The following is a 41,709-nucleotide window of genomic DNA, read 5'->3' as shown; positions in this document are numbered from 1 at the left end:
CGTCCATTACCAGAATACCGATCAGCGAATACAGGTTGATGGTGTTGTTGGTGAACAGCAGGAAAAAGATAGAGCCGATGATGCCCAGAGGTAATGAGAACATCCGGATAAAGGGAGTAAAGACAGATTCATACAGAACCGCCAGCAACAGATATATTAATAGTAGAGACATGGACAGCGCCATGATCATTTCTTTAAAGGAAGTGTTCATGGTGGCGGTCTGGCCGGAGAATTCATAGCGGCACCGCAGGTTGGCCGCTTTTATTTTTTGCTCAATTTCCTGCTTTACTTCGTTTAACGGGCGGTCGGCCAGGTTGCCCTGCACGTTGATGAAGCGTTCCTTGTTCAGGCGGCGGATGGTGGTGGGGCCCACCGTTTCTTTGATTTCCGCAATATCGCCTAAATACACGTTCCCGCTTTTGGCAGGGATGGGGATGGACTTCAGTTCGTCCATCTGGAAGCCTTCGCCCCCGGCAAAGCGGACATTGATCTCTGTATCCTTGCCGTGGTTATTCTCATCGTTGGCCAGCACGCCGGCCCTCTGCCCGGTGATGGCAGAAGCGAAAGATCGCAGCACCTGGCTCACGCTGGCACCGTAGTATTCCAGCTTGTCCCGGTCCACGACGACTTTCAGTTCCGGGTTTCCTTCCACATACGAGTTCTTTACGTCTTTTACGCCCTTTGTTTCTTTCAATATTTTTTCTACCCTGGCAGATTCTTCTGCCAGTACTTCCATGCTGGAACCTTTCAGCTCAATCTGTAACGGGGAACGCACCAAATTACGGCCGCCGGATACACCGGCTACGGAAGACTGGATCACATTGACCCGGGCGGAGGCGCTGCCCAGATTTCGCCGGGCAAAGCTGCGGATGTCTTCCGCGATGCTCCATACGCTGCGGGAGCGTTCGTTTTTATTGCATAAGGTAATGGAAATTTTACCGCTGCGTTCCAGCGTGGTGACATAGGAAAGATGATGCTTGATCTCCGGGATGGTACGCAGGTAATCGTCAAAGAGCAGCAACGCTTCATTGGTCTGCTGGGCATTGGAACCGATGGGCAGCTCTACGCTCACCTGAATCGCGCTTTCATCGGTTTTTGGCATGTACTCCGCGCCCACGATACCCAGGGGGATAAGCAAAAGACTGCATAAAAACAAAGCAACAATACCGGTCAGCAGCTTTTTGGGATGCTGCAGGCAGTTACGTAACAAAACTTCGTAACGCCGGATGGTATTCCGTTCCAGATTATCAAAAAAGTCCCAGATTTTTCCTTTGGGTTCTTCCGGCCCATTGGCGTATAACTGGGACGCCATCATGGGGGTCAGGGTGAAAGATACGAGCAGGGACATGAGGGTGGCGAACACGATGGTGAGACCGAACTGGCGGAACAGCTGCCCCGTGGCGCTCTGCATGAAGGCAATAGGTAAAAAGACGACTACGTCGCACAGGGTCATGGCGATGGCGGCCATGCTGATCTGCATCCGCCCCTGTTCGGCGGCGTCTTTGGCCTTATACCCGTTTTGCAGGAACCGGTGGATGTTCTCCAGCACGACGATGGAGTCGTCTACCAGGATACCGATACAGGTAGCCATGCCCATGAGGGACATCATGTTGAAGGTGAAGCCTGCGGCATACATCAGAAAGAAGGTGGCGATCAGGGAAGTAGGAATGGCAATCATGACCGCAGAGGCGGAGCGCCAGCCGCGCAGGAAGAGATACAGCACCAGCCCCGTGGTGACCAGGCCTTCCAGTAAGGTGCGCAGCGTGTTGTTCAGGGAATTTTTAACAAAGGTTGCCTGGTTATAGACCAGTGTGAAGGTGTAATCCGGATAGCTTTTGCGCAGCTCTTCCAGTTTTTTCAGCACATTGTCTGCCGTTTCCACGATGTTGCTGCCGCTGCTTTTATACACTTCCATAGAGACCGCGTCGTTGCCGTCCATGCGGGCGTAACGGGAGTTGCGCTTGTTTTTGACCTGGACCTCAGCCACATCCCGTACTAAAAAAGTACGGCTATTTTTGCTGATGCTGATCTGTTCAATATCCGATGCTGTTTTATACTGGGAGTCCAGGCGCACCGATATCTGCCGGTTTTCCGAATACACAGAACCGGCGGAGACCATGGTGTTCTCGCTGCGGATGGCGTCGGTGATATCCTTCAGGGTCAGGCTGTAGTAATTCAGCTTTTCCTGGTTCACCAGCACGGCGATTTCCTTTTCCGCGCCGCCGGTGACGGAAACATCCGCGACCCCTTCTGCCTGCTGCAGTTTTTCCTTAAAGAAATTCTCTGCCATGGCATTGAGGTCTGCCGCATCCTGCTTTCCGGTGACTGCGATTTCAATTACGGGATATTCTTCCGCGGAGCGTTTCAGCACCACAGGCTCGTCAATATCTGCCGGCAGGGAGCTGCGGATCTTGTTCAGCCGTTTGGTAGCTTCCACAGACATCAGGTTGGGATCCTGCTCCGGCGAAAGCTCAATAAACACTTCAGACCGTCCTGTCATGCTGACGGAACGGATTTCCTTGACTCCTTCCAGAGTAGAGATAGCGTCTTCAATGGGTTTGGTCAGCTGCTGTTCCACCGATTCCGTACTGGCGCCGGGGTACTCCACAATACAGCTGATATAGGGAGACTCTACGTCCGGCAGCAACTCTACGCCGATGTGGGAATAACTGAACAGTCCCAGCACCGCGATCAGCATAAAGATCATGGATATGCCGATAGGGCGCTGGATGGAAAATTTGGTAATGTTCATTTTTCTTCATCCTTTTTACCCAGATCGGTAACTTCCAGCCCTTCCCTCAGCCGGGAGACGTTGTCGGTGATGACCCGGTCGCCCGGTTGCAGCCCGCTGATGATTTCCACTGCATCCGCGTTGCGGATACCGGGCTGTATGGTTTTGCGGTGGACTTTTTTGTCATCGCCCAATACAAAAGCGTATTGTTTTCCGTTCAATTCCAATACAGCGCTTTTAGGAATGAAAAGCGCTTTTTCTTTTTGCAGAAAGCGCAGGGCTCCCTTGGCGAACATGCCGGACTTCAGCTGTCCGTCCGCCTTATCCAGCGCGACGCGTACCAGATAGTTTTTGGTTTCCTTGCTTTTATCCGGGCTTACAAAGGTAATCTTTCCGGTGTATTTTTTGCCCAGGGATTCCACGAGAACGGAAACTGTTTCTCCCGTCTTTAACAGGGCAGCGTCATATTCGGAAACCTGGCAGTCCAGATGCAGGCTGCTGTTATCTACGATGGTAAACAGGTGGCTGCCTGCCTGGGCATAGCTGCCCGCTTCCGCGTTGCGGAAGGTGATGACCCCGTCCCGTGGCGCCCGGATGGTCATGTCTTTCCGCTGGTTTTCCAGCAGCAGCATGGAATTGCGGCGCTGTTCCGCCCGCTGGGCCCGCTCGGCCACGTAAGCCGGTTTCCCTTCGTACAGCTTCTGGTTCGTCAGGGATTCCAGGTTGGCTTTGGCGCTTAGCATCTGCTGTTCTGCTTCATCCAGCGCCAGCTTGGAAACGGCACCCCGTTTAAACAGTTCCGTATAGCGTTCGTAATTTGTTTTTTTCAGATTATAATCGCTTTTGTATTTTTCGTAATTGGACTGATAGGTAGCATCATACCGTTCCGTATAAGCGTCATAGGATTTAAACTCGGCCTCCGCCCGGCTGACCTGGATGTTAATGTCCTTTAAGTCCTGCTGGGCCAGCACGTCTCCGGCGGAAACTTTATCCCCCAGATCCCTGTGCACTTCGGTGATCATGCCCGCGTATTTGTTGATGACAATGATTTTCGCCGCTGCATTGACCTGTCCGAACAGGGTGACGGTTTTGTACATGGGTTCTTCCGCCAGGACTTTGGTATGGGCTTCAATCACTACCGGCTTACGGTCTGCAGACACGGGATTCGTTTGCAGGTGACGAATGCCTGAAAAAAACAAAAAACCTGCAAGAATAATACAGAGAAAAGCCAGAGGCTTGTTGTCCTGCAAATATTCTTTCAGTCGGAAAAATACATTTTGAATTTGCACCAGCGATTTTTTTACATAATGCAAAAAATTTTTAAAGAAATTTGATAAACCGTCCATAGCGTTCTCCGTAATGTGATGCCGTTACATGTTCAGGTAATCAATCAAATGCCGGTCATTCATATCAGCGATACAAAACATGAGTGAAGAATGCAAATAAAATTAGTTGTTAAAAATAAAAATTATTATTAGGATTTATTCATTATATCATTCTTTGCATAATTATGGAAGAACAGGTCAACATTCCCGTGATTTCATCAGCCAAAATAAAATAAAAAAGTAAGTATTGTTTGTCGTACGGCCTTTGTTTCTCGTCTTCAAGTTCTGTTCTTAAAAATGTGTCGATGGTTTTGCAGAAATGTGAAATAAATTTGACAAGTTGTTGGTTTTGTAGTTTAATATGTAATGGAGTTTAATAAGAAATATTATCATTTAAATTATAAATCAAATCAATATCTGTTTTAAGGATGGAGGAAACGCATTGAAAAAGATTGCACTGCTATTGCTGGTGACCCTTTTGCTGACACTGCAGACTTCTGTTCTTGCTGCCCGCAGGCAGGTGGAAGAAGTACCGGAGAATCCCATGGACTGGAGCATCAGCACCAGCCCTGAACTGAGTGAGTCCGAAAAAGAAGCAGCCCGTTGGTCGCTGATCCTGGAAAACGATCTGGGCATTTACGCCTATGACATGAGCACACTGGGCTATGTTGCGGATAAAAACGGAACGGTAGACACGAATCTGGTGGGAGCAACCGTAAAGACCCTGTTCACCGAAAAAAAGATGCTGAAAAACCTGCAGGCTAAATACGCTGACAAGCTGAAGGGTAAGGAAAAAGTACAGTACTGTCTGCTGGACATGCAGTACAATATGCCGGAAAAAACGTATACGGTGAAAGAGATGCGGGTGTTCACCAATAAAAACCGCATCATTGAAACCAAAAAAAATAAAACCGGCTTCGTACCAGTTCCGGAAAAAACCTTTGCAGAAGCCATGTATGATATCTGCCAGCAGTTTGTGACGGAAATGAACGCGCCGGCAGAAGACGGGCAGAAACCGTCGTTGCTGAGTAAGTAACAGATGATGTACTGACAGATGATGAGATAAACCTGTTGCGAAGCAATTGATACAAAATGGTTGTAAGGCTTTTGCAAAACCTATTTTCAGTTTGCACTGCAAAGTACTGCAGGACCATGAAAGACTGGCTGCAGGAAACGCATACAATAAATTTTTTATTTATTAAGGGAGTGTAAAAAAATGAAACAAAGTCGAAAAGGTATGCTGATGGCCGCACTGATTTGCGGCACAATTGCGCCGGTACTGTTTACGAGTGCAAGTGCAAGCGCGGCGGAAGCAGAAGACGAGGCTTTACGTGCTTTTGACCTGAACCCGATGGTCATTACGGCGCAGCGCGCGGAAATGAGCGATCTGGATACACCTGCAGGCACGTCTGTAATTACGGCTGCGGATATTGAACGAAGCGGCGCCAAGACTGCGTATGAGATTATTGAACGGCAGGTAGGTATTACTAATAACGCATATGGCCCTGGAGGCCGTGAATTCGGTGGATCTTCAGCCCGTATCGTTTTACGCGGACTGGATAAAGGGACGTTGGTGCTGGTTAACGGGGCACCCTACAACCTGATGAACTATAACAGCACAGAGGGTATTCCCGCACAGGCTATAGAGAAAGTGGAAATCGTTCGTGGCGCCCAGGCAGCGTTATATGGAGCGGAAGCTGTTGGCGGCGTAATCAATATCATCACAAAGAAAGGCGGAGCTGATAAGACCACAATTTCTTATGGCGGTGGCAATTATGACCAGAAATGGAGTTTAACCTCTTCTGGTAAAAACTATATGTTCTATCTGAGCAAAGATTATTTTGGAGATGTAAGTAAGACCAATAAAATTTTCGAAAAATCTACAAGACAATGGAAATATCGCAACAGTACCAAAGATAATATGTTCTTGTCTGTGACTCCGATAGATAAACTGAGTATTCAGTGGGCGCATACCAAGGGACGGTTTTATCGTGATTCGTGGACCCGGAGTTCGGCTACCGGGAAACTGACCGGTGCAGGAACAGCTTACTATTATCCGGAAACGAGAGACAATGTAAGCGCGATTTACGATGATAAAGAGAATATGTTTAAATCCATTGTTTCTTACAATCGTCGCAGGGTTGATCCTCGTCAGGGAACGATTAAGGACTGGAAGTTTGGCGAAATGAAGTGGAACAAATCCTCTAACTGGACGCTTGACAGCTGGACATGGGATACGCAGAAGGGCTGGAATCTTCGCGGTGACAAAGACACATTTATTTTAGGCTTTGTTTTTAACAAGGAGAATACAGAGGTAGCCAAAACAGAGACAACCAGTGATAAGGGCGACAGAAAGACCTATTCTGTATATGCTTCTTACAAGTATCAGTTTGCGCCTAAGTTCTCTACAACATTAGGTGTGCGGGCAATGCATGTTTCTGACTATGGCGACAGCCTGAATAAAGTGGTACCGCAGTTCCAGACCTTATATAAGGCTAATGATAAAACTTCCTGGTACATCAATGTTGGTAAATCCTTTGAAATGCCGGCATTGAACCAGTATTTTGACCGTGAAGGAATTGAAGCAGTTACACCACAGGAAGGCTGGACTTATGAAACCGGTGTGAAAGTTGTTAACAAATCCAATTCCTGGAAATTTGACGTCTTCCATATGGATATTGACGGTAAATTTGAATGGAAGTACAGAGATCCTGCAGATCCCAAAACAGCATATTTAACAAATGTAGGTAATTGGAAGAATACCGGTGCAGAATTAGAATATACGCAGAATTTTAGTGATAAGTTAAAAATGCGTTTAGGCCTCATGTATGCAAATCCGAAGTCACAAGAAAAGGACGGCGATCCTTATGTGCAGGACGAAGCAAAACTGCAGATGACAGCTGGATTGGATTATCAGATTGGCAAGTTCACTGCTAACCTTAACTACTTGTATGTTGGCAAGAGACAATACTCTTACTACAACAATTTAGGTCAGAGTGCCAAAAACTATGGTTATGACCACAAAGTGCCTAACCGTAATTTGCTTAATGCTGCTTTTACTTATAAAGCAGACGATCATAATTCCATGCAGTTTGTACTGAACAATATTTTGGATAACCACGATACCATTAATAAATATGAAAACTGGAGCATGCCGTTTAACTGGATGTTGACATATAACTATACATTCTAAAAATGGTTTTGATCCAAATAATGAAGATTACTTTCCAAGCGGCGCTACCCGGCGCCGCTTTTTCTCTGTACAACTAATATCCACACAATTATTTGACGATGCGGTAGTGATGATGGCGAAAACAGTGTACCCGGAGTGTTTTAAGGAAAAATGAAAAACCTGGTGAAAGCAGTTGTGCTTTGTATCTGTTTTTCGTTGCTGTTTCTTACAGGGTGCGGCAGCGAGGCGGATAAAAAAGCGCTTCCTTACATAAAAAGTGAAAAGGCATACATGGGGCTGGTGGATACAGACGGAAAAGAGATTAAAAATCTGCCCCGGCCCTTCCGGATTGTGTCCCTGACGATTCGTTCTGACGAAATCCTGATGGAACTGGCTGAAAGAAAAACGATTGTGGCACTGAGCAAATGGGCAGATGATCCGGTCGCATCTAATGTAGCAGGAGAGACGAAACAAATCCCTCTGCGTGCGCTTCCGTCCGAAGAAATGATTCTGGGCATGAAACCGGATCTGGTGATTGCCTCACAGTCCCAGCCTTACGATTTGATTTACAGGCTGCGCAGCCTTGGTATTCCGGTGTATGTTTGCCCATTGGCGCATAGTATTAACGATACGGAAAAGCTGATCCTGGATTTGGGAAAGCTGCTGCATCGGGAAGCAAAAGCGCAGCAGATGGTCAACAGAATGGAAGATGTGGTTCAGGAATTTGCGCAAAAGACTGCAACCATACCGGAAGATAAACGGGTGACGGTATATCGTTTTACGGTAAGTGGCGGCAATGGTGGGAAAAATACTTACTATGACGATGTTTGCCAGAAAGCAGGTGTTAAAAATGCGGCGGCGCAGATGGTGTTCCGCGGTACGCAGCTTTTACCGAAAGAGCAGGTGCTGCAGATGAATCCGGATGTCATTTTCCTTCCAACCTGGGACTGGAGCGGCAAGCTGGATCTGGCAGCCTATAAACGGGATATTGTGGAAGACCCGGCTTTGCAGACGGTTAATGCGATTCGGAATAAAAGACTATACGTGATCCCCGATACCCATATGCTTTGTTCGTCCCAATATATGGTGGAATGTATCCGAGACATTTACGAAGCGTGTTACGGGGAGCAAAAATGAACTTCGATAATACCCGGGTGTAAAAACACCCGGATTTTTTTCGTAAAGCCGCATGGTTACTGGGTTCAGACCCTACGCACTCATTAATATAGGATAGATAAACGGTTATGCATCAGAAAGGCATAACTGAAAGAATGATAATTCAATCTGTCTGAGAGTGCGGTCATGGAGTTTTGCGTGAAAATCGGGCCTTGTAATTCACTTTGTTCTGCTGTATAATACCTTCTCGTTGGGAGAATACCGAATATACGGTTCCCCCGGTATTTTGTACAGGAAAAGGGGTTCTTACTATTATCAGTGACCATTTTGACAAAAACAGGAAACTTACCTTCCGCATTGTCGATTCGCCCATGGGGATTGGCAAAAGTTCATATTTACTGGACTATCTCCGGTTTGGCGCTTTTTACTTCAAAGATGATTCCTATCTGGAGTCGCTTCGGCGCACCGGCTTTTTTGATGATGTGCAGAAAGCCCGTTTCATCATTTTCGTTTCTACTATCAGAGAACGGGACGAACGCTTCTTGCAGGAACTGAATGCAAAATGTCCGGAACAGCCTCCTTACAACAAAAGTATCCTGGACCTGATCCGCAACGGCGAAAACATCGTGACCACACAGTCTTTGTTCGGCCTGTTCAATGACGAAACCGTGGAAGCGTTCCGCAAAAGCGATTGTGTGTATCATGCTTTTTTCGATGAAATACCCTCCCTGTTCCGTGAAGTGGTTGGTGGGGCCCAGCGGCCTGACACATTTGACGGCGTCACCCGTTTTGGTACGGCAGATGTGTTGCTGATGCAGCAGGAACATATGATCGTGAACAAAAATGGGAGGGTAATGTTCAATCCCGATTGTGACTATAACCGGCAAAACAAAGAGTACAAGGTTTTCGATGCCATAAAGAATCTGAGCCGGAGCTGCACACTGTATCCCTCCGGCAATAAGGACGGCCGGTTCACCTCTATCGTGGCTTTTGCGAAGCGGGAGCTGTTTTCCTGTTTCGAAACCTGCTGGTTTTTTTCGTATCTGACCCACGGCAGCATGCTTCAAAAATATTGTCTGTTGAACGATATCGGTATGGAGTATTGCCACATTGCAGACGGATATATCAGGGAAAATCCGGGCGGGGAGTATAAAGAAACTTATCCAGAGGGAATGGAACGCCTGGTGATCCTGGATGATAAGCTGTTTAATATGGAAAGCAGTCTGTCCAAAGAATGGTACAAACGGCTGCGTACCGACAAATCCGGTCTTGGCTTGAAAACGCTGAAAACACGTTTCCGGAATGCCTATGAATTTATGAGAGAACATGGCGTGCGCAGCAATACGTTTATGTTTACTGTGTTTAATGCATACAAAGATATGCTGCAGAGCGATGGCCGGCACTATCCTACCATGAAGCGGTTTCTTCCCTGCAACACCAAAGCCACCAACGATTACAGCAATTGCACGGGCGTGGCGTATCTGTGTAACCGTTTTTACGATGTGAACTGCACGAACTTTCTGGCCCAACGTGCCAAAGAACAGAATATTCCGGAATTGGAGTTTGATAATGACAATTATGCATTATCTGAACTGCTGCAGTTTATCTGGCGTTCCAATATACGGATCAAGGATTCAGACAACTTGGTGTACGTTTGGGTGCCGGACAAACGCATGCGCTGTTTGTTGAAGGATTTCCAGCGACGGGCTCTGGAAAATAAAGATTAAAAAATTAAAGAACCACGACTCCGCAATGCCCGTCAGCAATGGCGGGTATTTTTGTGCAAAGTAAAAGCGGCGCTTTCCAGCGCCGCTAAACAACTGCAAGCAATAATATCTTACGCCTTTCTCATATTATCAATATAGAACTGCCAGAGGAAACGCAGCAGGTTACGACATCCGTTGATGCCCATGTAAGGCTGGAATACGGCGGCGTCAAAACAAGGGTAGGCGATGCAGCAGAAGCTGTTGCCGGATTGCTTGCATTGCGACACTGCGAGTGCGTGTTCTGCCGAGCTGGAAAGCAGGATCCAGTCCGGGCTTTTGGCAATCAGCTCAGGGTCAAAGTAACGGTGGAATTTATAATAATCCGCATTGTCCAAAGAAAGATAGTCCGTCGCGTCGTCATACACAAACAGGTTCATGGTTTCATAGTTGGTCAGTTCTTTACGCAGCGCTTCCGCAATTCCGTAGACTGTAGAATACGAACCGGCTACATTAATCTCAGAAATCCACAGATCGCCGAATATTTTACGAAGTTTGCCTGCTTCTGTTTTCAGTTCAGCTTTTTGCGCAGTAAAGAACGCATGTACTGCTTTTGCTTCAGAATCCGGGAAATGCAGTGTTTTCATAATTTGCAGCAGCCACTGCATTGAACCTTCCAGTCCATAGGGTGGGAGCGTGAGCAAATAGGGAATGCCGTATTCCGCATACAGAAACTCAGCCAGTTCTTTTCCCAGTTCCGGAACGATTACTACATTCAGCGAAGCAGTCCGCAACTTTTGCAGATTGGCAAGGGTCATGGCACTGCCCACATAATTCACGACCTGAATTCCGCCAGTTTCTAACAGGGACATGAGTTCTTTTTTATCATTTGTAAAATTAAAAAGACTGTCTGAAACACCGATTATATTGATTGAACGGTTATCAACAGGAGACTCAGCAACAGGGAAGGACTTGAAAAATGCCCTGGCTGCCTGACGCCAGCCTTCGTAAAAACCGCCTTCCAGGCCTCCGGAATCTAAAACGATGACAGGGCAGGAAAAACTAAACCGCTGGGCGATGCCGGCTATGTCATCGCCAATCAGGCTGGCGGCGCAGTTATTCTGAATGAACAGAATGGAGGGATTTTTTGTTTCTTTTATTTTTTTCAGTTCCCTTTCCAGCAGGTTTTCTGTTCCGAAGATAATGCTTTCTTCCTGCAGCTCTGTACAGAACAACCGGGAACGTATCGGCTGGCGAAAGGTTTTTTCCAGATTATGAAGCATCTGCTTAAAACAGAAACGGGAACCGTTAATCAGGAGAACTGCGTCTTTTATTGCGCAGAAAAAGCTGGCAGCGCCAGTGATCGCGCAATGGTTGGTCTCGCAGTTCACAGATTTATACTTTTCTTCCATTATAATACCTGCCTTGTATGAGATTGTTTTCTTTCGCATCGGAACACCTGATCAGCAAAATCACGGAACCCATGAGCCCCAAAGGGGGCGTGGATGTAAGGAATCTGGACGTAATTATCCGGCGCGTTTCCCATGCGCCGGAGCGTGAAGACGAAATCCACTTCTGCTAATATACTTTCATCACAAAGCGGAAAACCAAGCTGTCGGAGGGGGAGGGTCACCTCGTCTACCGTAGCATAGGTGGGCTTTTCTTCCGGGTGGCTGATGATGATTCCTTTGATGGCAATACCTGCCAGTTCAGCGAATTCCTTCAGCCAGTTCAGATATACAGGGATCTTAGGCAGCCCGGGGAAGTAAAGGACTGCTGTTTTTTTCTCCAGAAAAGGTTTTCGCTTTGTCAGTATCTCTGTGAATTCATTTTCAAGACTTTGTATGGACTCATCCAGTATGCCGGGCTCGACATTTAGTTTTGTGCCAACTGCGCGAAGCCATTCCAGGGATTTTTTGCAGCCGATGGGATCCGGCGCGGCGATGACGGGTATGTTTAACTTTTTACCCAGATTCGTTGCTATTTCCCGGTAGGGTTCGGCGATTTTTGTATAGGAACCGCACAGCAGGATGGCCCGGGACCGGTTCAGTTCTGCCATTTGCCGGACATCCGTATATCCGGGAAACACGGCGTTGATTTTAATATTCCACAAGGCAAGGGCGTTTTGAATAAATTCATATTCATAGTTATTTGTTTTGTCAAGGATCCCGCAGAGGATCACCTCGTTTTCTTGTTCACTTCCCGGAGAAACAAAAGTGTCTATAAGGAAACGGCCAGCAGAGACCATTCCTGCTTCGTAGCCGCCGTTCATGAAGCCGCAGCAGGGAATGGCGAAGATGGGGATATTATACTGTTGACTGACTTTATTGCAGACTGCGGCCACATCATCACCGATCACACCCACCACGCAGGAACTGCCTACAAAAATATACTTCGGCTTTTCGGAACGGATCGCGCTGACGAGACAGTCTTCCAGCTGTTCCTGTGCGCCGAAAATCGCATTCGTCCCGGATATGTTCGAAGTATAAATTGGGGTCGGCCTGTGTTGGCCTGGCACATAACGCCGCAGTACGTAACCGTCCTTTTCCCGGATGATCTGCCCGCAGGCTTTCGGGCTGTGCAACACGACAGCGCAGTCCGGGGAAAACCCGGCTACCCTTCGTATGCCTGTCATACTGCAGCCGTAGCAGTTGCTGTTTACGGACATAGGAACGCCTCCCTGTTAGATTTAAAAATATCAGACGTGCGCAGCTTGTTATGAAACAGACTGCAATTTTTGTCAGAGCGGAGAGTGTCAAAAAGAACTGGCTGCTCCGAAAGCGACGGTAAACTGCGGATATTCCAGAACATTCACATCAGTAAAAAGTTCGTCTTCGATTGCTTCAATCAGCCCGGTATTGTTGGCAGAGCCTCCGTCCAGATAAACGCCTTCGGAAACATCGCTGGTAATCATGCCGGAGATGCGCCGGGCAATGGATTCATGAAGGCCTTTGATGATAGCTTCTTTAGGAGTTCCCTTGGCAATCAGGGAAACGATCTCGCTTTCTGCAAATACGACACAGGTACTGTTGATGGTAGCGGCTTCCGGCGCCAACGCGGAAAGCCTTGCGAAATCGTAGATAGAGGTGTCCAGAATACGGGCTGCCATTTCAAAAAAGCGGCCGGTTCCGGCGGCACATTTATCATTCATTTTAAATTCAATAACTTTACCGGCATCGTCTACCTGAATAATTTTAATGTCCTGACCGCCTATATTGATAATAATTTTTGCCTGCCCATTGCTTAATATATGCATTCCCAATGCATTGGCGGAAACTTCATCAATAACATGGTCGGCAGTCTGCATCAGGCTTTTTCCGTAACCTGTGGCTGCAATTCCGGCAATATCGCTTTCCGAAGCTTTCAGAACCTGCAAACCTTCGACAATAACCTTTTGTGCGAGTGCTTCCTGCCCGGGAGCAGTAGGAATGGCCTTAAGCCAGACGATGCGGCCATTCTCTGTAAATACAATCTTGATTGCTGTGCTTCCCAAATCTACACCAATTAAATATGACATGTATTCCCTCCCGTGAAAAATCACAATGTCTGCCGGAATGCCTCCAACCGGGTCAGTATATTCTGACTGTCTTCCCGGCCGTAATCGGTTTCAATCTTTATAAACTTCAGACCCTGTTCTTTCAGCTTCTGTTCAATGGTAATCGCTTCAATGTCGTAAGGATGGCAGCCTTTCAGAAGATTATATACGACACCTTTGATCTGATAGTCTTCCGCGGCGTTTAATATATTATTGATACGCCGGTCATTCTCCGTAAAAGTAGGACAGATGCAGGCTTTGTGATAACGTTCGCTGAGCGCCCGTAGCATCCCATATTCTGACGGATCGTCATAGACGACAGCGCCGGGCAGGATACGTTCCGAAGAACAAAGATCGTCCGCAGCAACCTGCATGCCGGCCTGTTCAATTAATTCAGGCAGCTTGTAGTTGGGAAAGATGACAGGGGACCCTGCAATAAACACGTTGCAGGGGACTTTCACGGTATCTGCTGGCTGTAACTTCTGCACCACTTTTTCTGCTTCGGCAAGCCACCGTTCAGGCGTATCTAAAAGAAAACTGTTTGCAATCAGCAGGAACCAGACTTCTGAAAGCATGCCACGGGCTTTCAGTTTCTCCAGCTTTTTCAGAACGGACCAGACTCTTCCGGTTTGTTCTATAGCGTGGGCCAGGTTTTCCGGCTTCAGCTTATACCCTGTCAGTTTTTCCAGAAAATACTTCAGGTCGTAGAGTTCCTCCAACCACCGCTTCTGGCTCTTTTCAGTATCTTTTACATGGGGAAGTTCCATATAGTGTACTGTTTCCCTGTCGAGGCCCATAATCTCAGGAAGCTTGACAACCCAGTCACAGGTCGTGGGCAGGATCAGTCCTTTAAAATCCTGCGTCCGGTTTTGATATAATGAAAAATTTCCCATGAAGGATTTCAGCATGGGGCACATCAAAACCGGCAGGCTGGAGGCAGTTACCTGCTGGACAGTCTGGGATCCGCCGCAAAGACGGATGGGATGTAGGTCAAACGCGAGAAAAATATCCACAGGGGCCTGAATACAGAAAAGGCCGACGACCGGTTTTTTTACACGTTTTGAAACTTCTGTTATCTGGAAAGGCTCGCTTACCAGCTCCAGAAAATACGAATATTCATCAAGATAATCCGGCCGGGCTTGCAGCTGTTTGCGCTCCTGCTCATATTCTGCCAGGGTTTTCTGGCGGAACCGTGCATAACGGCGGGCCTGACGGTCGTCAGGTGTTCTGGTTGTCATTTCCATAAGTTAGTTTTCTCCGTTATTACATAATCCGTGGAAGAAACGAAAATCTCTTTTTTACCGAATTTTAAAGTCAGTGCCCGGTCAACAGGACAGGACTGCATGCAATTTGTGCAGAGGATGCAATCTTCCGTCATCACATTCTTATCTTCTTTTGTATCGTGCACATCCCGTATCTCCATGGGACACAGGCGCTGGCAGTTTCCGCAGCCGCTGCAGCGGCGCGCCTTTTTTGTAAACTGTACCGGGCTGAAGCGGTTAAAGAGCTGGATAAGAGGAAGCATGGGACAGATCAGGCAGAAGAAACGGTCTTTAAAGAAACTGCCGATGACGGTGATTCCGGCTAAGAATACATTAATGAAGGTAAGAATTAAAGTGACTGTATTGCTGTAATCCAGTGCCAGCCGCCGTACATCTCCGGCAAAAAGAGGCATGATGGGGTGCGCGGGACAGATTTTGCAGAACAGGATATAGAAGTCGTCAGATAACAGCCCGGCAGTTATTAATGGCGGAACTGCAAAAATCAGAATCAGAAAAACATATTTGACAGGCTTTAATGCATCGCGTACATACCAGGGGAGTTCGATTTCTCGAATTCCTGCTTTTTTTCGCAGGGTGCTTAATACGTCCTGCAATGTTCCGAAAGGGCAAATCCAGCCACACCACAATTTGGAAAGCAGCAGGGCGGAAATCGCAAACACAGCGAACCACATGAGATGTTGCAGCCCGACGTAGGTTAACATCTGATCGTACACTGCGATGCCGAACAGACCGACGCGCTGCAGGAACATCAGAAAACAGTACCCACCGCAACCGGAAACATACGGACAGCTGAAGCAGGGGACAGCATAACCCAGATGAAACCCGAGACGACCGCCATAAGTAAGGAACAAAAAGCTGCAGGCCTGAACTACGATCCGTATCCGGTTAATGGGCATGATAGGATGACCTCCTCATATACCAGAGAAAAACGGCTGCCGCCAGCAGGAAACCGGCCACAAAGGTAAACAGCCCGTGTTTCAGGTTTCTGTAATGATAACGGTTATCAAAGAAGCGGATATAAGCGGTGTGAGTAAGGGTTTTCCCGTTTTCTTCAACTGTATTTATAAAAACCCTGGACACGCTTTGCGAGTAATCCACCTTCATTGTTTTGGCTGCCGGAAGGTTATAGGTGAAGGTTTGGTTTGAGGGAAGAAAGAGGCTTTCAGTCTTTTTCTCCAACGGGGAATATATTTGAATGGTTTTGGCTTCCTTCATTTCTGTTCTTTGATACTGAAAACGCACCGGCATCCCTTTCATGGCATAGGTTCTGGAAGCGAGAGAAAGTTTGGGCGGTGTGGCTGCCGGACTCTTCCGGTTGGTATCCAGCCATGCTTTTGCGTTATAACCTTTGCCCAGCAGTCGGATTGGGGTCTGAAGCAGGTAGTCTGTGTTTTTGAAGGTTGCATTTAAAAACACATAGATCGAACTGTACAGCGGTGTGACAACACGGAACATGTTTTCCCCGTTCTCTAGCTTTTGCAGCGGTGTCTGAATCATAGTATTTCTTTGCAACGTATGCAGACAGAATCCTTCGCCGGTTTGCAGACTGGTAACAGAAAAACCGGGATCCGAACTCTTTATTTGCAAATCGCAATAAGCAGAACCGTCTGTAAGATAGCCGGTTTTAACCGGTTCAAGCCAGAGCACGGGCGGCGTGGTCTCCGCAAAGCCAGTCATTGTGTGCCACCAAAGCATACCGATGATACCGGTTAGAATAAAGATAAGTTTATTGAAATGACGAGGAAGAAGTAGTTTCAGCTGCATGTTTATCTCCGATTCTGAATAGCAGGGCTGCCGCAGTGTAAAACAATTACACACTTAAAAGGAAAAACGATAGCTATGAAACATTACCTGTTCGTGTAATTCACCTGGATACAGATGCGGGAAATTCTTTGTTTCCAGTCTGTTGTTTCATAATGGCTGCTGCCTACCGGCATTATATAAACGGGGCCGCAGATTGTCAGGCGGTTTGTTTTAATGAAGCGTTTCAGCGCATTGAGTATTTCCGGAGGCACCCTGAAATGATTGCAGTTACAGTAAACGGTAACATACAGTCCTTTTTTGTCAGGCGTTCCGGTTTTTTCTTTTAAAAAATCGAGCAGGATAAAATGATAGGAATCAAAACCTTTAGAAGAGAAAAAAGCCCGGGAATCTATGTAACGACCGTAAAAAAAACGGTGCATGTAATCTTTTTGGAGATAGGGACGGAGAAACCCTGCAATTGTACGAATACGATCCTTTACCGGTTGCGAAAGGTTAATCTCACATTCTGCAAGATAGTGGATCAGGGGCAGTTCCTGCAGCATGATCTGATTGACAGTTACACCTTCTGAATCGGTTAAGGATTTAATACTTGCCAGCAGTTGTTGCTCATAATTCTGATATTGTGCTATTTTTTCACGGCAATCTTTCAGCTTTTCGCTGTACAGGTGATTCAGCTGCTCTGTGCTTTTGTAGCTCAGGAAGCGTTTGATGTCCGGAAGCGAGATGTCAAGTTTACGTAATGCGATTATATTTTCCAGAATATAATACTGGTTGGCTGCGTAAAATCGAAAGCCCTTACTGTCCGTGTGGGCAGGTTTTAAGATTCCCTGCCGGTCATAATACAGCAGGAGTGATTTGGAAATGCCACATAAGTCAGCTAATTCACCGGGAGTAAAATAATCTTCGTGCATTTTAAAATTCCTCTTGACTATGTAATAGTAACATACCGTAAAATGCAAATACATTAATATATAAATGATATTTATTAATATTCAATACTAAATATAGCAAATGTTTTGTGCGTTTGCAATATTGAGTTAGCCAATCGTTTCTGTTTGAAGTAAAAGAAATGAACATCCCGGTATGATAACAGGTTTAAAAAATATTAATAGCTGGAAGGAGATTTTAGTGTGAAAACAAAAATGACCAGGGGAATGTTGATGGCGGCGTTAATCTGCGGTACGGTTACTCCTCTGCTTTGGGGAGGAACGGACGTGTATGCAGCGGAAGCGGAGGAGAACTTAAGCAGCTTTGCGCTGGATGAAATGGTTGTGACGGCGACCAGAACATTAAAGGCAATTGAAAATGTGCCGGCTGCGGCCCATGTGGTGACGGAAGAAGAAATTGCGGCAAAAAATGTGAATGACATCAAAGAAGCGCTGCAGATGCTGCCTGGTGTGTACATGGACCAGAGTGGAATGGGCAATATCATGATACGCGGGTTTGACAGTACCGATATTCTGGTATTGATTGACGGACAGCCTGTTAATTCCGGTTATAATAATACGATGAACTGGGAACTGGTTCCGGTCGAAAGGGTCGCGCGTATTGAAATGGTAAAAGGCGCTGCATCTTCCCTTTACGGCGGGCGTGCAGTAGCTGCGGTAGTTAACATTACAACAAAAGATGCGAACAAAAAATTCGGTGGCAGCGCCGTTCTTTCCTACGGTACTGATAAAACCTGGAAAAAGGCTGTCAGTGTAGATTCTAAATTAAACGACAAGTGGTCGATTGGGGTAGGTTATGAAAAACGCGAGACAAATGGCTTTGCCAGCGGATATAACCGTTCTGTGGCGGCAAAAACCAGCGGTAGCGCTGATTATGAAGCAAACCTTCCCAGGCTGAGTGACGGTAAATATGTATATGGCGAGCGCGGAAGACGTAAACTTGAAAACGAAAACTATTCGTTCAATATCAAATACGATTTTGATAAAGATAAGTCGTTAAAATATACGTATACACATGCAGAGAACACATATACATACGGAACTCCGAAGAGTTACGTGTATGACAACAGCGGGAATCCGGTTTTTAAAGGTAATGTGAAAACACAGGATGGCACGATTGTTACCATGCCGGCCAGCGGGCTGGGATATCTTCTCGGGTATGACGGCAAGCGGGAAACGAATATTCATACGCTGAATTATCGGGATGAAGCGAACAAACTGGCTGTGAATTTGGGTATTACCGATACACGGCGGGATGGATACAGCGGTCCTTCCGGCAATCCGACGGATCCCTATTACAGTGGCACCGGTACGGATTCGTACTTCCCAAGCAAAGCTTATAATTTGGATTTCCAGAAGGCATGGGAGAATATTGGAAAACATACAATTGTTGCAGGCTTCAACGTCAAGCAGGAATCGTTTGACCAGAAACGCGTTAATTTATTGCGCTGGAAAGATCACGGTTCTGTGAATCCGGATTACGGCCTGTTTGAAAAACATGGAGGGAAAGGCAGAAATCTAGCGCTGTTTGTTCAGGATGAAATCAAAGTTTCCGATCCTTTTACCGTGTATTTGGGCTTACGTTATGATTACTTTAAAAAATATGACGGATATTCCCGGTTCATCAATAAAGATGGCAGTTATTCCAGAAGTATTGACCACGGTTCCGGAAGCTATAACGAATTGAGTCCGAAGGTTGCTTTAGAATGGAAGACGGATGATAAGACCAATTTCTATTTGAGTTACGGACATTCCTTTAACCCGCCTCCGATGTATCAGGTCTATCGTTACAGTACAAGCTCGTCAGGTGATGTGGTAGCCAACCCGGATTTGGATCCGGAAACCTCCGACACCTTTGAAATTGGTATGAAGAAAAAGTTGTCCGACAAAACAAGCCTGGGATTGTCTGCGTATTATGTTAAAACCGATGATAAAATCGTCTACACTACGCATACAAAAACAGAGACGACTCCGCAATACAAGAACTACATAAATTTTGGATCAGAAAAACGCCGGGGCGTTGAACTCGAATTGAACCACAAGTTCTCTGATTCATGGAGCGCCTATTTGAATTATGCATGGCAGATTGGTAAATTGCGCAGGGGTGATTTAAGTGGAACGAACCTGAATAATACGATGGCAGGTATTTATGGAATTCCGCGGCACCTGCTGCACACAGGCGTAAACTATAAAAAGGATCGCTGGAATGTCCTGTTAGATGCCCAGTATGTCAGCGAGCGGCAGGCATCTGACGAAGTGACCGGAGAATACGGTTCTGAAGATTCGTTCTTCATCATGAACCTCGCAGTAAACTATGCTTTTGCAAAGAACGCAATTCTGCAGGTAGGTATCAACAATATTCTTGACCGAGAGTTCTATTGCAGCGATGCGGCTTCCGGACGGCACTACACAGTCGGACTCAGGTACAATTTCTAAATCGGTTATAGTAAAGCGGCGTGAAAAACGCCGCTTTTTTGTTCTTGTGAAATATTTGTGATTTACATGTTATAAAAAATATGATATTATATCTTAAATATTTGCTAATAGGAAATATTACGATATTTATTCTTTGACAATATAATTGTCAGACTTTGTTTTTGATTATATAAATTGCAGTGAAGCTTGAATTGCAAGTGTAGTACTGCAGGACCATGAAAGACTGGCTGTGGGAAACGCTTTCAATAGTTTTTTATTATTTTTTAATGCGAAAGGAGTTTTCTTATGAAAACGAAATTAACCAAAGGCATGCTGATGACCGCATTAGTTTGCGGAGCGATTGTGCCAGTACTTTGTGGCGGTGCAAGCGTGTATGCAGCGGAAACGGAAAATGCTGATGCATTGAGCAGTTTCGAACTGGACCCGATGATTGTGACGGCTACCAAAACAGAGATGAAAACTTTGGATGTTGCCGGTTCAGTAGAAGTTATTGATCGGGAAAAGATTGAAAACTATGGAGCCGGTAACGCTTTTGAAGTCTTAAGAAATGGCATCGGCATTGACATACATTCCCAAAGTGTAAACGGTACAGCTATGGGTACTATGACCAGCAGGATAAGGATTCGTGGCGTAGATAAAGGCACTTTAGTTTTGGTTAACGGGGTTCGGCTGAACCAGGATGGCAAGTACAATCTGGAAAATATCCCGTCAGAAGCTATTGAACGTATTGAAATCGTGCGAGGCGGCGGTTCTGTCTTATATGGTTCTGAAGCAACTGGTGGTGTTGTCAATATCATCACCAAAAGGCACATGAAGAACAGCATAAAGGTGGAAGCGGGTAACTATGGCAGAGAACGTTATTCGGCCAATCTTAATCTCGGTAAGTTTAGTGCTGTCGTGAACTATCAGAATAAAGGCAAGGTTAAAGATTTTTCGGAAACATTTTATGCAAAAGAGACTGCGTCAAAAAAGTCAAAAATTTATGATTATATAAAAGGATCGAATAAGAGTATTCTTTGGAATTATGACATCAATGACGCTTTAACGTTTACTCATAGTTATGCTGAAAGTCATAATACAATTCTTATGCACCATCCAAAAACTGGAGTATTCAATGATGGCAGCCGGTATGAGAATACAGAGAACACTTTCCTGTTAAGGTATGATAAGGATGGTTGGAAAGCTCATGTGTCATACGGAACACAAGAAAAGGGATATGACAAGGATTATCCTGGAATGACCCCGTATAAATATTTCCGTAGAGAGGGAATTAGTACTTCCAGTTGGAGAAAAGGACATAACTGGGATGTGGATGTTAACAAGTCTTTTGATATTGGAAAGAATAAACTGCTTGTAGGCGCAAGTTTCCAGAGAGAAGATATGGATGTATACGGCTACAATAGTAATAAGCCATTGGATTCTAATTATAAGAGGAATGTGTATTCTATTTATGCATCATTCGATTGGAACTTGGGAAAATCTGATAATTTAATTTTAAATGCACGACAGACATGGGCTAATAATGTCAGCTTGTTTAAAAAAGAATTGAAGACAGGCAATACGGAGACTCTCTCTAATAAAAATATGAGTAAATTTACTCCTGAAGTTCAGTACATTCATAAAATTACTGATGACAGCCGTTTCTATGCCAAGGCTGGCAAATCGTTTAGGTTGCCAGATATAACGAAAATTTTTGGCAGTACCGGCACAATTATTGCAAACCTTGATTTGAAACCGGAAAATGGAACCCACTATGAACTTGGGTATAAGAAGGACTTCAATAAAGGTGATTTGAGAGTAGCACTGTTCTCCTACAAAATTAAAGATTCCGTAGAACGTGACAGCGGCACTCCTCTCGAAGGCAATGTAGTGTATGCGAATGCTGATGTTAGAAATACCGGTATTGAAGTGGAAACAAGATTTAAACATGATGATCATTGGAGCACCAGTTTAGGAATCATGTACGGAAGACCGCAGAGGAAACAGAATACATGGAGCGATAAAGGTGCCAATTGGCATGATCAGTTCGAAAGATATCAGTTAAATGGTTCCGTAAATTATCGAAGCGGAAAATTTAACTCTATGTTAAGTGTTGTCTTTAATGGGGACAGATCTACAGATGATGAAAATGATGGGAAATTAAAACCGCAGTGCTTTACGGATTTACATTTGTCCTATGCTCCGGCAAAGGATCACAAATTCTTCTTCCACCTGAACAATATATTTGACAGAAAGGACTGGACAGGCTCTGCAAGCACTCCTGACATTTCTGCAAGTGGTGACGGTTCCTATTATTACACCCTCGGCCGTAACTTTATGTTAGGTTATGAATGTAGTTTCTAATTTAACAACTGAACAATTGCAAATGTTGTACATTGTTTAATGCTATTGAATTATTTTTGGGCGGCCTCTCTCAGGTCGCCCGTTCTTCTTTACGGTAATATATAAAATCCGTGACAAAGGATTATTAACTGGTTTTAAATAATGACGGGGCTTTAAGCGATGAATAGAATTTTTACATTATTTATTATTACTATAGCGTTGTTTGCCTTCGGCTGTTCCCAAAAGGATGCGCAAACTAAAAATGAAGGTTACCAGGTTACGGACAGCCGGAACGTGACGCTGCATTTTAAGCAGAAACCGCAGCGCATCATATCCCTGTTTCCTTCCACGGATGAAGTACTGTTATCGCTGGTGGATCACAGCCGTATTTTAGCGTTAAGCAAATGGTCCCGGGATTTAAATTTTTCTAATGTTGCAGAAGAAGCAAAAAAGATTCCCTTGATAGCAGAAAGGTCGCCGGAATTTATTCTTAAGCATAAAGCGGACTTGGTGATTACCCGGCCTGATATGGGGCAGGATCTGTCGGCGTTGAAAGCCATGGACGACATGAAGATACCGGTGTATGTATTTAAAGGGCCTACTAACGTTGCGGAGGTTAAGCAATACATTCTGGATATGGGCGCCGTGACCGGGGAGAAAGAAAGAGCGAAGCAGATCGTTTCCGGAATGGATAAGGAACTGGCGGAACTGGAAAAACGGCTTAGTTCCATGAATCTGGCCAGGAAAAAGGCGTTGGTATGGACATCCCGCGGAATCGTGGGAGGCAAAGGGACGCTGACCCACGATATTCTTGTGAAAGCGCATTTAGAGGATGTGCTGGAAAACTATAAAATGGTTCCGGGTGCTTCCGTCAATCGTGAGATTGCAGTGAAGACAAATCCTGATATTATTATTGCAATCGGGTTTGAATCTTCCGGAGCGAAAATGATTGACGGTATATTACAGGATCCGGCGTTGCAGAATGTTAAGGCTGTTCAAACCAGACAGGTTATATTATTACCAATCCGTTATACCAGCTGCAACAGTCAGTATCTGGTTCAGGGCATTAAAAACCTGGTTTCCGCAGTCTATAATATAAACTAATAAAAAATGGCGGAGAACGAACGCTATGGATTACCAGAAAAATTTGGAAGCTTTTTACCGGAGAGATGATTTTGACGCATGTACGGGTGCTTTTAAAAGCGACATACAGACCATGCAGTTTAAACCGCTCCCGTATATTCCCCGACGTACAAGCGTGTTACCCGGTTCAATGGCGGATGTGGTATGGGAAAACGAATTGCCGGTAAAGCGTGGGCGGAAAGAGGCCTGCCTGTATCTGCATATTCCATTTTGTAATCTAAGCTGTACCTATTGCGGTTTTTTTAAAGACCAGGCACAGGAATCGCTGGTTGAAGCATACAGTAAAAGGCTGATAAAGGAATTGGGGTTGTGGTTTCACAAAGGGATTTTTTCAAACCGGATCATCAAGGCAGTTTTCTTTGGCGGCGGGACACCATCTGTCCTTTCACCTCAGCAAATAACAAAGATTTTGGCAGAAATAAGAAAACTGGCTGTACTGTCTGATGACTGTGAGATTACGTTTGAAAGCAGCATCTTTGATATGGATGCGGATAAGTTTTCGGCCTGTCTTGATGGGGGTGTGAATCGATTCAGCTTTGGTATCCAGACGTTCAATACGCAGGTAAGGCGCAGTATCGGAAGGCCTGACAGCCGGGATACGCTTCTGAGAAAATTACAGGCCTTTGCCAGAAGTGATGCGCGGATCATCATTGATTTGATTTATGGTCTGCCGGGACAGACAAAGCAGGATGTGCTGGATGATCTGCAACTGGCAATGGAAACCGGGGTCGCGGGACTGGATTTATATAAGCTGCAGATCTTGCCGGAATCGGTTCTGGGAAAGATAATTCAGGAAGGAAAGAAAGAGTATCTGTTTTCTTCATCACAACTTGCGGACATGTTTATCAGCGGAGCCCGTTATTTGCAGAACAGGGGATGCAGCCGGTTAAGCTGCTGCCACTGGGGTATGGTTTCTTCCGAAGAAAGCCGTTATAACACTATGGTGAAGCGGGGTGAAGACATTATTGCCTGTGGGTGCGCCTGTGGCGGCGCCACAGGATCTTATAAATTCAGGAAAATTCAGGGAATCGGATCCTACATGAAGACTGTTGAGGAGCACGCCATACCGGTCATGGTCTTCCGGAAATGTTCGGAGCTTTATCCGTTATTGGAAAAACTCAACGGCCAGACAGACAGGGGGATTCTCGATTTTGCTGAATTGCAAAGGCTGCATCCCATGCAGCTGGAGGATCTGCTGAGACCGGTTTTGGACAAGTGGATGGCTGACGCTCTGCTGGAAAAGAGAAATGGCAGATATTATATAACGTTGGAGGGCTCTTTCTGGTACAGAAACATTGCGAGAATCTTACTGTACATGACGGAAGTAGCCGTTTTTGGCGAAATGACAGAAACGGAAAAAGGTTGGGAAAAAAGTTTGTGATGCGCGGGATGAACAGTTAAAAATAAAAGGAGAGGTTAATCATGGCTCAGGTTTTGATTGCGTATTCCAGCCGTACCGGTAATACGAAAAAAGTGGCGGAAGCGTTATACAGTGCTGCGGAAGATAAGTGTGTCCTGATGGAAACGGAAAAAGTTGAAAGTCTGGATGGTTATGATCTGATTTTTGTAGGATATTGGGTTGACAAAGGCGGACCGGATAAGATTAGCCGGGAGTTTTTGCAGAAACTTGATGGGAAACGGGTTGTGTTGTTCCAGACCCTGGGAGCAGATCCGATGTCAGATCATGCCCTGGGCTGTTTCGCCAATGCCGGAAAATGGATGAAGGCGTCCAACAGAATACTGGGAGGTCTTTCCATCCGCGGCGCCATAGATCCTAAATTGATTGAGGCTATGGAAAAACGGCCGGCGGGTCATCCCCATGCGCCAACTGCGGAAAGCAGAAAGAGATGGGCTGAGGCATCAACCCATCCGGATCAGGCGGATTTGGAAAAAGCTGCGGCATGTATGAAAAGATATGTCGCTTTTTATGAAAAGTATTATGCAGGAAAATAATGATTAGCTATATTAAGAATAAAAGCAGATTAATCTTTTTGCTGCTAGTTTTTATTATCGCGAGTCTGTTGCTTTGCGGGTGTAAACAGGAAGATAAAAAGACTACTGTGACAAGCGGCTACGACGTTACGGATGATTTTGGATACAAGCTTCATTTTGCGGAAAAGCCACAGCATATTGTGGGAACTACCGCCAACATTGAGGAAGTGCTGCTTGAACTGGTTTCTCCGGAACGTATAGCGGCCATCTCGGAACAGAATCTTGATAAAGAGTATTCGCTAATGCCAACAGAAGCCGCCAGGGTGAAAAAGGTAATACCGAATCTGCCTCCGTTGGAAACGATTATCGCACAACACCCGGACCTGGTGTTCATGCAGATAAGAAGCAATCAGGCAGCGGCAGATACGCTGACCGAGATGGGCATCCGGGTTTTCCGTATGAAGACGCCGGTGACCCTGCCTATGATCCGTGACCGTATCCGCAAGATGAGTGTGGCTGTCGGGGAAACGGAACGCGGAAATTTGATGTTGCAAAAGCTGGACGAAAAGATTGCTGCCGTACAAAAGCGCACAGCTGCAATTCCTGAGGAAAAGAAAAAAGTAGTGATCTTATATTCCAGTCTGGGGGCTACCGGCAGCGCGACGGGTCTGTTCCATCATCTCTGTGAGGAAAGCGGTGTCATTAATGGCGGGGCTGCAGCCGGTATTTTGTATGCGGAACGGATCAGCGACGAACGCATCGTCAAGGTAAATCCGGACATTTTTATTGTTGCAGATGAAGGCGCTGCCAATGAATATGGAAAGGCAACTTCCAGAAAGATTATGGAAGATAAGGCCCTGAAGAATGTGAAGGCGGTTCGGGATCAACGTTTTATTTATTTAAAAGCCAAATACAGAGCCTCTAATTCGCAGCATTTTGGGGATGCAGTTACGCTCATAGCCAAAGGCGCTTACCCGGAATTGTTTGAAGATGTAAAAGACACGAGCGTAAAGGTTCGATAACCTGGTGAAAGACCGTCCGTATTTTTTGAGGCAACGTGTTATAACTCAGAACTCATGGCAATATAATAATTTAGGACTGTATCGTTATAAGGTACAGTCTTCTTTTTTAGTTATTTCATATTTATGGTAAATTTTTGGTTTACATTATGGAAAAAACATGATATTATGACATAGATTATTTTTAGTAATACTAAGTATTATTAAGATTTTTTTTTTGATATCTCCGCTATTGACCGTATTGTGAGGTTATTTTAATGAAGTTTTTTGTTCCCAAAAAGAGTTGTCTGTTGTCTATGCTTTTTAGTGTAGCGTTATCTGCAACGGCAAGCGCACATACACTGTGGATCAATTGCACAGACTACACGCCGGATTTTTCTGTTCGCTCCGGCGCAAAAACAAAAATCTATATGGGTTGGGGGCATCACTTCCCGGTAGACAGCTTTGTGAAAGCGGAAGATTTCACCAGTATTACTGTACTGTCGCCTTCCGCGAAAACTGAAAATGTTACTTTGGAAACAACCGGTTTTGCGGCTAAACAACTTTCCCTTAAAGAAGAAGGGCTGTATGTGATTGCTGTTACCCGGAGGGATGCGTATAACACATCTTATAGAGAAAACGGAAAGGTGGTTTTGGTTAAAGGGACTAAAGAAGGACGTAAGGATGTTGTGAGCAGTACTTATTCGCAGCAGTTCGCCAAATCTTTGGTTTTATCCGGAACCGGAAACGCGGATAACCTGTCCCATGCCTTCGGCCACAAACTTGAGATTATCCCCCTTACCAATCCTTATGCGATTACCAACAACCGGGGCGGCGAAATGCTTCTTAAAGTGTTGTTTAACGGCAAACCGGTGCAGCATAAGAAAGTATATGCCATGTACGAAGGCTATTCAAACGACGACGCGGCATCCTGTACGGTATCGACAGACGAAAAGGGAATCGCAAAGCTGCGTATCGACCACTGGGGAGTGTGGGTAGTGAAAACCAAACTGGAATTACCTGCTTCTGATGCGATGAAAGAGAAAGTGAATCAGGAAAACTACTTTGCCTCTCTCACATTCAGCGTTCCGTGATTAACAAAAGCAGATAAACTGATTTAGCTCCTGAGGTTTATCTGTCAGTAAATTATCGGGGTATTTTTTATAAGGTTTCACCCACGATTCGTATATTTTGGTTGCAGGTGCAGTACTGCGGGACCATGAAAGACTGGCTGCGGGAAGCGCTTTCAATATATTTCATTTTTATCTTTAACTTATTCTTGAAAGGGGAACTTTCTCATGAAAACAAAATTGTCTAAGGGTATGCTGATGGCCGCTTTAATTTGTGGCACGATTGTGCCGGCGCTCTATGGTGGGGCAAGTGTGTACGCGGCAGAGGCAGATACGGCTGATGCGTTGAGCTCTTTTGAACTGGATCCTTTGGTAATTACTGCAACCAGGACGGAAAAACGTGATGTGGATGTACCGGCATCAACCGAGGTTCTGACGAATCAGGATATTGTTGAACGCGGCGCAACCAACGCCATGGATGCATTGACTTATGTAAATGGCGTGGAAATCAACAGGTATTTCCCCGGCGGCGCGGCCATGACAACCATGACTTCCGATATCAATATCCGCGGTTATGGCGAAGGTACGCTGGTTATGGTTAATGGTAATCCGATTAACTTAAATAACTCGTATAATATTGATGCAATTCCCACCGAGTCTATAGAACGCATTGAAATCGTAAAGGGCGGCGCTTCTGTATTGTATGGCTCTGAAGCCATGGGAGGCGTTGTCAATATTATTACCAAGAAAAAGGGAAGTAATTTTGTTACCGCCGGCATAGGCAACCGCGGTCAGAGAAAATTCAATGTAGGCGTTGGAAACGACAAATTCCATCTTAATTATGACATTACCCGTTGGGGTAAAATACGGCATATCAATGATTCAGCAAGACCTGCAACAAAAGGAACAGACTATTATTTTAATCATGATAAAAGCACAAAACAGAATATTGGCGTAGGTTATAATATAACGGATGATTTGAGCTTAAATTATAATCATTTTGAATCCAAGGTTAATTACAGCAGATACTATATTTGGAATAATGAATATTCACAGTGGCGGGATACCTATACAAAAGAAGATCTGGTACAGCTGAATTATGACAAAGATGATTTTAAAATTCATGCTTACTGGAATAAAAACAAGATCAATTATTTTGGGGAAGGGAAGTCTAAAGTAGGCGGCGCAATGTCGAAGAATCTCCCGACCCGTCGTGAGAATACTGTTTTTGGCGCAGATATACAGAAGGATTTTCGTTTTGGCAAAAAATCATTACTGACTGTGGGCGCAGATTATAAATATGAGAAAATGGATCAGGTTCTTTCATCAGGGAAACCCGGAGACGGAGCAAAATCCAGAAATACCTATGCCATTTATGCCCAGTTGGATCAGAAACTGACAGACAGGGATACACTCATTATCGGTGGCCGCGGAACCTGGACGACAGGAGGCTGGGGCGGAAATGATTACCATAACTTCAGTGCTTCCGGTCAGTATCTGCATAAGTTCGATGAAGATCAGGGAGTGTATATCAAGGCTGCTTCTTCTTTTATCATGCCTACTTTTTCACAAATGCAGCCGAGCGGTTCATTGGGCGGTGTTGATAATCCGGACTTAAAACCGCAGCGCGGCTTAAATTATGAGATTGGTTATAAGGCAGTTAAAGGAAATCATTCTTACAGGGCTGCTTTCTTCCATACAAAAGTCAAAGATAATATTACGGCAACTGTATTAGGCAGGGATGACCAGGGAAGTGTTATTTACCAGTATACAAACAAAGATTTCAAAAATACCGGTTTTGAAGCAGGTATGGATGTAAAAGCGTCTGATAAATTCAGCTATAATTTAGGCTTTACCATCCAGAATCCAAAGAATTATGATTCAAAATATGAAGAATTTGGCTGGAGAAGAAAGTTTGGCAGATATCAGATTAAAGGCGGCATCAATTATCATTTGAAAAAATTCCGTGCGGCACTGACTGGGTCGTATATTGGTGACCGTTATACCTGCCCGTCTTCAAAAGAAGGATATAAAATCAAACCGTATTTCATGACCACTTTAACAGCGGGTTATGCTCCTGATAAAAACAGTGAATTCGCTTTGATTATCGATAACGTTCTGGACAGAAATGATAATGTTTCCAATACGATGAACAGCGGAGGCGCATATTACTATACTCCGATTAACTTCCTGTTTACCTACACTTATAAATTCTAAACTCTGTTCAGACAATGGTTGAAATGATTCCTTCGGTTTTATATATTGTTTAGTTATGCTTCGTTTTCATGTGTTTTTAAGCGGCGCCTATGCGCCGCTTTTTTAATAAAAATATCAAGCGGGTATTCGATTGAAATCTGCAAAAACAACAGTTACTGGTCGTTCTATTCTCATTCTGTTTGACCATACAACAAGTATATATTTTATAATTTATCATCATGGCGTCTCAGTAAAATTATTAGTTCTTGTTTTGTTGTATGAGGCTGTTGTATGAAAAATACTATTGTAATTTTTACCAATGTGGAGCGGCAGTGCCAGCGGTTGAACCAGGCGGCGCACTATTTAAATGAAGAAAAAAAGATTTGTTCTGAGTGTGTGAGTCAGTTTTTTAACAGCGAAACCGGTTACACGGAATTAACAGAGAAGACGCTGTTGCGTTCTTCCGTTGCCTTTTTCCTCTGGCAGGGTGCGGTGTATCCTACAGAATTCAGTAATGCGTGTAAAAATTTTTTGCAAGAAAAACAAAAACGGTTTATCATGGGTTCTTCCACCCAGCCGGAGGTAGAAGCTGCGCACGAAGTGGATGCCGCGGCGCTGATCCAGGTCAGCCAGTACATTTTCAATAGCGGGACGGATAATTATCGGAACCTTTGGCTGTATCTGTGCGCGGAGTATGCCGGTGAGAAGGTTTCCTATCTGCCGCCCGCTGCATTCCCCTGGATGGGAACAGCGGATTTTTCTTCGGCAGCAGGTAAAAGTTTCCAAAATGAAATTGATAAACGGGCATCTTCAGAGGACGAAACTGCGAAAAGAACTTCTGCCGTCCATGATTTAATTACAAGTGTCAGGGAAGACCCCGCAAGTTTGGATTCCCGTCCCCTCGTGGGCATCTTGTTTGCCAGGGAGAACTGGATCTGGCAGGAGGTTGCCTATTTAAAGGAACTGGTAAGGGCGCTGGAAGCACAGGGACTCCGTACACTTCCAGTCTATTGCCTGTGGTGCGACAACATAGCGGAAAATGCGCCGGGGCTTTCACGCGCTGTTAAAAAGTACTTTTATAAAGACGGGAAATGTATTGTCTCCGCAGTCGTCAACACCTTTAAGATCAGCCTGACCCTTAGCAGCCAGAATGATAAAAACTTTTTGAAAGATTTAAATGTTCCGGTACTGCAGGCTTACAACCTGCTGCGGGATTACGAATCATGGTGGGAATCCTATACGGGCATGATCCCGGTGGAACTGTCCTGCAATGTGATCCAACCGGAGGTTGACGGCGTCATCCATGGATGCCCTGTTTCGTATAAAGATTATGACAGGGACGGTATTGCCTGGTACGCGCCGTTGCGGGAACGCATCGAAGCCTTTGCCCGCAAGGTGAAAAAATGGGCGCTTCTTTCTTATTTAAATAATGAGGATAAGCGGGTCGCTGTCATCTTCCATAATTATCCTCCCACTAACGACAGCATCGGCAGCGCCCAGGGACTGGATTCCCCCGCCAGTGTTGTGTTGCTGTTGCGTGCCATGCAGGAAGCGGGATACAAGATGGATTCTTTGCCGGAAAACGGCAAAGAGCTGATGGAAAGAATTACGGCTGGTTTTACTAATGACAGGCGTTTCCTGACGGAAAACCAGATAGAAAAAGCAGCGGGAAGTGTCTCTGCTGAAGAGTATAAGAAGTGGTTTATCAAACAGGATCCCGTTGTACAAAAAGAGATGACGGTTTCCTGGGGTGAAGCCCCGGGCACGGTGTTTTATTATAACGAGACCCTGTTGATTCCCGGCATTTCCAACGGCAATATTTATATCGGTATGCAGCCGCCCAGAGGGTTTGGCGAAGACCCGGGGAAGATTATCCATGACCCTGCCTGCCCGCCGCCTCACCATTATCTGGCGTATTACAAATGGCTGCGGGATACATGGAAAGCGGATGCGGTTATCCATGTGGGAACCCATGGTTCGCTGGAGTGGCTGCCTGGCAAAAATGCGGGTCTTTCCGGTAAATGCTATCCGGACGTGGCGTTAGGCGACCTGCCGGATATTTATCCCTATTACGTTACGATTATCGGGGAAGGCATTCAGGCAAAGCGGCGGGGCTCCGCCTGCCTGATCGGTCACCTGAGTCCGCCTACAAGCCAGGCAGAAGTTTATGAGGATCTGGCGGAACTGGAAAAGCTGCTGGATGAATATGCCCAGTTCAAGGTGCAGCAGCCCGGCAGTGAAACGGCAGTGCAGGAAAAAGTGCTGGACAAGGTTGCGGCCATGCATCTGGAAGAAGAACTGCCACAGGAGGATTTGTCTGCTGATGACTACATATTAAAAGTACATACCTATGTGGAAAAACTGAAGCATATGCAGATCCGTACCGGCCTTCATATTCTGGGCTGTCCGCCGGAAGGGGAGGATCTGAAAGAATTCCTGCTGGTGCTGACCCGTGTGGAAAATGGCGATGTTCCTTCCCTGCCCAAGGTAATCTGTTCGGCGTTTGGACAGGATTATTATGAATTGGAAGAAAAGAGTGGCGAAATACTGTCGGACGGACAGACCTGCGCACAGCTTCTGGACCGGGTATGGGAGATTTGCACAGAAATCGTTGCATTCTTGATGGAACAGGGCCTGGATACAGACGCCGCCCATTCGCTGATGAATTCGGAGCTGGTGCGGAATTTGCAGTTAGATACAGAGAATGTTGGGAACCTGAAAACGGTTGCAACGTTTATTACCGGTGAACTGGCTCCCAATCTGGCAAAGACAAAACAGGAGATTCCCAATACGCTGCGGGCATTGGACGGAGAATTCATTGAACCGGGACCGGGCGGTGCGCCGACCAGCGGCCGGGCGGACATTCTGCCTACCGGACGTAACTTCTACGGCGTGGATCCCTACAATATCCCTACGCCGGTTGCCTGGGAGCTTGGGAAACTGCTGGCGGACCAGGCGGTGAACCGCTTTATTAAGGAAGAAGGGCGTTATCCCGAAAGCATCGGTATGGTCATCTGGTCGGATTCCAATATGCGCAGTAACGGACAGGATATCGCGGAATTCTTTTACCTGCTGGGGGTGAGACCCGTATGGCAGAAGGGCAGTTTGCGTGTAAAAGATTTGGAGGTCATTTCATTACAAGAACTGCGGCGTCCCCGTATTGACGTGACAGCCCGGATCAGCGGACTGTTCCGCGATACCATGCCTTCCGTAGTGGAAATGATGGAAGACGCAGTGAACCTTGTGAAGTCGTTAGACGAATCGCCGGAAGAAAATTTTGTGAAAAAACATGTGGAACAGGATGCAGCGGATCTGGAAAAAGAAGGAACCGATAAAGAAACTGCATTTGAACAGGCCTCCTGGCGCATCTTCGGCTGTCCGCCGGGCAGCTACGGCGCGGGTGTTGCCCATATGATCGAAGGGAAAAACTGGGAGACGGTCCATGACCTGGCAGACGTGTATGTACGCTGGGGCGCCCACGTGTATGGTAAAAATAAAGAAGGCAGTTATTTGCCGCAGCTGTTCCGGAAACGTCTTGCCACGATTGATATAACCATTAAGAACACGGATAACCATGAAGTGCATCTGCTGAACTCCGATGACTTCAATGCCTATTGTGGAGGCATGAACGCGGCGGTGCACAGTATCCGGGGAAAGATGCCCCGCTGTTATATCGGAGACAGTGCGGACCGGGCCAAAGCGGAGACCCGCAGCCTGGGCGAGGAGATACGGCGCGTGTTCCGGGGGGAAAGCATGAACCCCAAATACATTCAGGGCATGAAGAAGCATGGCTATAAGGGCGCTTCGGACCTGGCGAACCTGGTGGCCCATGCCTATGGCTGGGATTGCACCAGCGAGGTGTTGGAAGACTGGATGTATGAAGGCTTTGCCAAAAAACTGGCGCTGGATCCGGAAATGCGGAAATGGATGAATGAAGTGAATCCCTGGGCGCTGCACCGTATGGCGGAAAAACTGTTGGAGGCGGAGCAACGGGGCATGTGGAATGCCTTGCCCGAAACGAAAGACGCGTTGCGTAAATTGTATATGGAACTGGAAGGCGAACTGGAAGAACGGGCGGAATAGCCGGCATAACGTACCGTTTATGCGGTTATCTGATAGAAGCCCTTTCGGAGGTTCGGCCTGCCGGAAGACAAATTGTCGGAGCAATAAAAGGAGGAAATGCGCATGTTAGGTTTACCGGAAGAAGAACAGTACCGCCTGTTGTGGGTGAAGTATGGATTGTCAGAAGAAAACGCAAAAGAATTAAAAGCAAAAGGCTTTTCCTATTACGATCTGGATAAAGGATCCATGTACGCCTATGTAGCGCAGAAACCGCTGGAAGAAGTACTAGAGCTGCGCCGGGAAAATCCCTGGATGAAGGTTGAGCTGTTGCTGCATATTACACCGCAGCTGCTTCACGACAGAGAGCTTATGCGCAAGGCGGAATGTGCGGAAAAGTGGTGGGGCATCAGGTCGGACCTGGTATACCGCAAATTTATGGAAGGCTATCCGATCCATTACATTCGCATGGCTTATATTTTGTCAAAACATTCTTCCATGAGTGTAGATGAAATTCTGGAAAAACGGAAACGCTCTGTCAAATGGGCAGTCTGGGCTCAGGAAAATCTTGGCATCGCCCCGGAAGATTTAAAACGCTGGATCAAAGAGATGCCGAATCCTTCGGTGGCCAAAAAGGCAAAATAGGAAGGACGGATTCCTGCAGGTTATTGCCCGAGCGTTTTGTCTGAGAGCGAATTGATTATGCGGTTTTTCTAATATCTTTTTTATGAATCTCTTTTTTTCTGTCTTTAAATAGTATATAATGATTTAATAGAATGACTTCTCAATAAGAATTATTTTATCTATGGAAAGACAGGGATTACAGATGCAGCAGGAAACGGTAATTCGGATTCAGGACCTGACCATCGGATATGAGAATAAAATCATCATCAGCGGTATCAACGCAGAGATCCATACCGGTGAACTGGTAGGCATCATCGGCCGTAACGGGGCAGGCAAGAGTACGCTGCTGAAAACGATACGGGGCCTTCTTCCCGCGAAAGCAGGAAATATTTTGTATTTTGATCAGCCGCTTACTTCCTATGGGGAGAAAGAACTGGCCCGGCGTGTGGCGTACCTGCAGCAGAATGTGGAGACCGGTTTTGGGTACACGGGGCTGGATATTGTGCTTACGGGACGTTATCCTTATATGAAATGGTGGGAAAGCGAAACGGACGAGGATAAGGCACTGGCCCGGGACTGTATGTCGTATACCGGCACGCTGGATCTGGCGGAGCGTCCGGTTACTGAGGTCTCTGGCGGACAGAAGCAACGTATATTGCTGGCAAAGGTGCTGGCGCAGCAAACGCCGGTTCTGTTTTTGGATGAACCGACGACCGGGCTGGACATGGTATACCGGGAAGAGATATTCCGTTTTGCCAGGGAACTGGCGAATATGGGGAAGACTATCCTGATGGTAGTGCATGAGCTGGATCTGGCGGCCGCCTACTGCAGCCGCATCTTTCTGCTGGGTGAAGGGAAACTGCTGGCGGATGGCTGCCCCGATGAGGTCTTTACGGAGGATCTGCTGAGCCATGCTTATGAAGCAGACGTTGCAGTGGAGCGGAATCCGAAAAACGGCAGGCTGGAAATTTCGACGCGGGAAAATCCGCAGGTGAAAAAGAAGGAAAAAGATTTATTACAGAAGATTTGTGTGAAAATCTGAAACAATGTGTGTTTATCATAATGAAGGTGTTCGTTTTCACAGACCCGGTATCTGACAGGACGGTTTCGGGATGAATCAATTCATTTTATGTGTGCTTTTGTCTGTTCTTTTACTGACAAACGCAACGGTATTTGCCGGGCAGCAGCTGGATGCGGTTTACCCGTATAGCCTGGAACAGCAAAAGATACAAACTGTTACCGGACGCAGTACGCTTCCGCTTTATATCAATTTAACAAACTTTGATGTGCCCCGCATGCAGCAGGCTGAGGTTTCTGTACGGCTGCCTGAGGGGTTCTCTGCATTACCAAAGGAAGGATGGCAGGTATATGCAGGCGGCGCTTCTGCCCGCTGGCAGCTGGAAGCTGACTATGGGCAGAATTTTGATTTGTTGTATTTACAGGCTGATGAAGGCGCGGTCTCCGGGAATAAAGAATTAGAGATCACTGTGGCCGGAAACGGATGGGAAGAAAGAAAAAACATTACTTTTGCCTACGACGCGGCCGGGGAGACGGTGGGTCAGCCGCAATCAGAGATTAAAAAGCCGGATGCAAAGAAGTTTAACTGGTACATCCAGTCGGTTCTGCTCCCGGTAGACGTTTATGGCCGCAGGGACGACAGGGCAGAGAGCGGTGTGATCTATGTCCGGGATACCACGCTGGAAAGCTTCCGTAACCGGATGAAAGGGGACGGGGCTACCAGCTGGTCAGCGGTTTTCAATCACCCGGCGACGTTTTTACTTCTGGATATGCGCAATCCGCAGCGGGATATCCGTGTCCTGAAATTTAAAGCACAGCTGCTGGACCGGGCCACCGGAGAAGTTGTAGAGGGCCTGGTTACTGCAGGTACTACCAATCATGATACCGGTGAAGGCTGGGCGGGCAAAGCCAGTGAAGAGGCTGAAACGACTGCGCTTATTTCCCTGGACGGGAAAAAGTCGCAGGCTTTTATCCTGCCCTTGTATGTGGATTATTTTAAAATCCTGGAAGGCGAATATACATTACGGGTCACCGTCAGCGGCGGAGAACAGCAGAAGATCCAGGAGGTTCCCCTGACAATAGCCAGGAAACACAGTCTGGGCCTGTTTGCAGTGGGGTTTGCCTTTGTCTGCTTTTTGATTACGCTGCTGCTGTTGCTGCGTTTGAAAAAGTGCGTTTTTACTATCGGCGCCAAAGGAGCTATTACGGTAGCGTTGTTTGCTGCTATTTCTTTCGGAGGTGTTGCATTGCCTTCCACGATTCTGGGGGATCTGGTTCATGCCCTGCTTGGTCCCTTTTCCGGTCTTGTGACCGGTCTGTTAAGCGGAATCATGCAGTATCTGCTGATTGTTTCACTGTTGGTTCTGTACCGTAAACCCGGTGTACTTACCTTGTTATACGTACTTAAATTTATGCTTTCCGGTATCATGTTCGGACATTTTTCTCCGATTGGGGTGCTGAGCACTTCCGTATACATTGTGGTGACAGAGTTTTTGCTGTGGGTAAGCGGCTTTTATAAAAAAGAAAGCCTGGATGCGAAATATATGTTTTTTGTTGCCGTCGTGTTGGGCCTGGGGGACGCGCTGATCACATTTGTCAATTTCGAACAGATGATGTTCTTTTACCGTTTGTACTATGCGGACTGGTTCCTCGCCATGTATATGGTAGTGAACGGACTGCTGTACAGCAGTATCGGCAGCTGGATCGGTTTTAAAACCGGTATCAAACTGCGCCAGGTCGTCAGCGAATAGGAGGAAGGCATGTTACAGATAGATGATGTATCGTATCGTTATCAGAGCCGGGATACCTGGACGCTGAAGCATATCAGTCTGAAGATGGAACAGGGTGAGATGGTTCTGCTGGCCGGTCGCAGTGGCTGCGGAAAATCAACGCTGATCAAGATCATCAGCGGACTGGTTTCAGAAGATGGGCAGGGAACACTGCAGGGAAGGATTCTGCTGGACGGTCAGGATATTACCTGCTGGCCTCCGGAAAAGATAGGGCTGCTGGCAGGTACGGTTTATCAGAGTCCGGACGACCAGCTGTTTGCCATGACGGTTGCGGATGAAGCCGGCTTTGCCCTGGAAAATCAGGGAATCGAGCCGGAGATAATTCAAAAAGAGGTCTCGGAAACGTTGCGGCGTGTGGGACTGCAAGGTTATGAGAAGTATAGTATCCACCAGCTGTCCGGCGGGCAGCGGCAGCGACTGGCACTGGCTTCTATTTTAATTACGAAGCCCCGCCTTCTGATTTTGGACGAACCGGTAAGCCAGATGAATCCCCAGGGAGTCCAATCATTTATGGAACTGCTGATGGATCTGAATAAAAAAGAAAGCATTTCCATTTTGATGATTGAGCACCGCGTCAACGAGCTGGCCCGATATTTTGACCGTCTTGCGGTCATGAAAGACGGGGAAATATTATATGACGGGGTTATGGAAGAGGCCTGGGCGTTCCTGACGGATAAACCGGATCTGGGGCTGCGTGAACCGCAAAGTGTGAAGTTGGGACGCCTGCTTCACTTGTCCCATCTGACATCGGATAAAAAGGAAACAGCGGTTACGATTTCCAAAGAGTGTGAAGTAGACAGGTCTTGCGGACAGAATAGAAAGAAAAAACACAGTACCGGGAATCCGCTGGTCAGGGCAGAAAAGATACATTTCCGTTATCCGGGTGCAGAAGAAGATACGCTGAGGGGATTGGATTTTATCTTGCAGGAAGGGCAGATTACTGCAATGATGGGATTTAACGGTGCCGGAAAATCAACTTTGTTAAATCTGCTGGGAGGACTTACGGAACCTTCTCAGGGAACACTGTTGCTGGAAGGGATTCCTGTCCGAAAAGCATTGGGGAAAGTAGGATACCTGCTTCAGGAAGCGGACCTGATGTTGCTGGCGGATACGGTTACGGAAGAACTGGCCTGGAAAAACCGGGGAATGACGCCGGAAAAGATCGCTGTGATGCTGGAACATTTGAACCTGACAGCTTACGCCGGGGATTTCCCGCTGGCTTTAAGCAAGGGGCAGCGGCTGCGGGTCGTATTGGGCGCTATGCTGGCCAAAGAACCTCGCTTGTTATTGCTGGATGAGCCTACGACCGGGCAGGATGAAAGCAGCCTGACAGAAATAAAAAAACTCCTTTTGGATTTTAAGATGAAAGGCGGCAGTGTCTTTATCTGCACGCATGATATCGAACTGGCATCCCAGATTGCGGACCGGGTGATGCTTTTAGAGAAGGGAAAAATCCTTGCGAACGGACCGGCAGATGAAATTCTAAACGATCGGAAGCTGCTGTTGCAAAGTGGGCTGACGGTTCCGGCAGTATTGGATATTGCGGAACAATTGGGAATCCCTCCCTGTATCTCGGAAAAGGAGGTATGCAGTTATGTCCATGCGGCAATTATGGGAAGGAACTGATGCCAGAACCTGGGCCCGTGATATAAACGGGCGGACTAAACTGATCATATTGTTTTTGTATGCGGTCCTCATGATTACGGTGGATAATCCGCGTACATTATTTGTGCTGTTCATGACAACGCTGTTGCTGCATCTGGCGGCGGGTACTTCGTTCTATAAGTGGAAAGTGATGGCAGTTCTGCTGATGCTTGGACTGTGGGGCAGTATGGTAAGCCAGGCGCTGTTCTTTTCCCAGACTCCCCGCACGGCTTTGTTTGTGCTTATTCCCCCGGATTCTTCCCTGTTGGGGACGATAACGGGCGGCCTGTTTATCTACCGCGAAGGCATTTTATATGGAGCTGTACAGGGGCTGCGGGCGGCTTCCATGCTTTCGCTGGGTCTTTTGGTTTGCTGGACCAGCGATCCCCGGCAGCTGCTGAACGCACTGCTGGCCTGGCATCTGCCGCCACAGGTTGCGTTTATGCTGGTAACGGCCATCCGTTTTTTACCGGTGCTGGCAGCGGAAACGGGGGAAATCATTACGGCTTTGCAGCTGCGAAGTGAAACCCAGAGGGGACGTACTGCGATCGTACAGCATATTCCTTACATTGCCAAGCCGTTGCTGGCACGCTGCCTCAGAAGGGCACAGACACTGGCGCTGTCTGTGGTCAGCCGCGGATTTTTCTCCGCCAGGGTGTCCCAGGTCCGCCAGTCATGGAAAACCGCGGAACGGGCAGGTTGTGCTGCGTTTTTCCTTTTCACGCTGGCTGTGGTCGGCAGCAAGCTTTGCTATGTGTTGTCTGAACAGGGCCTGTACTTTGGAATACTCCGGAAAATTTATGATATATCAAAGATGTACTTATAATGTAAAAAACTGTTGTGTTGAATCGGGTTGTCTGATCGGGATTCAAAGTTAGTATTAGTTGGTGCCGTATGACTAAAAAGATAAAGAGTATTTTGATTCTGTTTTTGTTTGCACTCTCCTGTTGTGCCTTGTTCTGGCTTACTGGAAGCCGGACCCCCTGGACCGTTTTCCAAAGTACCGGGGGAAAGGACGGGGTGAGCGTTTTTCTGGGTGATATCCCTGCAGAAAACTATGATCGTATGGGCTTTACCAGAGCGCAGATACTGTATGTGGCTGCGGAAGATGCGTGGCTGGTGGGAACAGACAAGGGAGAACTGTTTCTGTTCGATATGAAAGGAAGACAGTTATGGAAACGCTCCCTGGGTATCGGGAAACTGGTATCCCTGGCTGTGACCGGGGACGGAAGGCTTGCCTACGTGGGGGAAAACAGCGCGGACGGCAACTTATATGCGGTCAATGTGCACACAGGTGATATCGAATGGAAATACAAGGCAGCCGATTTTATCGGTGCGGACACACAAAACCGGTCCCTGCCGGCCCCGGTACACATTGCTGTAGATAAGGCGGGGAATGCTTTTGTAAACATGTACCGGTTCGTTATGCACAAGGATGGCCGCCGTGGCTATACTGCACGGATGATTGCGCTTGATCCCCAGGGAAAATTTTTGTGGAAGTTCCCGAAAGATGAGGCCATTGACAGCTGGATCAACTGGTGCGATGTGAGCGACCGGAGCGGGCGTGTCGTCATCGCTACCAGTGCCTATGATTTTCATCCTGATATGAAATATAAAAAGACTCTGTATATCCTTAACAAAAATGACGGTTCTGTTTTAAATGAGACTTTTGTGGATCCGGTAAAACCCTTTCACAATACTGTGCTGCGGGGTAGTCCCACTTTCTCTGCAGACGGGGAATATCTGGCAGGCACCGGCAGCGACGGACGGGGATTTTTGTTTGATAAAAACGGGGAAATCGTATGGTGGCGTTTTCTCTCCAAACCTGCAAAGGTGGACGGATCCTGGATCAATGCATCCGGACGTGATGGGTATATCAGGCCGGAAGGTGCTATTTTTTCCACTATCAATACGTTTAACAGGGAAAACTGGCAGCTGCCGACCCCTGTGGAGCATCCCAGCAATAACAGCTTGTTCGTGTTCAAACTGGATGGAACCTACAGGTACCAGTACCGGGCTCTGGGGACGATTGAAAACATAGACTTTGCTTCAGAAAAACTGGCGGCCTGTTCCGTGGGGCGCAATGTAAGGACGCATGATTACAGTGCCCACGGAGCTCTGCTTTTGAATCTGGAAAACGGAAAGAAAGAACGGTTCTTTCACACAGAAGGACCCTGTCAGGCTGTGGCCATCAGCCGTGACGGGAAATGGATGGCCGGCGTGGAGGCGCCGGCGATGACACCGGAAGGGAAACTGATTGGATCATATCGTCTGCACATCTGGGATATGCGGACAGGGAGCTGACCTTTATGTTAAAAACGTTGTTTACCTATTATAAACCATACCGGCGGACGATGGGCGCACTGCTTTTTCTTTCGTTTTTTACCGCAGTGCTGGATCTGGTGTTCCCCATGCTGGTACGCCATATTATGGATGTAGAGCTTCCGGGGAAAAATATTGAAAATATATTCCGGATGATTGGCATTCTTTTCGCACTGTACTGCGTCAGCTTTATTTTGTCCTTTTTTGTGCAGTATAAAGGCACCCTGCTTTCTGTTCACATGGAAAATGATATGAGGCAGGATCTTTTCCGTCACTTGGAAAAGATGGCCTTCCGGTATTTTGACGATAATAAAACCGGGCAGTTGCTGTCGCGTATCACCACTGACCTGACGGAAATCGGGGAACTGACTTTCAAAGGGCCTAATGATGTCATCATCTGCTCCATAACCATGTTGGGAACCATCGTCATCCTGATCTGGATGAATCCGGTGCTGGCGTCGTTTATTGTCTTGCTGCTGGTTGCGAAAACCGTGCATACCGTCTACATTAACCGTAAAATGAAACAGCGGTTCCGTGCCAACCGTGTGTTATACGGCGATGTGTCCGCCCAGGTTACGGA

29 protein-coding genes (1 of these 29 cut by a window edge) are annotated in these 41,709 nt (G+C 46.5%); 20 read left to right on the top strand and 9 right to left on the bottom strand.

Annotation, left to right across the window (positions count from 1 at the left end; genetic code table 11):
* Positions 1–2,752 (bottom strand): efflux RND transporter permease subunit (locus ACZOWY_RS04435; RefSeq protein WP_484393282.1); only part of this gene is annotated, 2,752 nt, incomplete at its 3' end.
* On the bottom strand, positions 2,749–3,891 hold the full coding sequence (locus ACZOWY_RS04430; RefSeq protein WP_484393281.1) for an efflux RND transporter periplasmic adaptor subunit: 1,143 nt from the start codon (positions 3,889–3,891) through the stop codon (positions 2,749–2,751). The genes ACZOWY_RS04430 and ACZOWY_RS04435, both read right to left, overlap by 4 nt.
* Positions 3,892–4,498: 607 nt before the next feature.
* Here ACZOWY_RS04430 and ACZOWY_RS04425 point away from each other — a divergent pair.
* The 4 genes from ACZOWY_RS04425 to ACZOWY_RS04410 all read left to right on the top strand — a co-directional run bounded on the left by ACZOWY_RS04425 (position 4,499) and on the right by ACZOWY_RS04410 (position 10,071).
* Complete coding sequence (locus ACZOWY_RS04425; RefSeq protein ID WP_484393280.1) at positions 4,499–5,092, top strand: hypothetical protein; 594 nt, start codon at positions 4,499–4,501, stop codon at positions 5,090–5,092.
* A 180-nt stretch (positions 5,093–5,272) separates the two neighbouring features.
* Positions 5,273–7,249, top strand: a complete 1,977-nt coding sequence (locus ACZOWY_RS04420) for a TonB-dependent receptor plug domain-containing protein (protein ID WP_484393279.1) — start codon at positions 5,273–5,275, stop codon at positions 7,247–7,249.
* 150 nt (positions 7,250–7,399) lie between these two features.
* On the top strand, positions 7,400–8,365 hold the full coding sequence (locus tag ACZOWY_RS04415) for an ABC transporter substrate-binding protein (protein WP_484393278.1): 966 nt from the start codon (positions 7,400–7,402) through the stop codon (positions 8,363–8,365).
* 350 nt (positions 8,366–8,715) lie between these two features.
* Positions 8,716–10,071 (top strand): hypothetical protein, encoded by a 1,356-nt coding sequence (locus ACZOWY_RS04410; protein ID WP_484393277.1) that lies wholly within the window; start codon positions 8,716–8,718, stop codon positions 10,069–10,071.
* A 110-nt stretch (positions 10,072–10,181) separates the two neighbouring features.
* On the opposite strand, the gene ACZOWY_RS04405 is transcribed toward ACZOWY_RS04410, so the two are convergent.
* The 7 genes from ACZOWY_RS04405 to ACZOWY_RS04375 all read right to left on the bottom strand — a co-directional run bounded on the left by ACZOWY_RS04405 (position 10,182) and on the right by ACZOWY_RS04375 (position 17,540).
* Positions 10,182–11,459, bottom strand: a complete 1,278-nt coding sequence (locus ACZOWY_RS04405) for a nitrogenase component 1 (protein WP_484393276.1) — start codon at positions 11,457–11,459, stop codon at positions 10,182–10,184.
* The gene (locus ACZOWY_RS04400; protein WP_484393275.1) at positions 11,459–12,715 is read right to left on the bottom strand and encodes a nitrogenase component 1; all 1,257 of its coding nucleotides are present in this window, start codon (positions 12,713–12,715) and stop codon (positions 11,459–11,461) included. The genes ACZOWY_RS04405 and ACZOWY_RS04400 overlap by 1 nt, the downstream gene beginning before the upstream one ends.
* Positions 12,716–12,802: 87 nt before the next feature.
* Positions 12,803–13,564, bottom strand: coding sequence for an acyl-CoA dehydratase activase (locus tag ACZOWY_RS04395; protein ID WP_484393274.1), 762 nt, complete (start codon positions 13,562–13,564; stop codon positions 12,803–12,805).
* A gap of 20 nt (positions 13,565–13,584) precedes the next feature.
* Positions 13,585–14,826 (bottom strand): 2-hydroxyacyl-CoA dehydratase subunit D, encoded by a 1,242-nt coding sequence (locus ACZOWY_RS04390; RefSeq protein ID WP_484393273.1) that lies wholly within the window; start codon positions 14,824–14,826, stop codon positions 13,585–13,587.
* A complete protein-coding gene (locus ACZOWY_RS04385; protein ID WP_484393272.1) occupies positions 14,817–15,761 on the bottom strand; it encodes a 4Fe-4S binding protein in 945 nt (314 codons plus the stop codon). Before ACZOWY_RS04385 ends, ACZOWY_RS04390 begins: the two co-directional genes overlap by 10 nt.
* Positions 15,751–16,542 (bottom strand): hypothetical protein, encoded by a 792-nt coding sequence (locus ACZOWY_RS04380; protein WP_484393271.1) that lies wholly within the window; start codon positions 16,540–16,542, stop codon positions 15,751–15,753. Before ACZOWY_RS04380 ends, ACZOWY_RS04385 begins: the two co-directional genes overlap by 11 nt.
* 170 nt (positions 16,543–16,712) lie before the next feature.
* Positions 16,713–17,540 (bottom strand): MerR family transcriptional regulator, encoded by an 828-nt coding sequence (locus ACZOWY_RS04375; protein ID WP_484393270.1) that lies wholly within the window; start codon positions 17,538–17,540, stop codon positions 16,713–16,715.
* A 219-nt stretch (positions 17,541–17,759) separates the two neighbouring features.
* Between ACZOWY_RS04375 and ACZOWY_RS04370 the strand changes: the two genes are divergently transcribed.
* From ACZOWY_RS04370 to ACZOWY_RS04295, 16 genes are all read left to right on the top strand, one after another.
* A complete protein-coding gene (locus tag ACZOWY_RS04370; protein ID WP_484393269.1) occupies positions 17,760–20,012 on the top strand; it encodes a TonB-dependent receptor in 2,253 nt (750 codons plus the stop codon).
* Positions 20,013–20,297: 285 nt separating this feature from the next.
* Positions 20,298–22,355, top strand: a complete 2,058-nt coding sequence (locus ACZOWY_RS04365) for a TonB-dependent receptor plug domain-containing protein (RefSeq protein ID WP_484393268.1) — start codon at positions 20,298–20,300, stop codon at positions 22,353–22,355.
* A gap of 159 nt (positions 22,356–22,514) precedes the next feature.
* Positions 22,515–23,438: an ABC transporter substrate-binding protein gene (locus tag ACZOWY_RS04360; RefSeq protein WP_484393267.1), complete on the top strand. Its 924-nt coding sequence runs from the start codon at positions 22,515–22,517 to the stop codon at positions 23,436–23,438.
* Between the two features lie 25 nt (positions 23,439–23,463).
* Positions 23,464–24,858, top strand: a complete 1,395-nt coding sequence (locus ACZOWY_RS04355) for a radical SAM protein (protein ID WP_484393266.1) — start codon at positions 23,464–23,466, stop codon at positions 24,856–24,858.
* Between the two features lie 41 nt (positions 24,859–24,899).
* Positions 24,900–25,430 carry a flavodoxin family protein gene (locus tag ACZOWY_RS04350; protein WP_484393265.1) on the top strand — a complete coding sequence of 177 codons (531 nt, stop codon included), beginning with the start codon at positions 24,900–24,902 and terminating at the stop codon, positions 25,428–25,430.
* Positions 25,431–25,468: 38 nt separating this feature from the next.
* Positions 25,469–26,431: an ABC transporter substrate-binding protein gene (locus ACZOWY_RS04345; protein WP_484393264.1), complete on the top strand. Its 963-nt coding sequence runs from the start codon at positions 25,469–25,471 to the stop codon at positions 26,429–26,431.
* Between the two features lie 293 nt (positions 26,432–26,724).
* A complete protein-coding gene (locus tag ACZOWY_RS04340; RefSeq protein WP_484393263.1) occupies positions 26,725–27,501 on the top strand; it encodes a DUF4198 domain-containing protein in 777 nt (258 codons plus the stop codon).
* A 204-nt stretch (positions 27,502–27,705) separates the two neighbouring features.
* Positions 27,706–29,694, top strand: coding sequence for a TonB-dependent receptor plug domain-containing protein (locus ACZOWY_RS04335; protein WP_484393262.1), 1,989 nt, complete (start codon positions 27,706–27,708; stop codon positions 29,692–29,694).
* 270 nt (positions 29,695–29,964) lie between these two features.
* A complete protein-coding gene (gene cobN / locus ACZOWY_RS04330; protein ID WP_484393261.1) occupies positions 29,965–33,756 on the top strand; it encodes a cobaltochelatase subunit CobN in 3,792 nt (1,263 codons plus the stop codon).
* A 102-nt stretch (positions 33,757–33,858) separates the two neighbouring features.
* Positions 33,859–34,377 (top strand): hypothetical protein, encoded by a 519-nt coding sequence (locus ACZOWY_RS04325; protein ID WP_484393260.1) that lies wholly within the window; start codon positions 33,859–33,861, stop codon positions 34,375–34,377.
* Positions 34,378–34,537: 160 nt separating this feature from the next.
* Positions 34,538–35,398: an ABC transporter ATP-binding protein gene (locus ACZOWY_RS04320; RefSeq protein ID WP_484393259.1), complete on the top strand. Its 861-nt coding sequence runs from the start codon at positions 34,538–34,540 to the stop codon at positions 35,396–35,398.
* 70 nt (positions 35,399–35,468) lie between these two features.
* Entirely contained in the window at positions 35,469–37,124 is a 1,656-nt protein-coding gene (locus ACZOWY_RS04315) for a hypothetical protein (RefSeq protein ID WP_484393258.1), read from the top strand.
* Positions 37,125–37,133: 9 nt separating this feature from the next.
* The gene (locus tag ACZOWY_RS04310) at positions 37,134–38,789 is read left to right on the top strand and encodes an ABC transporter ATP-binding protein (protein WP_484393257.1); all 1,656 of its coding nucleotides are present in this window, start codon (positions 37,134–37,136) and stop codon (positions 38,787–38,789) included.
* The gene (locus ACZOWY_RS04305) at positions 38,758–39,633 is read left to right on the top strand and encodes an energy-coupling factor transporter transmembrane component T family protein (protein WP_484393256.1); all 876 of its coding nucleotides are present in this window, start codon (positions 38,758–38,760) and stop codon (positions 39,631–39,633) included. The genes ACZOWY_RS04310 and ACZOWY_RS04305 overlap by 32 nt, the downstream gene beginning before the upstream one ends.
* A gap of 194 nt (positions 39,634–39,827) precedes the next feature.
* Positions 39,828–41,111, top strand: coding sequence for an outer membrane protein assembly factor BamB family protein (locus tag ACZOWY_RS04300; protein ID WP_484393255.1), 1,284 nt, complete (start codon positions 39,828–39,830; stop codon positions 41,109–41,111).
* Positions 41,015–41,709, top strand: partial view of an ABC transporter ATP-binding protein gene (locus ACZOWY_RS04295; RefSeq protein WP_484393254.1) — the start only. It continues 1,117 nt past the right edge of the window; the window shows 695 of its 1,812 coding nt (coding positions 1–695); the start codon lies at positions 41,015–41,017; its stop codon lies off the right edge, out of view. Before ACZOWY_RS04300 ends, ACZOWY_RS04295 begins: the two co-directional genes overlap by 97 nt.

The sequence above is a fragment of the Succiniclasticum sp. genome (assembly GCF_056977735.1).
This window is presented reverse-complemented; position numbering and strand designations above follow the sequence as displayed.

What these genes read in the sequence shown, in the direction of transcription:
- ACZOWY_RS04420 (WP_484393279.1), top strand. Translation starts at nt 5,273, where the DNA reads ATGAAACAAAGTCGAAAAGGTATGCTGATGGCCGCACTGATTTGCGGC.
- ACZOWY_RS04310 (WP_484393257.1), top strand. Translation starts at nt 37,134, where the DNA reads ATGTTACAGATAGATGATGTATCGTATCGTTATCAGAGCCGGGATACC.
- ACZOWY_RS04415 (WP_484393278.1), top strand. Translation starts at nt 7,400, where the DNA reads ATGAAAAACCTGGTGAAAGCAGTTGTGCTTTGTATCTGTTTTTCGTTG.
- cobN (WP_484393261.1), top strand. Translation starts at nt 29,965, where the DNA reads ATGAAAAATACTATTGTAATTTTTACCAATGTGGAGCGGCAGTGCCAG.
- ACZOWY_RS04375 (WP_484393270.1), bottom strand. Translation starts at nt 17,540, where the DNA reads ATGCACGAAGATTATTTTACTCCCGGTGAATTAGCTGACTTATGTGGC.
- ACZOWY_RS04305 (WP_484393256.1), top strand. Translation starts at nt 38,758, where the DNA reads ATGTCCATGCGGCAATTATGGGAAGGAACTGATGCCAGAACCTGGGCC.
- ACZOWY_RS04325 (WP_484393260.1), top strand. Translation starts at nt 33,859, where the DNA reads ATGTTAGGTTTACCGGAAGAAGAACAGTACCGCCTGTTGTGGGTGAAG.
- ACZOWY_RS04355 (WP_484393266.1), top strand. Translation starts at nt 23,464, where the DNA reads ATGGATTACCAGAAAAATTTGGAAGCTTTTTACCGGAGAGATGATTTT.
- ACZOWY_RS04350 (WP_484393265.1), top strand. Translation starts at nt 24,900, where the DNA reads ATGGCTCAGGTTTTGATTGCGTATTCCAGCCGTACCGGTAATACGAAA.
- ACZOWY_RS04360 (WP_484393267.1), top strand. Translation starts at nt 22,515, where the DNA reads ATGAATAGAATTTTTACATTATTTATTATTACTATAGCGTTGTTTGCC.
- ACZOWY_RS04400 (WP_484393275.1), bottom strand. Translation starts at nt 12,715, where the DNA reads ATGTCCGTAAACAGCAACTGCTACGGCTGCAGTATGACAGGCATACGA.
- ACZOWY_RS04315 (WP_484393258.1), top strand. Translation starts at nt 35,469, where the DNA reads ATGAATCAATTCATTTTATGTGTGCTTTTGTCTGTTCTTTTACTGACA.
- ACZOWY_RS04340 (WP_484393263.1), top strand. Translation starts at nt 26,725, where the DNA reads ATGCTTTTTAGTGTAGCGTTATCTGCAACGGCAAGCGCACATACACTG.
- ACZOWY_RS04410 (WP_484393277.1), top strand. Translation starts at nt 8,716, where the DNA reads ATGGGGATTGGCAAAAGTTCATATTTACTGGACTATCTCCGGTTTGGC.
- ACZOWY_RS04380 (WP_484393271.1), bottom strand. Translation starts at nt 16,542, where the DNA reads ATGACTGGCTTTGCGGAGACCACGCCGCCCGTGCTCTGGCTTGAACCG.
- ACZOWY_RS04395 (WP_484393274.1), bottom strand. Translation starts at nt 13,564, where the DNA reads ATGTCATATTTAATTGGTGTAGATTTGGGAAGCACAGCAATCAAGATT.
- ACZOWY_RS04320 (WP_484393259.1), top strand. Translation starts at nt 34,538, where the DNA reads ATGGAAAGACAGGGATTACAGATGCAGCAGGAAACGGTAATTCGGATT.
- ACZOWY_RS04385 (WP_484393272.1), bottom strand. Translation starts at nt 15,761, where the DNA reads ATGCCCATTAACCGGATACGGATCGTAGTTCAGGCCTGCAGCTTTTTG.
- ACZOWY_RS04390 (WP_484393273.1), bottom strand. Translation starts at nt 14,826, where the DNA reads ATGGAAATGACAACCAGAACACCTGACGACCGTCAGGCCCGCCGTTAT.
- ACZOWY_RS04405 (WP_484393276.1), bottom strand. Translation starts at nt 11,459, where the DNA reads ATGGAAGAAAAGTATAAATCTGTGAACTGCGAGACCAACCATTGCGCG.
- ACZOWY_RS04365 (WP_484393268.1), top strand. Translation starts at nt 20,298, where the DNA reads ATGAAAACGAAATTAACCAAAGGCATGCTGATGACCGCATTAGTTTGC.
- ACZOWY_RS04335 (WP_484393262.1), top strand. Translation starts at nt 27,706, where the DNA reads ATGAAAACAAAATTGTCTAAGGGTATGCTGATGGCCGCTTTAATTTGT.